Here is a 57,671-nt window from a genome sequence, read left to right as displayed (position 1 = left end):
GACAATATTTTTTCCACCGGCACGTAATCCATTAAATACCAACCGAGTTGATCCGATTTCACATAGCTGATCAAATATTGCTGCCCGGCAATGTCCATTTGGACTTGACCCGACGCCGCCAGGCTGGTGCCTGCTAATTGCCCGCGAATGGCTGCCGGGAGCTGCGCATCTGACGTGCTGTTCACGATGGAGGCGGATTGCCCGTCATATAGAAACGGATCGCTCCGTTTATCCAGCTTATAGACGTCAAGAAGCTGAATCAGATTTTGCGCGCTGAACCGAACTTGAAACAGTACTCTCGCCTGATTCAGCACCTCGGCGCGCACCGGCTCGCTGATCTCCCGGTAGAAGGAGCCACCCGTGTTGTTCTTATCGCTTCCCAGCGGTGCCTGGTACGACCATGTCCGGTGCACAACGTCATTCCACGGCCATCGGTCTGTGCCGTTTACGAAAATGCTGGAAGACAGCACTTTCTTCTCCTTGGGAACGACGATGGTCAGCTCGTTGACCCAACCGCTCGCTACGCTTTGCAGGCTGAGCTTCTCAATAATGCGCGACTGTTCCCGCAGCATGTCATAGTTGGGATCACCGCTGCGGTCGATGAACTCGCGGATGTACGGATCGCTGCCGAGAATGACCGGTGACATCGCCAACCGCTCCACGTTGGAGTCCAGTTGATGCATGAAAAAAGAAAGCTGATTTAAGTTCGATGACTGCACTTGATCCTGCACAACCTGATTCGTAATGCGATTCGTGAAGCCGTACAGCACGACGATGGGAATTAACAAAAGCACCAGCAAAATAACAATTTTGCTGAAAATGTTCAATTTATACTGCACGTGCCAATCACCTTCCATGCTTCCGCTGAGCTTGCTAATCATAGAATCTAACTATACGAGAGAAGCCTTTCAAAAGAAAGGCATCCACTCTGTCATATTTAGAATCACCAAGATTAGCCTTTTACAGCCCCGGCGGCAAGCCCGCTGACGACATAGCGCTGTGAAACCAGAGCAATGAGCAGCACCGGCAGGGTGATGATACAAGCAGCAGCCATTAGCGCACCCCAATTGATTTCGGAGTAAGACATAAAATTAAATACCGCAATCGGCAACGTTTTCGTTTTGTCCCCTGCCAAAATAATCGAGAACATGAAATTGTTCCACGAGAAGATGAACGATAAGAGTGAGGAAGTAATGACACCAGGGCCCGAGATCGGCATAATGATCCGCAAAAACACTTGATGGTGCGTGCATCCGTCGATCAGTGCAGACTCCTCGATTTCCGTCGGCAGCGCCTCGAAGAACGAAATCATAATCCAGATAATGAAGGGAAGACCGACGAGCATATGACTCAAAATAAGTGCTGTATACGTGTCCACCAAATGGATTTTGGAGAACAGGATAAACCAGGGAATCAGGAACGTGATCCCCGGGATAATTCTCGCAACCAGGATGAGCAGCCCTAATTTTTGCAGGTGATGCCTAGCGATGGCATAAGCGGCCGGCAAGCCCAGGATTAGGCTGAGCAGTGTCGAACCGAAAGCGACGACAAAACTGTTCCAAATAAACTTCAGGAAGTCATATTCCTTGAATACGGCCACATAATTGTGGAATGTCGGTTTGAATACAAATAATTGACCAGTGGATAAAATCTGTGCCTGCGTCTTAAAGGAGGCGAGCAGCATCCAAACGAACGGGAAAGCAAACACGATAAGAACCAGGAACGTGAGCAGCGTTTGCAGGAAGCGTTTGCCTTTGCCTTGCTTTTTCATTATGACGCTCCCTCCAATCGTTTGCGCATCCAAATCATAAACAGCGTTAAGCCCATAACCAGCATAAAGAAGACGACGAGCAGAGAAGAAGCCGAGCCCAGCTTAAAGTACTGGAAGCCTTGTACATAGCCGTACAAATTCAACGTCTCGGACGAAAAGTTAGGTCCGCCTTGCGTGGTCGCATAAATAATATCGAACGTCTTGAGCACATCGATCAGACGAAGCATCGCAGCGACAATAATCGTCGGTCTCAGCAGGGGCAGGGTAATCGACACGAATTTCGTCCAGGCGCTTGCACCGTCCACATCCGCAGCCTCATAAGGATCTGATGGCAATGTAGCCAGACCAGCCATAATAATCAACGCAATCATTGGTGTCCATTCCCAGACGTCAACAATGACGAGAGAGGGAATGACCTGATTGGGCGATGCCAGCCATAAGAGCGGCTCCAGGCCCATCGATTTGAGCATCATATTCGCCACGCCGATCGTAGGCTCATAAATCAGCATCCAAACCAAACCCATAGCCACTGGCGTCGCTACCATGGGCAGCAGGAACACGGTTTTTACTAGATTTTTTCCTTTAAATTCTCTAGAAAGCAGCAAGGCGATCGCAACACCCAGTATCACTTCCAGGGCCAACGCCGCAACGGTGAAATAAAACGTAGACCCTACCGCGTGCCAGAAGCGCTCATCCTTGAATAAAGCGACATAGTTGCCTAACCCGACCCACATCGGAGGTGTCGTTGCCGACATGCTCCATTCATAGAAGCTGATCCGCACGGTATAAATAATGGGAAACAGCATCATGAGGAGGACGAAGAACACAGCCGGGAGCGTATAAATCCATTTTAAGTTACGGTTAAACCAACTGTATTGCACACTGCATTCCCCCTTCCTAGTCCATTCACATGCTTATAAGTGATCAAAAGGGCCATGAGCTGGCCCCTTTGACCTATCTATCTCTCTAGATCATTCCATTACTTCGACTTGTCTTTGTCCATGATCGTTTGCAGCGCTTGATTTGCTTTATCCGCGACCGGCTGAATGTTCGTTTCGCCTGTCATGAGCTTCTGCACGATCTCACCCACTGCATCGCGAGCTTCGCCTACGCTGATAACAGTCGGACGGTCATGGTCAACGCCGGATTTGGCGCTTTCTTTAATAACCGGAACGAGCGCTGCAGGGAAGCCTGTTGTGCCTTCCGGTTTATCCCATACCGATGTGCGCGCGCCAGGGTTGCCTTTTTGCTGCGTTTTCAGCACGATATCCTTGCTAGTCGCCCATTGAATGAACGCCCAAGTCGCATCTTTATTGCCGGACTTGGCATTCATCGCCAGCCCCCAAGAGGTGATGCTGTAAGGCTTGGAGCCTCCTTTGCCACCAGGGAAGACAGCAAATCCGACTTTATCGGCCACCTGAGATTTCGCAGGATCGATGGCGTTGTTGTAAAGGGAGTTGGCATCCGTCAAGAAAGCGACTTTACCTTGGGCAAAAATAGCGAAAGCTTGCGGCCAAGACATATTCAATACGCCCGGAGGTGCATAATCCTTAAGCAGGGTGCCGTAAGTGGTAAAAGCTTTTACCGCTTCAGGCGTGTTAATCGTCGCCTTGTCACCATTCGTGAAGTCAGCGCCTTCCGAATACAAGAACGAGGACACTTGCGTTACGAGCGGCGAACGCTGGCCTCTGGCTACGAATCCGTACATTTCGTTCTTCGGATCGTGCAGCTTTTTCACTGCAGCCTGAAGCTCATCCATCGTTTTTGGCACCGCGATGCCCGCTTTCTCCAGCAAGTCCTTGCGGTAGTACAAAATTTCCTGCTCAGTAATGATCGGGATGCCGGCCAGCTTCGAATCTACCGTCGTTGAGCCAATAGCCGATTTGGTAAAATCGTTAAAGTCGTAATTAGCGTCTTTTTTGGCGTAGTCATCCAGCGGTTGAACCCAGCCGTTCTTGAAGAACAGCTTGCCTTCCTGCAGCGGGCGATACATGAATACGTCCGGCGTAGCCGAGCCTGAAGTGAATTGCACGGTCAGCTTTTGCGTCAGTTGATCCTCGAAGAAGCTCTCCACGTTTACTTTGATGCCCGTCTCTTTCTCGAAATCCGGCAGCAGCGGCTTAATGGCATCCGCCCAAGGATGGTTGGCAGTAACGAGCGAGATCGTTTTGCCTGCGAACGGCTTGGCTCCCGCTGCTGCAGTCGCTGCCGCAGTAGCAGCCGGCTTGCCTGTTTCTTGTGCCGTATTGGCGGCACTGCCGCAGCCCGCAAGGAATGTTGCCGCCATCATAAGTGTCGTACCAGCGCCAATCCATGGTTTTAAAGATTTTTTCATCTGATCTATGACCTCCCCAAGAATGCGATAAATGAATGTGCTTACATTACTAAGAATAGTTGATTTCTAGGTTATCTTGAAATAACTAAGATTAAACATGCATAACTACACGTAAAGGAATGTAACAAAAAGAGAACCCCCACCCGCGTCCACGCGGAGATGAGGGTTCTCAGATTGGTCATTTCATATACATTCGGTGATGCGCTCGGGGTGCGTGTAGACCGTTAATTGGTCGCGGCGAATAAAGCCGACTACCGTAATTCCCAAATCATTGGCAAGCTGAAGCGCCAGGTCTGTCGGCGCCGATTTGGACAGCAAAATGCCGACCCCCATCTTCGCCGCCTTCAGCGCGACCTCCGAAGAGACGCGTCCGCTGAAGGCAATCAGTTTATTTCGCGGCGCGATGCGCTGCCTCAGCATATGGCCGTAGATTTTATCAAGCGCATTGTGGCGGCCGATATCCGCTCTCGTCAGCAGCACCTCGTTTGGCGTACACAAAGCAGCGTTATGCAGCCCCCCTGTCGCCCGGAAGTCCTCCGATTGCTCCTGCAGCTCGCGCATCAACTCGAAACATTGCTGAACGGACACCTGCAAGGAGGTGCGAACCGTTCGCGCCGTCTGCGCATCGTTATGAAAATAAAACTGGCGGCTCTTGCCGCAGCAGGAACCGATGAACCGCTTGGATACCATCGCCTGATTGAACTGATGAAGATGGTGCAGCTTCACTTGCGCATAGCCGCGCTCCATGTCGAGGCTGAGCGCCTCGATTTGATCGGCGAACCGGATGAGCCCCTCTGCGGCCAGGAAGCCTGTCACCAGGTCCTCAACAGCTGTCGGTGTGCAGACCATGGTGGCAAACTCCTCGCCGTTGATTTTAATGGTGAGCGGCGATTCTACAGCAATTGTATCCTCCTGCCCCACCATCTCCGCCCCGGTAAACCGGTGAATCTGCCAAGTGGTGGTGGACTGTCGTTCATTCACGCTTTGCCTCACCCCACTTCAACTTCCAATTCCTGAATTCTTCTTTCCACATAACGCGTATCTTTATGCGCGTGATACGTCTCCGCCTTCTCCACGATTACAGCCGTGTTATATTCCGGGATGCCCGCATAAGCCTCATACACGCCCTTCGGAATCAACGGATTCCCCTCCGGCCAGTGCACCTCAATATTGCCAGCCTTCACGGCGGCCCATTTCACTCTGCCGTGCATGCTGCCGAAACGATTATAAACCACAATGGCCTCGCCCTCCCGCAGCGACAACGCATTCGCGTCATCGACGTGCATCAGCACATCGTACCGGTCCGCGGCGTTGAACGGATCAACATCGCTGTAGATCATCGAGTTGAACTGCTTGCCCCGCCGCGTCGTGACGGCAAAATGCCCCTCCGGTTTGCGCAGCTCCGGCAGCTCAATCGGCAGCAGCGCGCCGCGGCTATCCGGCGTCGGGCAGACGCCGTCTTCGCACAGCCAAGCGCCGCCCCATTGGAACACATCGCCGCGCTCGCGCAGATGCTGGACGCCGTCATAGGCAGGCGCGGCCTGGGCGATCTCCGCGCGGATCGCTTCGGCACTGCCGCAGCCGATCAGGTCTGCGGCTTCGGGCTTCACGCGGCGGGCAAGATCGGTATAGATCGCCCATTCCGCGCGGGCTTCACCGATGCGGGGGCCGGCGATCTCCGGCGAGAAGTACACCATGCGCTCCGTCGAGGTGGACGTCCCGCCACCAGGCTGCTCGTAGCGCGTCATCGCCGGCAGCACCACGACTGCCTCCCGCGCATCGAGCAGCGTGGAGGTGTTCAGTATGATGTCCTGATGGACGCGGATTTCAACTGCCTCTAAAGCCTGCCGGATGAACTCAGGGTCCGGCATCGTCTCGAGGAAGTTGCCGCCGGACGTGTAGAACAGCCGGAGCTTGCGCTCCTGTTCCTCTGGCAGGAGCGCGTTCTCTAAGGTGACACCGACGATGTCACCTTGCCACTGCGGCAGCTCGAAGCCCCAGAGCTGCTCGATGCGTTTGCGGTCGGCGGCATTGCTCCATTCGCCGCCGGGCAAGCTGAAGGGATCGGCGCCCATTTCGCCGGATCCCTGCACGCCGCTGTGGCCGCGGATGGGCATCAGCCCGCAATGCTCGCGGCCGAGGAACCCCCGCAGGAGGGCGAGATTCGCCACCTGCGAGATGTTGTCCGTGCCAAAGCGGTGCTGTGTGAGCCCCATGCTCCACACAAACACCGCACTCTTGGCACGCGCCAACAGCTCCGCGAACTCGCGCATGCGTTCGCGGCTCATCCCGGACGACTGCTCCAGCGTCGTCCAGTCCTGCTGCGTGACGTGAGCGCGCAGCTCCTTGTAGCCGTTCGTGTGCGCCTGCACGAACGCGTGATCGATGGCGGAGCCCGGCTGGACCTCCTCCATCTCGAACCATACCTTCATGACGCCGTTCATGAAGGCGATGTCGCCGCCGATGTTAACCTGGTACACATCGTCCGCCAGCTTGGTGCCGAATAACGCCGATTCGGCTATAGAAGGAATCCAGTACTGCGCCATCGATGGCTCGAAGTACGGATTAATGACAATGATCTTCGTCCCCTTGCGCTTAGCCGCGTACATGTATTTGGTCGAGACCGGCTGATTGTTCGCCGCCACGCTTCCCCAGAACACGAGGACATCCGTGCCGATCCAATCCTTATAGTTGCAGGTCGAGGCGCCGACGCCGACGGAGCGCTTGAGCGCTGTCTTCGACGGCGAATGGCAGATGCGCGAGGCGTTGTCAATGTTGCTCGTGCCCAACAGCCTCGCCACTTTCGCAGCCGTATAATACGACTCATTCGTAATGCCCCGCGCCGTCAAATAAAAAGCCATCTGCTTCGGGTTAATCGCCCGTATCTTAGCCGCAATCGTGTCCAGCGCCTCGTCCCAGCTGGCTCTGCTGAACCTGCGCTCCCCATGCCTGCGGATGAGCGGATAAGGAATGCGCCCGAGCCCTCTGAGCTCGGTGCTGTTCATGCGGCGCAGCTCGTCGATGTCGGCATGAAGAACATCTTCATGAATCGCCGGCATTGTGTTAAGCCGCAGCACATTCAGCCGCGTCGTGCACAGATGCGGCCCCGCCAGCGTCTGGTCGTACAACCCAGAGACGCCTAAGGCGCAGCCATCGCAAACCCCTTGCGTCAAGATGCGGTACGCGTACGGCAAATTATCCCGGTTTTGCCAGGCGATTTTCGCCGTTTCTCGGATATGGTGCGGTTTGATTTTTCCAAGCCCAAAAGGCACTTTGCTCACCCACAGCTTCGGATCCGGCTTGGCCGGCAGTTTAATGGGGCCGGTATGTTTGGTTGTTCCCATATTCAATAACACTCCTTAAACGATTCTCGTTAATTTGACCTGAAATAAAAAACCACCGCAAAACAGCCCTTTCGATTCTTACGTCAAGAATCCTCATGGAATGTCTTACAGTGGTTAGTCTCCGGCAGGGTCGCTACCAAGTGCCAACAGCACCTTACTTATGTATCTGCACGTACTGAATGTATCTTATTTGCAAAATTTCTTCTCTAAATCCTGGTCAAAAACGAAGACCGACATGCCAATATCCTGCTGGATATCGATATCCACAAACAGCCGGACAAATTTGGCGCCGAGCAGCTCCTCCATCTCAATCGGAGGGTGATTGCGGTAAATTTCTTTGACCATCTCGGTGCGAGCCGTACGGAGCATACTTTTGCCATCGTCGGTTTTCGCGATAAATTTCTCCACAGGAGACAGATTGCCCTCCATCTCACAAATCGCCCAGTGCTTAGAAAAGGTTGTCGTGACGCGCTCGGGGCCCTTGCCCATATGGCGCTTGCGGTACGCCTTCACCAAATTGCTGAATTCGGCCTCGACTCGATTCATCGGCTAAGCCACCTTTTACATAATCTGCTTTTATCTTAGCAAGAAAGCGTATACCTGACAACTAAAAAGCCCCAAGCGATTCATCCTCGCTCAGGGCAATTCAGCAGCTCTGTGCTGTTTATTTCAAAAAGTATTTCTCCAAATCATCCAGCAGCAGGTTCGCGGCTATAATCCCGCCGGCCGTGTTCCATACGGCATCGCTTACTTTATGGACGTTGCCTTTTTTCACTACGTCAAGATTTTTCCACAAAGGATCGTTCGCCCAATCCTGTTCGGTCTTGCCCGCTTCCCCTTTGTCATTCTCATAGTTGAAATAGAACAGCACATCGCCGTTCATATCCGGAATACGTTCCTTCTGAACGTCATCCGCGAACTTCTCTTGATCCTGCGGCGCCGGGCGCTGGAAGCCTAGTTTCTTCAAGACAACGCCAGAAAATGTATCTTTCATGTAAATACGCACCTTGCCAGGCATAAACCTTACGATAGATACTTTCGTATTCAGCTTGTCGCCGGCTTTTTGCTTGAAGTCCGCAATTCGCTTCTCGAAATTGCCGATCAGTTGATCGCCTTCCGATTTTTTATTCAATGCTTCCGCATACAGCTTAAAATTCACTTGCCAATCGCCCATCAGCTTCTCGGAAAACACCGTTGGCGCAATAGCGGATAGCTGCTGGTACACCTTTTCTTGGCGCAGCTTGTTGCCGATAATAAGGTCCGGCTTCAACGAAGCGATCAGTTCCAGGTTCGGCTGGTTCTCGTCACCTACGACTTTGACGCCTTCCATGTCCGCTTGAATATGATCATACCAATCGCCCGATAAGGTAAAAGATTTTACAGCCCCGACAGGCTTTACTCCGAGGGCCAGTACAGCCTCGGTTCCTTCGTTCGTCAGCACCACTACCTTTTTCGGCGTGCCGGTAATTTTCGTTTCACCCATTGCGTGCTTAACCACATATTCAGCCTGGCTTGGTGCTGCTTCAGGTTTTTGGGATGCTGCCGCACCTAATTGCTTCGCCTCTGTTGTCTGTTTGGCATCCGCCTGTGTCGTCTCCGCCTTCTGCCCGCAGCCTGCTAGGACAAGCATGCAAACTGTTAAAAAGATGGACAGTCGTCCGCTCCAGCTTCGGCTCGCTTTTAAAACCCCTTTACTAACCAATTTCGACCCCCCTACCATGTATGAGAATGATTATCATTATCCATTACATAGTAATTCCATATTTTTCATATGTCAAGTCTTCGTGACACCGAAAGCAAGCTAATTCTTGTATGCATTTGGCCTATGCTGTTTTCTGTGATATCTACAATTTTGTTCATTGCATTATCATTGCTTAACGGACGTATTCCCACCATTCCCTAGTTCCTATTTAATTCGTCTGATTCTGTAAAAATAGATCATGTTATATTATAATTTATACTATATTGTAAAATTGTTCCTGGCCATTGCGAATAATGATAAAAGACCTACAATGCACTGACGATTCCCGATTTTATCCTAAAATACGAAAATGGCTTGTTGAAACCGAATAAGCCGTTAACTTTATAAAGATGGTGGAAAACATGATCTCAATTGGGCTTGCAGGATGGGGAGACCACGATAAGCTTTACCCGGCTGGGGTGAAGTCGCCGGATAAGCTGAACGTATATAGCCGATATTTTTCCGTCGTTGAACTCGACAGCTCTTATTATGCGATCCACAAGGACGTTGTCTATCGCCGATGGGTAAAGGACACGCCTGGCCATTTCTCTTTCTTGATTAAAGCCTATCAAGGGATGACGGGACATACACGGCAAGAAATGTCCGAAGCGGATACAGACCAGATGTTTGCCAGCTTCAGGGAGTCTATTCTTCCTGTTATCGAAGCGAATAAGCTGAAGGCTGTCCTTTTTCAGTACCCGCCCTGGTTCGATTGCAACAGAAAAAATGTAAATATCGTCCGGGCCGCCAAGGAGCGAATGAGCGGACTCCCTATAGCGCTTGAGTTCCGCCATCAGAGCTGGTTTGCGCCGGGCATGCGTGACAGGACGCTGCAGTTCATGCGCGATGAAGGCTGGATGCACAGCATTTGTGATGAGCCGCAAGTCTTCCCGGGCTCTGTGCCTACTGTTCTGGAGGTGACCCACAGGGAGCTCACCGTCGTCCGTTTCCACGGCAGAAATCACAGCGGCTGGACATCCAGCGGCAATGCAAATTGGCGGGACGTGCGGTACCTTTACCGCTATAATCGTGAGGAACTGCTGGTATGGAAGGAGTATTTGCTGCAGCTGACGGAGGATACGGCCGAGGTGTGCGTCATTTTCAATAATAATTCGGGCGGAGATGCTGCGGAGAATGCTTTGCAGCTTATGGAGCTTCTAGGCCTGGAAGCTGCAGCGCTTCCTCCCGAGCAGATGGATATGTTTGAAGACGAGTAGGATGCAAAAATGCCTCCAACTCCACTCTTGCAAGTGGGGCTGGAGGCTATGGAATTCTCATCGTAGCCTGTGACCCGATCGAGGGTCATGGAAGTTTCCGCTTGAGCTGTTTGTAGCAAGCAAAATTACTTCGCCGCTTGCTTCTCCCATTTCGCTTTCAGCGCACTTTCCACCTCAGCGAAGATTTGCTCCGTCGTCTTGCCATCCGTGCTGATACCTAATTTAGCCGCACGCTTATTCAGCGCTTCCGCTCTTTTGCTTTCCTTCGCTTGCTTCAATGCAGCGCGAATTTGCTTTGCTGTCAGGCCATCTGTTGAGATGCCCGCTTTAGCCGCCTGCTCCTTGAGCTTTGCCAGCTCCGCTGCCTGAATCGCGGTTTTCAAATCTTTGCTCGTCTTGCCATCCGTAGCAATGCCGAGCTTCGCCGCTTTGGCCTGACGCTTGGCCAGCACAGCCGCTTGAATATCTGCTTTCAACTGATCCGCAGATTTGCCGTCCGTGCTGATGCCCAGCTTTCCTGCCGCCGCCTTCAGACGGTCCAGATGCTTCGCTGCGATTGCGGCTTTCACTTCCGCTTTGATCTGCTCGTTCGTCTTGCCATCTGTGGAAATGCCGAGTACTTGCGCTTTATCCTGCAACAACTGTTTGCCTGGCTGAAGAGGTGCATCCGCCGCAAATGCAGCGAAAGGTACAGATACTACAATTGCGCCTGCCAAAGCCAGTCCGACTAACTTTTTCATCATCATGGTCACTTCTCCTTGGAATCGTATTCGGTAAACAGCTTGCTCTTTACCCTACGCGTTCTATACTAGCGGATAAATATGTCATAAGTTTGTCATAGGCGAATGCGGCAAAAATATCTGAAAAACCGTCCCTTGCCCTGTTTGCGAGTGAACGCGCATCGAACCACCGTGCGCTTCTACGATCATCTTGCAAATGGTCAATCCTAAGCCTGCACCTGAGCGATTGCGGCTTTCGTCTGCCTTGTAGAAGCGGTCGAACAAGTGAGGCAGCTTGTCCGGCGGGATGCCTGGACCGTTATCCCAGACCTCGATCCACCGCTCGTGTTTGACTGATTTGATGCGAATGCCGGCCTGCGAGCCTTCCGGGATATGGTTGATGGCGTTATCGAGCAGATTAATCAGCACCTGCCTCAGCCGGTCAGCGTCAGCCTGGACGAACAAGGGGATGCCTTCATCTGCAAATAGCTCAATACGCTTCGCTTTTGCCTTCATTTTCAACTGCGTCACGACATATACGCTCAATTCGCCCGCATCGACCTGCTGCAGATGCAGCTTCACCTGCTTTTCCTCAAAAGAAGAAAGCTGCAGCAAATCATCCACCAGCTTGCTCAAACGGATGGTTTCACCGAGTGAAACCCGAATAAATTCTTGCGCGTCTTGCGGCTCGACGACCCCATCGACAAGCCCTTGCAATGACGCCCGGATCGTCGTCAGCGGTGTCCGCAGCTCATGCGAGATTTCCGAGAGGAACCGCTTGCGGCTGTCCTCGACCTTCTCGAGCTTGCCGGCCATACGGTTCAGCGAGGCAGCCAGCGAGGCGATCTCATCCTGTCCCCGCACCGCCACTCGGCCGCTGAAATCTCCCAGAGCCAGCGCTTCCGCCGTTCGGCTCATCGACTGAATCGGCTTCACGAAATGGCGGGAGACAAAGTACAGCACCGCTACGGCTAGCGCCGCAATGAGCACGGCCGAGATGACAATGGCCCGGTTAATCTCGTTAATCGTGCCTTGAATATCCTGAATCGGCGTGTACAGAAAAATGCCGCCAACCACGCGGTTGTCCAGCCATACCGGCCGCCCTACAATCAGCATTTTCGTGCTGTCGCTCGTGCTGAAGCTGCCCTTAGCCGTCACAGGCTCGCCGCTTAGCAGCTTGTCGGCCCATTCTTTGCGGGCTGGCGGTTCACCGACAGAATTCAATTTATCCGAGTTCAGCTTCGGATGCTTAATGACCGATACGCGAACGTTGGACGATTTTTCAATGGCAGCAATTTGCTTGCGAAAATCTTTGGGCAGCATTGAGTTATCGAGCAGATCCTTCGCCAGCTCGTCTACTTGCGTCACCTTTTCAAGCAAAATTTGCTCACTGCGGTCGTATGTATTTTGCCGCATTGTGTAACCGATTGTGCCAGAAATCGCAATGATCGAAACGATTGTAATAGTGACATAAATGAATAATAGCTTGCGGTAAAAAGAATTCAGCATGCGCCTGGCCCCTCAAACTTATAACCGACACCCCACACCGTGCGGATGTTCCAGTCAATTTGGCGCTCGGTTAAAGCGCTCAGCTTTTGCCGCAGCCTTTTGATATACAGATCGACGACCCGGTCCTCTCCCTCGAAGTCCCAACCCCATATTTTGGATATTAAATCTTCCCGCGTGAACACCTGGTTCGGATTACGCACCAGGAACAGCAGCAACTCATATTCCTTACGGGGCAAAGCCACCAGCTGGCCTTCAACGGTTACTTCGTGCGAGACCGCATCCACCCGCAAGCTACCAACTTCATAGATATTGGAATTGAACGGTGAAACCTGCCGCTGAGAAGATCTGCGCAAAATGGTGGTAATTCGCGCGACCAGCTCATTGGGATCAAACGGCTTGACCATATAGTCATCAGCCCCCATGTTCAGTCCCCCGATCCGCTCGTCCACTTCTCCGCGCGCCGTCAGCATCAAGATCGGCACATCGCTCGAAGCACGAATCCGCTGGCAGACGGACCATCCGTCCCGCTTCGGCAGCATGAGATCCAGCACGATAAAATCAGGCAGATGTGCCTCGAACTGCTCCAGCGCTTGCTCGCCATCATGTGCAGTCAATACAGCAAATCCATTTTTCACTAAATACAGCTTTGTAATTCTGCAAATATTGTGGTCATCGTCTACGACGAGTATCGTTGTCATGGGATCACTCCTTCGGGTGGGCTTCGCCTCATACAAATAGAACATAACAAAAATTGTTCTTATTCTTCAACTGTATTGTTCCGGGTCCCCTGACAGGGCTGGGATACAGCGAGGAAGATGCGAACAGAGGCGGCAACGGCTATGTGCCGATCAGCCTCCAGTACAGGCCTTATACGGCCGAACATGCCCGTGCATGCAGCATGGCTGGCGACCCAAGACCAAATGATGTTCTAAACCGATCGTATCAAGGATAAACCGTTACCGTGCGCAATGCAGGCGACCTGGACCTGGTGCTGGAGACCAAACGACGAATGAACGGCAAACCTGTCATCGTATCCATGCTGTTATCCAATTCGTCGATTGTCGCCGAGTTCGAAGCTGAAGTTGACGCCATTATCGCCAACTTTGGCGTGCAGGACGAAGCGATTGTGGATGTGCTCACGGGAGCCTGCGAGCCGTCAGGCTTGCTGCCCATGCAAATGCCGGCGGGCATGCAGACCGTCGAAGAACAATTGGAAGATGTCGCGCATGATATGCAGTGCCATGTGGATGCGGATGGCCACGTCTACGATTTTGCTTTTGGACTCAATTGGAACGGCATTATTGAGGATGCCCGCACGAAGACGTACCGGCGAGATGCTTGATCTCGCAAGGGCATAGCAAAAAAGTACAGCTCCCCCCATGGAGAAGCTGTACTTTTTTATTTAGACCTCGAACGAGCTCTTCAAGGAAACGACCAAGTTGAACACGAGATGGTCCGCTGTTGTATATTTCGGGTCAACGTTGAAATAACCGTGACGGAAAAATTGGAACTTATCATGCGGCTTCGCCTGCTTCATATTCTCTTCTACGAAGCCTTGCACGATTTGCAAGGAGTTCGGGTTGAGATTTTCAAGGAAGGACGCACCCTCGTTCTCTTCATCGTCCAAAATCAGCGGCTCGTACAGGCGGAATTCCGCAGGTACGGCGCTTTTGGCATCGACCCAATGGATCGTGCCTTTGACTTTACGTCCGGTGAAGCCGCTGCCGCTCTTCGTCTCCGGATCGTATGTGCAATGCAGCTCAATAACTTTGCCATTCTCGTCTTTGATGAAGTCGTTGCACTTGATGAAGTACGCGTTCTTCAAGCGCACTTCATTGCCAGGAAATAACCGGAAATATTTGTTCGGCGGGTTTTCCATGAAATCGTCCTGCTCGATGTAAATCTCGCGGGAGAACGGAATTTCGCGGGTGCCCATCTCCGGATTCTCGGTGTTATTCTCCGCTACCAGCATCTCCACTTGATCCTCCGGATAGTTGGTGATGACGACTTTCAGCGGATTAAGAATGCCCATCGTGCGCAGCGCCTTCAGCTTCAAATCCTCGCGGATGAAGTGATCCAGCATCTTCGCATCAACTGTGCTGTTGCTCTTAGCGACGCCGATCTCACGGGCAAAAGTGCGGATCGACTCCGGCGTAAACCCGCGTCGGCGCAAACCGGAGATGGTCGGCATCCGCGGATCGTCCCAGCCGTCTACCGCTTTCTCGTCGACGAGCTGCTTCAGCTTTCTTTTGCTCATCACCGTATTCGTCAAGTTCAGGCGGGCAAACTCATATTGTCTCGGCACACTCGGCATCTCGCATTCGCGCACGACCCAGTCGTAGAACGGACGTTGGTCTTCGAACTCCAGCGTACAGATCGAATGCGTCACACCTTCAATCGCATCTTCCAGCGGATGAGCGAAGGCGTACATCGGGTAGATGCACCATTGATCGCCTGTGTTGTGGTGATGGGCATGCACGACGCGGTAAATGACCGGATCGCGGAAATTAATATTCGGCGATGACATGTCAATTTTGGCGCGAAGCACGCGCTCGCCGTCTTTAAACTCGCCGGCGCGCATACGCTCGAACAAGGCGAGATTCTCTTCCGCAGAACGGTTGCGATACGGGCTTTCTTTACCCGGCTCTGTCAACGTACCGCGCGTCTCGCGGATTTGCTCAGCCGTTTGCTCGTCCACATAGGCTAATCCTTTGCGGATCAGCAGCACGGCGCGGCTGTACATTTCTTCAAAATAGTTCGAAGCAAAGAACAAGCCGTCCCATGTATAGCCCAGCCATGCAACGTCCTCTTTAATGGACTCTACGTACTCGATATCTTCTTTGGCCGGATTCGTATCGTCAAAGCGAAGGTTGGTTAATCCGTTAAACTCATCAGCAAGATCGAAGTTGAGGCAAATCGACTTCGCATGCCCAATATGAAGGTATCCGTTCGGCTCTGGGGGAAAGCGGGTGATGATCTGGCTCACTTTGCCTGATTTTAAGTCTTCGTTTACAATGTTCTTAATGAAGTTCGATGGAGTGCTTGTCGGTGCAGTGGTTGTTTTCGTTTCCATTGTTTGGCCAGCCTTTCTCCCGCAGGTTAAAGTTTTATTTTCTATCATACACTAAATCTAACTGAAATATAAAGGAGCTAGCAAAATGAAGACATTTGAACATTATCTAGACCAGTATGCCGAGCTAGCTGTGAAAGTCGGATTGAACGTACAGAAGGATCAGACGGTCGTCATTATGACGCCGATTGCCTGCGCGGATTTTGTGCGCAAAGTTGCGAAGAAAGCGTACGAAGCAGGCGCCAAAGACGTCGTGGTCGATTGGGACGACGATGAAGTGAAAGCTCTGCGCCTGAAGTATGCGCCAGAGTCGGCGCTGCGTGATTACCCGATGTGGCGGGCGAACGGACTGGAAGAGCTGGCTAAGAACGGTGCCGCTTTTCTGCAGATCCACGCGCCTAACTCCGATTTGATGAAGGATATCGATCCGGAGAGAGTCGCCGTATCCAGCAAAACAGCAGCGCAAGCGCGCAACGGCTTCTTGCAGTATTTGCGCAGCAATCAAGTCAACTGGCTGCTGGTGTCGTATCCGACGGCCGAATGGTCCGCCAAAGTATTCCCGAACTTGAGCGCAGATGAACGCGCTCTGAAGCTGTGGGAGCAAATCTTCAAGCTAACTCGCGTCGACAGCGAAGATCCGGTAGCCGCTTGGCAAACGCATGTCGAGCAGTTGACAAGCAAGCAAAACATGCTGAATGACAAGCGTTACAAGCAGCTGCATTTTAAAGGCCCGGGAACCGATCTGTATATCGAACTTGCCCCTAAACATCTGTGGGTGGCGGCTGGAAGCACGACAGACAGCGGCATCTTCTTCATTCCGAATATGCCGACGGAAGAAGTGTTTACGATGCCTGCCCGCAATGGCACCAACGGCACTGTGCGCAGCACGCTTCCTTTGAGTTATCAAGGATCGCTCATCGATGGCTTCAGCTTGACGTTCGAGAACGGCAAAGTAGTCAGCGCCATCGCCGAAGTCGGGCAAGAAGTGCTGAACAAAATGCTCGATATGGATGAAGGCGCACGTTACTTGGGTGAGGTCGCTCTCGTGCCGTACGACTCGCCGATTTCGCAATCAGGCCTCATTTATTACAACACTTTATTCGACGAGAACGCTTCCTGCCACGTCGCGTTAGGAAATTCCTATCCGTTCACGATCGAAGGCGGGACCGCTATGTCGCCGGAAGAGCTGGATGCCAACGGCTACAATAAAAGCTTGATCCACGTTGACTTCATGATCGGCTCCGCCGAGATGGAGATTGACGGCATTACTGAGGATGGGACACGCGAACCTTTGTTCCGTCGAGGCAACTGGGTATAAAAAAACCGCAGCTCCACAGGAATCAGCTCATCTTGAGCCGCCTGCGGAAGCTGCGGTTTTTCTGCGCTTATTAGTGCCCTTCCGAATGACCACTAGGGCCATGCGGCTCGAAAGTTTTTTTGATCGTAGCGTTCTTCAGCACCCATTTGCCGTCTTTCCACTTCCAAAGCGAGTTGACGTAACCAATCGTATCCGCATTCGAGATACCGGTGATCCGCTGCACGCCTCTCAATTCACATACGCCGTCCCGGTCTATGTCCATCGGCTGAAGCAGCCCGTAACCATGGACATCCACAATCACCGGTTTAATCAGCTTGCCGTTATTGTAAACACCGAACTGGTCGTAATCCGCCTTCTTATCCTTCAGATCGACTTTAAAAGACTTCCCTGTTTCCTTCACCTTCAGCTTCACCGCATAATTGCTCTTAAACATCGATGTCACATGCAGGGGATCCGGCAAAGGAAGTGCTGTAGGAACGTTCCCTTTGAGCGAGTAGAGGTAGTAATTGGATAGCCCTCCGCTGCCTCCCGTTTCGGCAGACACAAAAATTTCAGGCAGCTTGTCGCCATTAAAATCGCAGAAGGACATCTTGGGGTTATATCCGCCCTCTAGCGGGACGACAACCTGATTCTGGCCTTGACCTAATACGACAATAAAAAGCTTGGCGTAATAGGGGCTGGCGGCGTCCAATTTCATTCCGACCAAGCCTACGCTATCCAGTTTGCCGTCGCCGGTAACATCGATCTCCCGCGCCTGTATTAACTCCGTAGGATTAGCCGTATTGGATCCTGAAGGCGGTGCCTCCTCCTTCATTCCGGCCGCAGCCCAGCCCGTTCCTGAAAGGGACAGCCCGCTTAAGAGCAAGCTGATGACGGCGATGTGCAGCGCAGCTCTGGCCTTGTTTTTTAACAATGTGCTCATCTCGCTTTGTCATGGATTTGAAATCGGCTTATTATTTCAATTTATTCCATGACCTATGCAGGAAACGGGGCTCGCTTACAGCTTCGGGGGCACACGATAGCGGGTCGCTTGCTCGAAACTGTAAGCGAGTTGGAGTAGTAGCGGCTCACTGAACGCGCCCGCAGCAAAGGTAATCCCCGTTGGCCCCTGCGAGGTGTATCCTGCGGGTATATTGATGAGCGGATAGCCCGCTCTAGCGGCAAGATCGTAACCCTCATCGCCCGGGAAGAACAACGCGTCGAGCTGATGCTCGCGAAGCGCATAGTCAATCCCTTGCGCGCGTGTTAGCTCACGATAACGGTGAAAGCTATCCAGATAGAGCGCTTCCGTCAATGTGCCGCTCGTTTCCTCCGACCAAGCCAGAATGCTTTGTCCGTATTTGAGCGCAGCCTCTCGATGCTCGTTATTATACAGAATGAGATCATGCAGGGAATGGATCGGAACCGCATGATCCAAGTTTCCCAAGTAATCGTTCAGATCTTTTTTGAACTCGTGCCTCAGAACTTCATAATTCCACTCCGTCCCCTCGCAAGGAAGCACGACCGGATCAATGAGCTCAGCCCCTTGTTCACGCAGTACCGCAAGAGCCCGCTCCGCAGCCTGCCGAACCTCCTCAGGCAAACCTGCAAAATAACCGCGCACAACCCCGACTCTCGCACCCTTAAGGCCGTCAGCCTTGAGAAAAGGGGTATAATCCCGATAACCGCGCCCCTCGCTTGCCAAAGTAAAAGCATCCCGCTCATCCATGCCAGTCAGGGCCCCCAGCAGTATGGCCGCATCGGCTACATTTCGTGTCATCGGCCCCGGCGTATCTTGGCTGTGCGAAATCGGGATGATGCCTGAGCGGCTCAAAAGACCGACCGTCGGCTTCAAGCCGACCAGGCTGTTATGGTGCGCCGGGTTGACGATCGAACCCGACGTCTCCGTGCCGATAGCCGCTGCAGCGAACCCGGCCGCAACCGCTGCTCCTGAGCCTGCGCTGGAGCCGCCGACTTCGAAGGGTCCGTACGGGTTGGCGGTTTGGCCCCCTCTGGAGCTATAGCCGGACGGCATACCAGAAGACATGAAATTGGCCCATTCGGTCATATTCGTCTTCCCCAGCAGCACAGCTCCGGCTTCACGAAGCTTGGCGGCAACAAAGGCGTCCGCAGCCGCACGAGAATTCGCCAAAGCAATCGAGCCTGCGCTGGTATGCATCTGGTCCGCTGTATCGATATTATCTTTGATCAGGATTGGGATACCATGAAGCGGCCCGCGCAATCCGCTCTCCTGACGCTCGCGGTCTAAGGCTGTTGCGATTGCTAACGCGTCCGGATTGATCTCCAGCACGGCGCGAATCCGCCCGTCATACTGCTCAATCCGTGACAAATAGTGCTTCACGAGCTCCACAGAGCTGGTTGCCCCCGTCTCCATCGCCTGCTGCATGCTTTGAATATCTGCCTCAATGATCCATTCGTGCAACTTAATCACCACTTGGCATACGCTCCTTTTTCAATCCTTTGTTCAATAATTCCACTCGAATAGAGATTTTTCCTCTTAACTTCCAACTACACCCAGTTGTTTGTCAAAAACAGTTATCTTCTTCCAGAGAGGAGAACATCTCCTGCTGCACGAAGTGGTAAGGTATGTATGAAGGAAGATGAACGAAGAGGTGATCCGCTTGAAACTAGATCGGCTGCTAGCCATAACGATGCTCTTGCTGAATCGGAAAAGAATAAGCGCGAAGGAGCTGTCCGAGCGATTCGAGGTCTCGCAGCGGACGATATACCGCGATGTCGAGACGATTAATCAAGCCGGTGTTCCTATTGTTTCTTATGCCGGCAACACAGGCGGCTATGAGATTATGGACCAATACCGACTGGACCGCCAGTTTCTCTCGCTGGAGGAACTGCAGTCCATCATCGCTGGTCTAAGAGGGATTCGTGCTACGGTAGGCGATCAGGAGATCGGCGCCCTGCTCGACAAGGTTGGAGCGCTTGTTGCCAAATCCGAGCAGGACCCTATCGCCGCACTGAACAATCAACTGATCATTGACATGAACCCTTGGCGTGGCGAGAAATTCGGCAAAGAAAAGTTGAATGACCTTCGCACCGCCATTCGCGAAACTCGCCTGGTTTCTTTTCAATATATGTCCTCTCAGAGTGAATATACGGAACGCACCGTTGAACCCATGGGTATTGTCGTCAAAGGGTTCAATTGGTACTTATACGGCTACTGCTTGCTCCGCAACGATTTCCGCGTATTTCGGTTGTCACGCATGAAAGCTGTTGAAGTACTAAACCGTACCTTCATCCGCAAAGAAGAAACACTCGAAAAGCTGAGCTACGGGTGGGGCAAGAAAGAGCCGCCCGCCTGTATTCAACTCATTCTGCATGCGCAGCCTAACGTACGCGCCCAAGTTGAAGACTATTTTCAGTCCGAGCAGATCGAAGAGCTGCCTGACGGCTCAACACGAATCACCGCTTATCAGCCCGATGAGCCTTGGCTGCACGGGATGCTGCTTAGCTATGGACCTTCTCTTCGCGTTTTGGAGCCGCCACACTTGGCGGCGATCATCAAAAACAAGGCAAAACAAATTGTTCAACTCTATGATAATGAACACTGACAATATGTTGTCAGTATAGCACGGCTATAATAAGGTCATATCGTCCTAAGGAGGAATCAATCATGTTTACAACAATCCAAGCTTTTATCAATGAATGGAACCATGAATCCGCAGCAACGCTGCGTGTGCTGGACACCTTGACGGATGCATCGCTATCCCAGCGTATCGCGCCCGACTTCCGGACATTGGGACAATTGGGCTGGCATATCGCCACAACCATTCATGAAATGCTGTCCCGCACCGGTCTCCAATTCGAAGCTCCTGAAGGTGAAGAGATTGCGCCGGACTCGGCCAAAACGATCGCTGTGACATACCGCGCTGCTGCCGCAGGGCTGACAGCAGCCATAGAGTCCCAGTGGACCGATGCCACACTCGGAGAGGTTCATGAGATGTACGGCCAAACGTGGCCTAACCATCTGACCTTGCGCATGCTGATCTCCCATGAAATCCATCATCGTGGAGAAATGATCGTTCTTATGCGTCAAGCTGGCCTGCGCGTGCCAGGTATGTACGGTCCGACGCGTGACGATTGGATGGAACGCGGCATGCAGCCGTTAGTGTAGAGACGTTAAAAGGAGCTCCGAGGTCCGATAGGGCCCTAGCTTCTTTTTTTGCACGCGCCGCGATTCCCAGCAGCATCGCCTGTGGCGCCTAGTCCATGCTGACAGCGATGAGATGCCCCTTTGGCTGCAAGCTCCCTTGCACAAACAGCACACAAACCAAATATCCGATCCGCAGGCCAAAACAGGATACAGCCGCTGCGGGCAACAACTTCCCATTTCCCCACTAAAATGGATAATTCCCCAGCATCAAGGGAAATTCTATACGGAATATATGACTTTCGGAGTGTGAACCCCCGTTGGACTTCTTTCGCAGCCAAGAATCGCTGACAACAATGCAATGGATACTCAGAGCGGTCGTCGCTTATTTATTTTTATTGATTACAGCCAAATCCTTAGGACAGCGCTCCATCTCCCAGCTGCGTTTTATCGATTTCGTCATCGCCCTGCTGTTAGGCAACATCCTGGCACACCCACTCTCCGACGAACGGCTGGGTCTAGCAGGCTCCATGACGACGACAATCGTGCTAGTCGTGCTGTACTTGGGCACATCATGGCTCAGCCTGAAATGGAACGGTCTGAAACATTTTCTCGACCCGCCTCCGCTCCTCCTCATCCAACATGGTCAAATTCACATGCATAATCTGTCCAAAGCCAGAATTTCCTTAGACCATTTATTTTCCGAACTGCGAAAGCAGCAAATTGAAGATGTTCAAAAAGTGGCGCTCGCTCTCTGGGAACCAGGCGGCACCATCTCGATGTTCCTGGAAACACAGCACCAGCCGCCGGCAGCGGTCGATCTGAACGTGCACACTTCGCCGTTTGCATTGGTTGAGCCGATCATCATTGAAGGCGTTGTGAACAACAAATTGCTGCACAAACTCGGAAAAAATGACGCGTGGCTGGAAAGCAAAATCCGTGCCCAAAACCAGGATATGAAGCAGATTGCATTGGCCACCATCGACACCTCAGAGCAGATTCGCATCTATAAGCTGACACAAGACAAGCACAATAAACAAATACTATCCTAAAAAAATCCTCCCGCAGGCACAAGCATTGTGCACATAGGAGGATTTCGTATTTTATTGTTGAGTCAACTTCTCCACGATGAATGCAAGCTCCGCTTCCAAAGACACCGGATCGTTGTAAGGGAAACCTTTCGGATCAATCTGGAACACTTTATTGTTCTTCACAGCCGGAAGGGACTTCCAGATGCTAATCGATAATGATAATCGTTATCAATTAAGAGTATACATCACGAAGTTCGTAGAAGCAAGCCCTATTCCCCCAGCAGTTGAAATGAAAAAAGCGTTAACCCTCGGACCCCACCAAACCGGTCGTCCGAAAGTTAACGCTTTGCCGGCAAGCGATTAAGCTTGCAGCGGCGTCACAGCCTCATGGAGCAGCTGCTCCAGCTCGGCGGAATATCTGGCCGTCTGCGCTTCATCCCAGCCGAAGCGCTCTGCCAGGAAGGCGGTCGCTGGCGCTTTCCATTGTCTTGCCCACGCGATGTCGAAGAAGAGGGCGCCGGTGCGGCGGATGAAGAAATCCGCCGGCTTCACCACCATCTCCTGCTCGATCGCGTAGACGAGCGAAGCGAGTACAGCCGCGGGCAAGCCACGCTTCGCCGCTTCGCCCTTAAGCTGCGCCAGCAGCTCGTAGACGGCATCCACATTGGAGCCGTACCGCCGCGCCAGCTGCGCAGCCTCGCTCTCGGTCAGCCCCAGGCGCTGCCCTTGGCTGACCTTGCTGCGCAAGAACGGCTCCAGCTGCGCGGAGCCGCCGACATCGCCGCCGGAAATCGGCAGCGTCTTGGTGCTGCTCGGCGCAAGTCCCGCCGGCGCAGTGCCCTCTTCCGCCAGCATAGCGGCGATGCGATCCACGACCGTCTCCGCCATCTTGCGGTAGCCGGTCAGCTTGCCTCCGGCCATCGAGATGAGGCCGGACGCCGATACGAAGATTTCATCGCGGCGCGAAATCTCCGAAGGGTCCTTGCCCTCCTGATGGATCAGCGGGCGCAGACCGGTCCAGCTCGACTCGACGTCAGCCTCCGTCAACCCGAGGGACGGGAACATCTCGTTCGCCGCGCGCAGCAAATACGTACGGTCTGCGATGGTGATGCGCGGGTTCACGATATCCCCTTTGTAGTTCGTATCCGTGGTACCGACATACGTTTTGCCATCGCGCGGAATGGCAAACACCATCCGGCCATCCGGCGTATCAAAATAAATCGCCTGCCGCAGCGGGAAGCGGCTCTGGTCGAACACCAGATGAACCCCTTTGGTCAAGTGCAGCGTTTTGCCTTGTTTCGAGCGATCCATCTCGCGAAGCGTGTCTACCCAAGGACCAGCCGCATTGACCACCTTGCTGGCGTACAGCGAGTAGCTTTCACCGCTAATCTGATCCGTTACCGCCACGCCCTTCAGCTTGCCGTTCTCGACCAGCAGCTCCTCAACCTTCGTATAATTCACGGCCTTCGCGCCCAGCTCAACCGCTTTTTTCATTACTTCAATTGTCAGACGCGCATCATCTGTACGGTATTCCACGTAATAACCGCCGCCTCTTAGCTCATCCTTTTTCAGCAGCGGCTCATGGCTCAGCGTTTCTGACGGATCAAACATTTTACGACGCTCCGAGCGCTTAACGCCTGCCAGGTAGTCGTACACCCGGAGTCCGAGCGATGTAGACATTTTACCGAACGTACCACCCTTATAAAAAGGCAGCAGCATCCATTCCGGCGTCGTGACATGCGGTCCGTTCTCATACACGATTGCGCGCTCTTTGCCTACTTCAGCGACAACCTTGACGTCCAGCTGTTTCAAATAGCGCAGCCCGCCATGCACCAGCTTCGTCGAACGGCTCGAAGTGCCCGATGCGAAATCCTGCATTTCCACCAAGGCGGTACGAAGCCCGCGGCTTTGTGCGTCCAAAGCGATCCCCGCTCCGGTGATGCCTCCGCCAATTACTAATACATCAAATTTTTGTCCTGCCATGTCCTGCAGCATCTCTTTACGATTTAAACCGGAAAATCCTTTAACAGCGGTAATCATCTCTTTTTCCCTCCTGGGTATGCAAAAAAACCCCAACATGCCTGCACGTTATTCGTACAAGCCGCTGCGGTTTCTCCTAGTCTCCAACCAAATATGAACTTGAAATGAGTATACCACTGTCCGCTTCATTTTGAAAGCCCAAATCGGCTATCATGCTTCTCCTCCAGTTAAACTGGCATAATGCCGCCAGAGCTCTGCATTCGAGGTCGTGACTGCGGTAGCGCCAGCTTGTAAGGCAAGCTCCACATCACTTGCGGAACGAATCAAGCCGCCGGCAAAAATCGGAATGCCGGTTTGCTCCTTTACTTCTGTAATCATATGCGGGATAACACCTGGCATGACTTCTAAATAATCTGGCTGCGTCCGCTCCAGGAGCGCGTAGCTTTTCTGTAAAGCGCTGCTGTCAATCAAAAATATCCGCTGGATGGCTAGCAGCCCGTTCTGCTTCGTTTTGGCGACAACGTTGGCCCGCGTCGAAATCAAGCCGGCCGGCCGAATATTTTGGCATAGAAACTCTGCCGCATATTCGTCATTTTTCAGCCCTTCAATGAGATCAGCATGCAGGAGCAGCTTCTTCCCTCCTGATTTTGCCAGATCGACAACATGCTTCAGCTGGCCGATATGGCTTTCAAGCAGAACCATATACGTATAGTTTGTCCTTAATAGCTTTTCTAAATCCTTGATTTTATGAATCGCCGGTATAATGCGCTGATCTTGCAGGGACATCCCATCGCCTCCTCCGGTCGAATTCCTGCTGTACTTATAGGTTGCGTTTGCGTATCCATCACGCAATACTGTTATTGTATCTCCATTTGTTAATCATTTACAATTAAAAATAAATATAATCTCAAGACGGAAGGATGTCCCGCATGGAAATTTATCCTCCAACCGAACCGCATATCGTTCATTTAAACAAAGAACACCCGGCAGTGATCGCTTTATGCCAAGTGGACAGCAAGCTGGCTGCTTTAATCCGCCTTGTCGGCGACATGGCTTTGAAACCGAGTGCCAATCCGTACGAGTCGCTTGTCATGTCCATTATGGCCCAGCAGCTCTCCGCCAAAGCGGCAGGTACCATTCAAGCGCGAGTGCGGCTTATCGTGCCGCAGGTGACCCCTGAGCTTGTGCTGGCCGCAGACGAAGAAACCATCCGCCAGTGCGGTGTCTCCTATCCCAAAATCCGCTACATCCGCGACCTGAGCAGCAAAGTGCTGGGCGGCGAGGTGACGCTGGATGACCTGCATGCGCTCGACGATGAGACTTTGATGAAGCAGCTGACGAGTGTCAAAGGCATCGGCAAGTGGACGGCCGAAATGTTCATGATCTTCAGCCTCGGCCGTCCGGATGTCATGTCAGTCGGTGACGCCGGCCTACAGCGGGCAGCGAGGTGGCTGCATCAGCTTGAAGAGCGGAAAGACGGGAACTACCTGGGCGCTGTCGCGCCTGCATGGAGCCCTTATCGGAGCTATGCCTCCCTGTATTTATGGCGGGCCGTTGATAATGGCTATGTGGACAAAGGGCTCGTTCTTTAGAATCCGCGAATCCGCTAAATGCTCGCCGTCTCCATTTTAATCTTTTTGCTTGCTTCGTCCAAGGCTTGATCCAGCACCGCCAGCGGGTTCTCAATCATCTGCCCGTGGCCGACAGCCAGCAGGCTCGGTTGTAAATTGCGCAGCTTGCGCACGCTCTCCAGCGAAGCCTGCTTGTTCCATGTCGCCAGGGCTGGAAAAGGAAACCGCCACCTCACGACGCCCGACACCGCAACGCCGCCGCGAACTTGCAGGGCGTCGCCGGCAATCAGCGCGTGGCTTCGCACGTCTAGGAACGCCATCATGCCCGGCGTATGTCCGGGTGCGGCGATCGCCTGCAGGGAGCCGATTCGGTCGCCGTCTTGCAGCAGTACGTCCGGCTTGGTCCGAATGGCGCCAGGCTTCGGTACGCCACCCTTAATCGGCGTATTAGGCTCTCCTGGCTCTAATTCCTTGCTGCCGGCAAGGAGCTTGGCATCTCTCTGCGAGATATACACCTTCGCTTGCGGCAGCGCCTGCTTCAGGCCGTCCAATGCGCCAATGTGATCCCCATGCGCATGCGTAAGCACGATGCGGGTAAGCGGCTTGCCGATCTTCTCCGCCGCCTGCAAAATAGCCTGCACAGCAAAAGGCATTGCTGCATCCACGAGGGTCAATTCGTTCTCTTCTTCCACCAGATAACAGTTCACCGGAAACCATTTCGGCATAAAAGCCAGCTGATATATAGCGCCGTTTTGAGTCATTTCCATAAAAACGCCTCCTCTTTTCTACCCTTATTAGTATAATAACTAATACAATTAGTTTTGTCAATCATAAAGAAGCACACCGCCCGCCGCTAACAAGCGTTGTCACAAATACTTATGATACAATAGAGCTTATGTGAACCGAGACAACATATCCATTTGATAAAGTGAGGGAACAACTTCATGAATACAGAAACATTGGAGCTTTTTCGCACATTAACGGAAATGCAGGCCGTATCCGGCTTTGAACGCGAAATTCGACAATTCGCGCGGACCGAGATGGCCAAATATACCGACGAGTTCATTCAGGACGGGCTCGGCAGCCTCTTCGGCATTATGCGCGGCGACGAAAACGGCCCGAAAGTAATGGTCGCGGGCCACTTCGACGAAGTCGGCTTTCTCGTCAACGGCATCACCGAGCATGGGACGATCAAGTTCCAGCCGCTCGGCGGCTGGTTCAGCCAAGTGCTGCCTGCGCAGCGTGTGCAGATCATGACCGACAACGGCCCGGTCATGGGCGTCATCGGCTCGACGCCGGTGCACTTGCTGGACGAAGCCTCGCGCGGGAAGCCCGCAGATATCAAGTCGATGTACGTGGATATCGGCGCTGAGGATAAGGCCGATGCGCTGGCCATCGGCGTGCGAGTCGGGCAGCAGATCGTGCCGGTCTGCCCGTTCACTCCCTTAGCCAATCCGAAGCGGATTATGGCTAAGGCTTGGGACAATCGCTACGGTGTCGGCCTGGCGATTGAACTGTTGAAGGAGCTTCACGGCACGAAGCTCCCGAATATCCTGTACAGCGGTGCGACTGTACAGGAAGAGCTCGGCGCGCGCGGCGGGATTACCGCGGCGAACCTCATCCAGCCGGACTTGTTCTACGCGCTGGATGCTAGTGCCGCCGGCGACATGACCGGCGACCGCAACGCTTTTGGGCAGCTGGGGCGCGGCGCGCTGCTGCGCATTTATGATCCGGGCATGTTCACCCACAGGGGCATGGTCGAGTTCATTCTTGATACGGCGGAAACCCACAAGATCCCGTATCAGTACTTTATCTCGGCCGGCGGCACGGATGCCGGTCAGGTGCATCTGCAAGGCAAGGGCATACCGTCTGCCGTCATTGGCGTTTGCGCGCGCTACATCCATACGTCCGCGTCGATTCTTCACGTCGACGATTATGCGGCGGCGAAAGAGCTGCTGATCAAGCTCGTGCAAGCGACTGACCGGACAACGTTAAATACGATTCATGAGCGGGCATAACGATTCATACTGAGCTTCTATAAGATAAGCACAAAGCGCATCACTGTTCTATCAGACTTAGGGGAACTTAAGCCGACAGGACGGAGATGCGCTTTTTATAGAACTAATGTTCCTTTTTATGGTATAATTGCCATAATACTAATGAATAGGAAGTGGATTCCTTTATGGACTATTGCATTCGCTTAGCAACCTCGCATGATTCCCACTCGATTAGCCTGTTGTTTTCCAATCTTACCGGCCGCACGATTTCACCGCTTTACATCGAGAACCGACTGCACTTCATGCATGACCATCCATATAACTTATATTTGTATGAACAACAAGGCCAGATTCTGGGCACCCTGTCATTTCGCATCCGCGAATACGCCGATAGTACGCTTAAGCTGAGCGAAGCTGCCATGATTTCGTCCACCGAGGCGGATCAGCATGAATTGGTCGGAGGCCGGCTTCGAGCGTTCGCTGAACAATTAGCCAGCCAGCATGCATGCACGGGGTTGTGGTGGGTGGCTGACGAACAGGAAACCATGAATGGCACGTATAGCTTGAGCCAGTCGCTCTACCGCCAAGAAAGTGGGTACCGGCTAATCAAGCGCTATCTGTAGCGGCCTGACACAAAGCAAATAGCGGAAGCAACGCTTCCGCTATACGCTCACAAACTACACTAGGGCTGGCACCCGTAGGGCATCACACCTCGCCTGCCGCTTGGAGCGGCCCTTTGGCCCGCCTTATCCGATTTGCACCTTACGCCAGCGCATCCTTCTGCTTATGCTCCAGCCAGTAGCTGACGTCAAACGCCGACATCGGCTTGCCGTAATAGAAGCCTTGCATCACATGACAACCGCGTGACTGGAGAAATTCGATCTGGTCCGAAGTCTCTACGCCCTCCGCCACAACGCCAAGGTTCAAGTTCTTGGCAATGGCGATGATGTTGCTGATGATCGCTTGCTTCGAGATCTGCTCGCTTTTATGAATGAAAATCTGATCGATCTTTAACGTATCCACCGGCAGCTCATCCAAGCTGCCCAGCGAGGAATAGCCCGTTCCAAAATCGTCGAGCGACACTCTGACGCCAAGTTCACGAATCGTTTGCAATTGCTCAATTGTGCCTTGAACATCGCTCATTGCGATTGACTCTGTAATCTCAAGCTCGAGGTAAGTTCCATTCAAGCCTGAGTCTCGCAGAGCTTCAAAGACCATTTCAAACAAAGTCTCACTTTCGAAAACGCGAACGGACATATTCACCGAAATGCACACTTGCATTTCATTGCGATCCTGCCATTTCTTGTTTTGGATACAGACCTCTTTGACCATCCACCGGGTCATCGGTACAATGATCCCTGTCTCCTCGGCGATCGGAATGAACTCTGCTGGAGACACCGGTCCGAGCTGCGGATGATGCCACCGGAGCAAAGCCTCCATGCCGACAAGTTGGTTAGAGCCGGTATCCCACTTCGGCTGGTACATGATTTTGAATTCATCGTGAACCATCGCTTTGCGCAGATCCTTCTCTAATACAAGCTTCCGCAATTGGGCGCGATTCATTTCCTCATCAAAGATCAGGTAACGATTCTTGCCTGCACTCTTGGCATTATACATAGCCGTGTCTGCAGCTTTGAGCAAATCCGAGCGGATATCCCCGTGCAGCGGCGCCAAGCTGATGCCGACGCTGCCTGTCACATATAGCTCGTGAACCTCTATGAAATACGCCTGCTTAATTTCGTTTAAAACGTTTTGCGCCAGTAGTTCAATCTGCTCCAAATCGGTCAGTTTGGTGATGATAAGGAACTCGTCACCGCCCAATCGGAAGAGCGTATCCTTGCCTTTGAGGCACGTACGGAGCCGTTCGGCTACCTGCTGCAGCAGCATGTCCCCAAAGTCGTGTCCGAGCGTATCGTTAATCGTTTTGAACCTGTCCAAATCGATGAACATCAGCGCTCCACCTTTCACAGGATCGAAATGTTCGCTGAAATAGCGCTGCAGATCGTGACGGTTGGGAAGGCCGGTCAACTGATCGTAATAGGCCATTTTCTCCAGCACGTGCCGGTCGAAGAAGATCGCTCCCCATGAAACAGCCAAGATAAAGAAGGTCGACAAGGCGACGCCTGTCAATAGGAAGATCTGAGGCGCCTGACCGCCTGGCATCGTATGCTGCATACTACTCAGGTGGCTAAATTGCGCTGCAGCCATTCCCGTATAATGCATGCCGCAGATGGCGATGGCCATAACAACGGCGCAGCCGAGCTTCCAAATACTGAAATCCGGCGTATGACGGAATCTATGGAACAAGTATAGAGCGGCATATGAAGCGATCAAAGCGACGCCCGCCGATGCTAGCCAGATGGGAATGTCATAGTTTACCACAACCGATTCGTGCATCGCATACATGCCCGTGTAGTGCATGGCAACAATACCGCAGCCCATAATAAAGCCGCCGAAGCCATACCTCCAGGCACTGGATTGGCTTCTTGCCGTAATTCGAAAAGCGACGTATGAAGCTAATATGCTGCCCAGAGAGGATAAAATAGTGATGGGAACATCGTAGTTTATCTCGACATCCATATGATAGGCCATCATCCCGACAAAATGCATGGACCATACGCCAACGCCCATGACCATAGAACCTGACAGAAGCCAAACCGTGCGGTTTCGTCCTTTGGTTCGGGCAATTTTGCTGACCAGGTTTAATGCCGAATATGAAGCTAGCACGGCAATGACGAAAGATAATAGAACGATCCACCCGTTGAAATGACCTTGCATTTGCACTTGGAGCGCCCCCTGCTTTCTGGATGCATATTTGATATGTGCTTTATTATATAATAGTCCCGCTATTTGTCGATAGCTCGAAAACTTGTAAAATATGAAAGAGAGAGCAAATCGAAGAATAGGCTCATAATGAGGTTATTATCGGTTAAAAATTAAATAATCTGAATATTTACAATATTTTAATAATGGTATATATTTAATCACAAGCTCCCCTGCCGAACCTACTGACCAGGAGGGATGAGGCGTCCGGGAGCCACGATCTTTCGAGCATAAGGAGAGGGGATAGTCCAATGAAGCACGTTAGCGAAGCATGCCCTCTATACCCTAATACTTGAGGAGAGAGGTGTTCATGAATTCACGATTACGGGCATGCGGGATCATAGGTAACAGCAGACGTCATGACCTACTCTGAAGAAAGGACACATGGAAAGGCCACTATTTTGCAACGGAAGTTGTGTTGATGGGAGTGTGTTTGGTCACAATTGAATAAAATCCGATTTTTATAGGGATTCCGGTTATCTTGGATAAGCGGGGTCCCTATTTTATTATAAAAAAATGCCCGCGACGCGATGCGCGCAGACATTATTCAGCAGCAGGCAGGCGAACCGTAAAGGTCGTGCCTTCGCCAATTTGGCTGGAGACGGAGACGGATCCCTGATGCATGTCGATGATTTTTTTGACAATGGAGAGTCCCAGCCCGCTACCGCCCAACGCCCGGTTTCTCGATTTATCCGCTTTGTAGAAGCGTTCAAAAATATGCGCCTGATCGTCCGCGGAAATTCCGATGCCATTATCCGTGATGCGGACGACCGCTTCTCCGGTGCCGCCCGTTACGTAGACACCAATCGTGCCGCCGACAGGCGTAAACTTAATTGCGTTATGGATGATATTGGTCCATACCTGGCTCAACAATTCCTCATCCGCCATAATCGTGATGGGAACCATGTCGATATCCATTTCGATATCTTTGTCCACCCATTGCGGCTCACAGGCTAGAATGTGGTTGCGCAGCTGTTTATCCAGCCGTACGCTTTTCAACTCAAAGGGATGGTGCTGCGACTCCAGCGAAGACAGCTTCAGCAAGTTATCGCTTAGTTTCGACAAACGCTTGCTCTCGGCTTCAATGATATCGAGGTAATGCTTGCGCTCTTCCTCCCCGAGATTGTCATTCTTTAACGCACGGGAAAAACCGCTGATCGACGTGAGCGGCGATTGGATCTCGTGCGACACGTTCGAGATGAACTCCTGCCGCATCTGCTCCAGCTGTCCCAGCTCGACCGCCATGTCATTAATGCTGTCCACAAGCTCAACAAACGGACCGTTACGCGGATCCCGCTCTACGGACACGTTGAAATCCCCTCGGGACATGCGGCGCACAGCATCAACCATTGTGCGAAAAAACTCCATCTGCTTGTTGCGGAAATAATATTTCCCGAGAAGCGCCATCGTAAAGCCCCAGAGAAACATCGAGCCTACAGAGTTGATCAGCTGTACATAAACCTCATCCGGCCGTTTCCCTATGCGGGTATAGAGCCAGTCCGTCACAAAGAAACACAGCAGCAAGTATACAATAATGAGCGTAAAAAGTCCTGCGCCAAAAAGATACTCGAAGATCCGCTCCTTGCGGCCTTTCTTTGCCTTCTCTGGCGCGCCGGGCTGTTCCTTAAGCGCCTGTCTGTTCATCACCGCGTGACCTCCATGCGGTAGCCTAACCCGCGGATGGTGCTGATCCGAAAAGCCGTCTGCTCTTCCGGAAACCGCTCGCGCAGCCTGTTGATATGGACGTCGACTGTGCGCTCATTGCCCTCATAGTCGAAGCCCCAGATCTGCTCGATCAACTGATCGCGGGAAAACGTTTTTCCCGGATAGCTCGCCAGCTTGTAGAGCAGCTCGAACTCTTTGAGCGGCAAGGTGACGCTGTCGGCACCGACCGTTACTTCATAGGTTTTACGGTTCATGGTCAAGTGACCGACCTGTACCGTCTGGGAAGAAGCGATTTTGTAGCGCTTCAGCAGCGCACGCACGCGCACCGCCAGCTCAACCGGCTCGAACGGCTTGACGAGGTAATCGTCGGTGCCCAGTTCAAAGCCCTTGACCTTCTGCGAGGTCTCGCCTTTGGCGGTCAGCATGAGCAGCGGGAAGTCATAGTGCTCCCTCAGCTCCTTACATAGCTCCCAGCCGTCCATATTTGGCATCATGACGTCCATGATGACCATATCGACCTGGACGCTTTCCAGCTTCGTTAACGCTTCTGCGCCGTCCTCAGCTTCGACGACTTCGAAGCCTTCGTTTATCATAAAAACACGGACGAGCTCGCGAATATAAGGATCGTCATCCACGATCATAATTGTCGCCATCGGCCTCACCCTCATTTCTTTCCGTTAATTGCCTTAGTCTTCACTTGCTGCGTTTTAAGCATAAGCATTTTTTATAAACTCAATATAAACTGCAGAATGACTGTCACGCTTTTTTTCAGCACCTAATTATGTTACATTTTGGAAGTGGGATGCAAGGAAAGACACAAGGTAGAAAGCAAAGGTAGGCATTCCCCATTTTGCTTTTCATCATGATCAAGGTGGTCTATGACGCGATGCTGAACAACCCATTTGGTGCATTTGAAAAGATTCAAAACGAGAGCGCCGCAGAGGCGTTTCAAGCTGCCATTCATCAGGAAGGATATGCAGGCTTCCGCCGCCTGCTGGACGGCTTCACGGAGGCTGTGAAGGCTGCCATGGATGCGGATATCGAAAGGCTTGAACAAGCCGTTCGTGCGGCTAGCCGGATGTTTCCCGATCCGGTAGTTTTCAGCCCTTCCTGGGAGAAAATCTGGCAGGAGCTAGGCGACACAATCGCCGCGAAAAAGAGCGTGCTCCAGACGGTGCCCGTCAACGACCGGACAGGCGAATGGCAGGTCATTATGGACAATCCCGGCGCTTTGCAGGAGGTTGTATGCTATCCGGGGCTGCAATTTCAGGAAGCGGCTTATTTGTTTGCTTATTTTCGCCCCCAACTGGAAAAAGCCGAATATATTCGGCTGCAAAAGATTAAGACGCTTATTCAAGAGACAGGCTCTTGAATTGTAGTTCTCCAAGCTGACCTCCCGCGTGTGCGCCGAGTGCGGCTTTTTTTCTTTTTCAGGAGATGCTCAGCCCTCCCTCAGTTCAAATTCAGATCAAGCCTATATATTGGCAATTATTAAATTTGAACAAGAAAAAGAGGTTATCACATGAAAAGAACACGACAATTGCATTTATGGATCGGCTTGATTTGTTCCATTTTTATTTTGCTGCAGTCTGTGACCGGGTTGCTGCTGTCTGAAAAGCAGCTTTTCGGCTTAGCCGGCGGGATGGGAGGCGGTCCGCCGCAGGAAATGAATGGAGGCGGCACCAGCGCCGCAGCTGCCGACATGCCGTCCAAGCAAACTGGATCTGACCAGGCTGCTTCCGGCAGCCGCCAGCCGATGGGCGATACCCAGGACAGCGGCATGGGTAGAGGAGGGCAAGGTGGTCAGCAAGGCATGATCGGGTTGATCAAGGGCCTCCATGAGGGGAAAATCGGCCAAACGGATGTACGATGGCTGGTTGACCTCGGCGCGCTCGGGATGATCGTGCTTACAGTGACAGGCATTGTGCTGTCGATGAAAACGCTGCGTGCCCAAAGCATCCAGAGAAAACGCCGAACGGCAGCCGTCGCGACTTCATAACGATGACTGTTGCTAGGCTGCTACGTCGCCTTGGTCGCCCGACAGGATAGCCTGCGAAATTGCACATACATCAGATAATCCTGCCACTTTTGCAGGATAGCCAAAGAGGCTGCCCTCCGTCATCAACGATGACCTCGAGACAGCCTCTTCTCTGCATTAGCCCAGCACGACGCGGTCGTCGGACAGCTTGCTTCCGCTAATGCGTTCAAATTCGCCGAGCAGTTGCTCCACGGTGAGATCTTTTTTCCGCTCTTCGCTCACATCGAGGATGATGCGGCCCTTATCCATCATAATCAGGCGGTTCCCAAGACGGATCGCCTGATCCATATTGTGCGTGACCATCAAGGTGGTCAGCTTCATCTCGCGCACGATCTCCTCAGTCAATCGTGTGATTAGCTCCGCGCGTGCCGGGTCCAGCGCTGCGGTGTGCTCATCAAGCAGCAGGATTTGCGGCTTGGTGAAGGTCGCCATCAGCAGGCTGAGCGCCTGCCGCTCACCGCCGGAGAGCAGGCCGACCTTGGCGCGCAGACGGCCTTCAAGGCCAATGCCCAGGCGCTGCAGCTGCTCCAGGAACAGCGTGCGCTTGCCCGCGTTGACGCCAAAGCTGAGGCCGCGCTGCTTGCCACGGGCATATGCCATGGCCAGATTCTCCTCGATCGTCATCCGCGGAGCCGTCCCTGCCATGGGGTCTTGGAAGACCCGGCCGATCCAACGGCTGCGCGCATATTCCGGCAGGTGGTGAATGACTTCGCCGCCGATCCGTACTTCACCGGCATCCGGCGTCATCACGCCGGAAATAACGTTCATTAGCGTCGACTTCCCGGCACCGTTACTGCCGATAACCGTGACAAAATCGCCCGGTTTTAAGTTCAGGTTAATGCCGACCAGCGCGACTTTTTCATCTGCCGATCCCGGGTTAAATAGTTTGGAAACGTTAGAGAGCTGAAGCATTATGGTCTACCCCCCTGATTCGACTGCAACGCGCGGGAGATAAGCTCCGCAGCCCGCCGTTTGGCATTCGCCTTTTGCTTAATCGCACGCTGAACGGAAGGCAGTACAAGCGCAATAATAACGATAATTGCTGTAATCAATTTCAAGTCGGAAGCATTGAGCCACTCGACGCGCAGGGCCAACGCCACCACGATTCGATACACAATGGAGCCCAGAACAGCGGCTAATGTCGCTTGGAATACCGAGCGCGCGCCGAAAATCGCCTCACCGATAATAACGGAAGCCAGACCGATCACGATCATCCCGATACCCATAGAAATATCAGCGAACCCGGATTGCTGCGCAATAAGAGAGCCGGATAAGGCCACAAGTCCGTTCGACAAGCTCACGCCTAGAATCGTCGTTGTGTCCGTATTGGCACCGAAGCTGCGGATCATCCGAGCGTTATCCCCCGTAGCACGGAGGGCAAGACCTAGATCGGTGTGCAGGAAAGCGTCCAGCAGCAGTTTGACAACAATAACAATGATAAACCCTAGCAATATCGGCGAGATCGATGTAAAAATCGTATCGGTACCTAACAGGGAAATGTTCGGCCTGCCCATAATTCTCATATTAATGGAGTACAAGGCGATCATCATCAAAATACCGGAAAGAAGCCCGTTAATCTTGCCTTTCGTATGCAATAAGCCTGTGCAGGCTCCTGCAACCAAACCTCCGGCAAATGCAGCCAGGCAAGCCAGCCAAGGTGAAAAGCCATGCGACACCATAATCGCTGCGATTGCGCCGCCTGTAGTAAAACTACCGTCCACTGTTAAGTCCGGGAAGTCGAGAATACGGAACGTGATGTATACGCCAAGCGCCATTAGCGCATATAGAAGCCCTAGCTCGACAGCTCCGCTCATCGAATCTATCATGCAAAATCCTCCGTAATTTCAAAATAAAAGCGATCAGCCCTCATCCAACAAAGAAGGAGCGAACGAACAACGTTCACTCCATAAGTGAAGAGCCCAGGTTACTGAATGATATCCTTCTCTTTGTCTTTAACTGCGTTCTTCATAGCATCCGTCACTTCGATACCTTGTGCTTTAGCAGCCTTCAGGTTCAAGATCAGGTCAAGTTTATCAGGAACAGTAACTTTCATATCTCCCGGTTTTTTGCCGTTCTTCAAAATATCCGCAGCCATTTGGCCTACTTGGTAGCCATGGTCATAGTATTTAAATCCGACTGTTGCAAAAGCGCCCTTTTCAACGGTATCGCGATCGCTGGAGAAGAATGGAATATGCTTCTCATTGGCGATTTGAATGATGGAGTCAACGCCGCTAACGACTGTGTTGTCCAGTGTGATCAGGAAAGCGTCTGCGCGTCCGACAAGGGATTGAGCAGCTTGCTTCACTTCCGATGTATTGGTAACAGGAGCTTTGACCAGCTTGATGTTATGCTTTGCCAAAGACTCTTCTGCATTTTTAGCCATAATGACCGCATTCGGCTCGCCTTCGTTAATGACCAGGCCGACTGTTTTTACTTTTGGCATGTTAGACGCTACGAAGTCCATCAACTGGGCGACCGCTTGAGGATTCGTATCGGATGCGCCGGAGACGTTGCCGCCCGGCTTATCCAGGTTGTTGACGATTTTAGCCGCAAGCGGATCGGTAACTGCCGCGAACAGGACAGGAGCCTTCTTCACTTGTTGAGCCAGCGCCAGGGCCGATGGTGTTGCGATGCCGAGTACGAGATCGCTGTCGGATGCGGCAATTTTTTGCGCGATGGACAGATTGTTGGCTTGATCGCCTTGTGCATTATTGAAATCAACTTTCAAGTTGGTGCCTTCGACGATGCCTGCATCTTTCAGAGCGGCGATGAACCCTTGACGTGTAGCATCCAAAGAAGGGTGTTCCACGATCTGCGAAATGGAAACCTTGTAAGTTTTGCCGGATGCGGGTGCAGCTGACGCTGGTGCAGCGGATGCTGCGCCGCCGGATGCAGCTTGGGTGTCGGCTTTTTGGCCGCAGCCTGCTACTGTGATCAACGCAGCAGATAGAACGAGTGTCATTAATGTTTTCTTTTTCAACATGTTTACCCCTCTCTTTAGCCCCATAATATGCTTGGACGATTTAACGTAGCACCCGCCCACCCCTTTAACGCTTTTATCGACAAAAGCAGACAAGTTGCGGGACGCCGTGCGTCCAAGTAAAATTGAATTAACCATAGTTTAATTGGCTGTCACAAATACGTCAATTGTTTTCTGAATATTAATAAAAATCGCGGATTAAATCGTCCATAACCCGGCTTGTTCGCGCCGCGGTACGCCCCGTACTTGGACATTTTCCGTCCCCCCTCAGCTCATTCACCATCAGCTGAATCAGCGGCTGCTGGATGTGTGCGGGATTCGCAACGGTGAACTGCTGAACACCGCCGTCGGCAAGTTCAATACGCAGATCGTCTCCGAAGGTGGAGAAAGAGAGCTTTCCTTTGCTGCCGATAATTTCGTTTAAGTCTTGGCGCTTATAAGCGTTAAAGCACCATGCTCCCATCCCGATCACGCCGGATTCAAAGGCATAAGTCGTCGTCACCAGATCCTCGACCCGATACTGGCGGGATTGATTCACGGCGAAGCCTTTGACCTGGCCAAGCGGTCCCAGTAAGTAGTCCAGTATATCCAGCGTATGGCTCGCCAGATCCACAAACAGCCCCCCGCCGGACAACTCCGGCTGCAGGCGCCAAGGCACAGCTTGCCCGTCCGCAGGGCGCAGCGTCTGCAGCTGCGTTGTCTGAACAAGGCGAACGTCACCAATAGCGCCGCTGTCCAGCAGCTGCTTAATTTGGTTGAACCGCGGCAAGCCCCTGCGATAATAAGCTACATACAGCGGCACGTGCGCCGCTTCGCAGGCTTCGATCATCTCCAGGCATTCGTCATGGTTCATCGCCATCGGTTTCTCTACATAGACCGCTTTGCCGGCGCGAGCGGCCATCAACGCATATTCCCGGTGGAACGCAGGCGGCGTCGCTACGTAGACGGCATTCACTTCGGGATCATGAATCAACGCTTCCGCCTGGTCGTACCACCTTGGCACCTGGTGCCTGCGCGCATAATCTTCGGCTAACGCTCCGTTTCGCCGCATAACGGCAACCAGCTCGGAGCCTTCCGCCTTTTGCAGCGCCGGCCCGCTTTTTACCTCCGTGACATCGCCGCAGCCGATAATTCCCCATCGAATCGTATCTGTCATCGTTTTTCCCTCCGCTTCGTAGTTAAGCATGAACAGGCAATACCATAGAGAATTTCGTTCCGTGACCTTCAACCGATTTGACGTCCATACTACCGCCATGCTTCTGAACGATACTTAGGCATACGGGTAATCCAAGACCAGTCCCCTTATCCTTTGTCGTATAAAAAGGTTCAAAAATACGCGCCAGCTTGTCTTCCGAAATACCAGATCCGTTGTCCGAGATGTGGAGCTCCACGTGATCGCTTGCTTGCCTGGTTTCGATCTGGATCATCCCGCTGCCATTCATCGCCTCCATACCGTTGCGAACCAGGTTCAAAATGAGCTGCTTCATCTCCTTCTCATTGAGCAGCACCTGGGATAACGCCGGTTGCAGCAGCAACTCCACCTGCGCCCCGCGCATATTCGCATCAGCCTGCATAATGGGATGCAGCGACTGCACAATCGCGTTCAAATCGCCGATTACCATAGGGACATTGCGGTTCTGCGCCAGTGACAGAAAGTCGCTGATAATTTCATTGGCCCGGTTCAACTCGTCTAAAATCAGATTAAAATACTGCTGCAGCTCAGGTCCTGTCCGCTCTTTGATCAACTGAATGAACCCTTGGATCACAGCCATCGGATTACGGATTTCATGGGTGATGCTGGCCGCCATTTGCCCCACAAGGCTAAGCCGCTCCACTTGGCTGAGCTCGTGCTTCAGCTGCTCCATCTCTGTGATTTCTTGGAAAATACCGATCGCTCCAAAGATTTCGCCGTTCTTCTCCAACGGATACGCATAGCTGAGAAACGACTTGTCCCCCTGTTGAAAAATGCTACCGATGGTACGAACGCCTCGGATCGCTTTGGTCATCGTAAACTGCTCGTAGTCCATGCCTAAGCGTTCTGTCATGTCTTTTAACTTCTGGCCCAACACCTCGTCCCGCTTGAGCTGGGGAAAATACGTCAGGGTCATGTCATTGATCTGAATAATGTGATCGTCCCGATCAATGGAGATGACCGAAATCGGCAGGAAGTTGAGCAGTGTCTGCAAATCTTTCGCGTATTCGACAGCCTCGGACAGCAGCCGACGCAGGCGCTGATCCATGTGGTCTTCGTCTGCCGCTTGCCGGTATGTCCCCCACAGCAGCCCGCATGTCAGCAGCCAAGCCGCCAGAGTGAGGCTTATTGCAAGTAAGGGTCCCAGCTGCGGCCAGAACATACCGGTCAGCAAAGTCAGCACGATGGACAATCCCATGCTCACCGGCCAAATCCAACGATTGTTCTTAAGAACCAGACGCCCACCTCCGCACTTTTGTTAGCCTTATATATTCGACACCCTTCCTATTTCTTCCTCTATATAAAAAAGGTATCTCAGCAAACCGGGAAAAACCGATTTGTTGAAATACCTTGTCGTTACGCCTTATGACTCTACGCCCGCAGCTCCTCATGCTTAGCCATCTCTGCTAACTGCGGAATGACTGCTGCCGCCTGCTGATCCTGAAGCTGCAGTTGTTGAGCGGCAAACTCGCGGTACATCTCATGTGATGCCAGCAGCTCCTGGTGTGTGCCCATTCCGGTTACTTTGCCTTTGTCGAGAAACACGATCTGATCTGCATCTACGACCGTCGATAATCGATGTGCAATGACAAGCGTCGTGCGTCCTTGCATCAAATTTTGCAGCGCTTGCTGCACCACGACTTCAGACTTGCTGTCGAGACTTGATGTCGCTTCATCGAGCATCAAAATCTTCGGATTGCGCAGCAGTGCCCGCGCAATGGCAATCCGCTGCCGCTGCCCGCCGGACAGCTTGATGCCCCGCTCGCCGACTTCCGTCTCATATTGATTCGGCAGCTCCTCAATAAACGCGTCGGCATAAGCCATTCGAGCCGCTTGTTTCAGTTCCTCCAAGCTCACTTCGCGCTCCATGCCGTAGCAGATGTTGTCACGAATGGTCCCGGCGATCAGCGGACTTTCCTGAGAGACATATCCGATTTGGCTGCGCCAGGACACAAGTGAAAACTTCTCTATCGAATCTGATCCAAGCTTAATCGAGCCGCTCTGCGGCGTGTAGAACCGCTCCAGCAGCGAGAACATCGTCGTCTTGCCGCTGCCGCTCGGGCCAACAATGGCCGTCACTTTGCCGGCTTCCATCGTGAAGCTGACATTCTTGAGCACAGGCTCGCCTTCTTTATAACTGAAGGCGACTTGTTCCAAGTGCAATGATTGGGAGGCGTCTTTGACTGAATCTCCCTCATGCGGCTTTTCTTCGACATGATCCAACACTTTGAGAATCGTGTCGGTGGCGCCCATCGCTTTTTGCATCTGCGTGAAGAACTGTGTAATTTGCGTAATCGGCATGACAATTTGGAACAAATAAAGCATGAAAGCAACTAACTGGCCTGCCGTAATGGCTCCCGATGACACGCGCATGCCGCCATAGCCGAAGAGCACAACGAACAGCATCAGCATAACAAAAGAGACGAGCGGCGACATCATGGCCTGAATACGCCCTTCTTTTAAACCAAACTGGAATAACTTGCCGATCCCTTTGCTGCCCTCTGCATATTCCCCCGGCTCCGCATTCGCGGCCTTCACCAAACGGATTTCCGACAGCACGCGATTGAGTATCGCGGTAAAACCAGCAGTTTCAGTTTGCAGGCCTTTGGATACGAGAAACATCTGTCTGCCGAGAGGGAACAGGATCAGGAAAGCTAATGGGAATACGCTGAACATGATCAGCGTCATTCTCCAGTCCATATACAGCAACACGACGATGGAGCCGATTATGGAGATGATACCTGTGATGAAGCCGGACATATGCTCGGTAATCAAGCCTTTGATGACCGCCGTATCGTTCGTCATCCGGGAAATCGTGTCCCCGGTCTCATTGTTATCGTAATAGCTCACTGGCAGCACGAGCAGTTTCTTCCACAAACGGTCGCGGATGCCCGCAACGACGCGCTGGCCGGCGTAATTGAGCAAATAAATCGACACGCCCGAACCGATTGCCATGCCGAAAAAGGCAATTGCCATGCCGCTGATTTGCGCCCAGCTTATCGAACTGACTGAGAAACTGTCGACGGCGTTTTTGGTGAACAACGGGATCACCAGACTAACCAGTGTGGATATGACACTTAACCCAAGCGCTATGCCCAAGATGAGCTTAGGCGGATTTGCCTGCATCAGCAGCTGGAGGAATGCTTTCCAATTCGTTTTGCCCTCCTTGGCTGTTGGCGGTGTATTTGATCTAGCCATTTCATTTCTCTCCTTTACCTAGGCGAACTTGTCGTACGTTCGCTGTGAATGACCTTACTTTCAGCATCATACACGGGAATTTTAAACCGAATATAAACAAAATGACCCTCGATCGGGTCACAGGCTATGATGAAAATTCCATATAAGCGGAAAAAGCGAACTGGAGTGCGTGCGGCAAGCTTGGCATCTTCTTATGGGCCTAACCGCAATACAGCTCATTGCACCTAGCGGTGGCGAGCACCTCCCGCGACCGGACTTTCAGCGACCTAAAGCTGCCTGCTTAGCCTGGGACGCCATAAAAAAAAGCCTGCCGCAACCTTGAAACCGGTTACGACTGGCTTTAGAATTATTCCTTATCTCTCGCCTTTTTACTCTCTTTGACCACTTGCTCCCACTTCTTCTCAACGTCCTTGATCATCGGATGCAGCATATCGTACATCGCGGCCAGCATCGAGAACCTTTGTGAGAAGTACTCCAGTGATTGTTCCTGCTCTTCACTGCAAGTTTCGATCTTGGAGATGTCTTGGACTGTTTTTACCGCCCATAAATGGAACATTTCCAAATCTTGAACGATTCGGCGGAAATGATTCACACTGTAGTTTTCGGACATATAGTAATAATCCCGGCGGTCACTGGTAGACGGCATCTTCTTGCACATGCCTAATCGCTCCATGTGCCGTATTTGAATGCTGACTGCAGCTTTTGTCACACCTAACTGCTCCACAATGTCTTGCAAGCTTAAGGGACATCTAGCAAACATAAGTTGTGCAAATATTTTGCCGACCAGTGGGCTATATCCCTTTTTTTCGTAGTTTAATGACAAGAAATCACTAATATTTTGCTTCCACTCAGAGAAAGTCAGATCATCCTGTTCCATCCCTTACTCTCCCTTCACTGTGAAATAATTTGGTGACAATGATTATCATAGTGAAAAATAAATTATCAGTCAACTTATTATGTCACATTACTGACATTTTTCGATATTGTGAACAAAATGTAAACCTTGAAGTATACAGTTGACAAATATAGGGCACGGTTTTATATTTATTATCATTAACAACGTTGTTAACGATAACAACTAAATCAATGAATTTAGTTGAACTTTTTATATCCTAAGGAGATGTTCCTCTTGAAAAAACCATTTAAACTGTTAACTACCGGCACACTCGCTGCCGCTCTGCTATTTACTGGATCTGCCCTTACTTCAGGCAAAGCTTTCGCTGATGAGGCTGTAACTGCCACGGCTTCCTTGCAAGCTGATTCTTTTGCTAACCAACTCATTAACTACCATTTGTCCATCTTAGCTAAAGACGCTGCACAAGCAACGGGCCAAGACGAAGACGATATCCGGGATGCACTGGCTACTGGCCAAACGCTGCCGGAAGCAACAGGAATTAGCAGTGCTGATATGCTCGCGGATTTGACTCCGATTCTGACTTTTGATTTACATAAAGCCTTCAGCTACGGTTTGATCTCCTCTGACGAGGTTCAAGCAGGCGAAACTGCTGTTGCTGATCAACTAAACTCCGCATTGGCGGCAAAAGGCAACTTGCTTCCAACTGCTGACAGCAACGCGATCTTAGCGCACCTCGTCATGAGTCGTTTGGATAATATTGTGCGTGATACGGCTAACTATGCAAGAAAAGATCAAAACGATGTGAAGGAAGATCTGCGCCAAGGTAAATCACTTGTGCAATCCGCTGCGAGGCTGGATCCAGGTGAATTGAAGGACGATTTATTGAACCTGCTCAAACAAGATCTACAATTTGAAGTAAACATGAACGGCGCTTCGCAAGCCGATGCGAACCGCTATTACACGCTGGGCGCCAGCAAGCTTGCCGACTTCATGAACACTCCTGGTTACAACCCTGATAGTGTGAAGCTGGCTGCTGCTGATTTAGGCAAGATTGTTGACAACCGCCTAAGCCACGTAGTTATTGACACAGCTTTCTTTGCCAGAAAAGATGAGAAAGACGTATGGGATGGCTTGCAGCAAGGTAAATCGCTTGTCGCGATTGCAGCGAACCTGGACCCTGGAGAACTGAAAGATAAAATGTCGGCTGTCCTACGCCAAGACCTCGACTTCGAAGTCGCTATGGGACTGACAACACAAGAAGATGCGAACAAAGCGTATGCAAATGGTGCAGCCAAACTCTCGGTGATCCTGAACACGCCAGGCTACTCGCCAGCAGTCAAATCCGTATCTCATGCTGATCTCCAGCAGATCGTTCAATCCCGCATCGGTCGCGTCATCAATGACACAGCCGTCTTCGGAAAGAAAGAAGAAAAAGACGTAGTTAACGACCTGCGCGAAGGCAAAACACTCGTGGAGTCCGCTGCAAAACTCGATTCCGGAGAGCTGAAAGAGAAAATCCTGAACGTGCTTCGACAAGAACTGGACTTCCAAGTATCCTTGAACCGCGCAACACAAGAAGAGGCTGATAAGGCTTATGCCGATGGCGCTGCGAAGCTGACAGATATTATCAACACACCTGGATACGCGCCAGCATCTACTACCCAAACAGTCGATCTGGAAAGTATCATTAATAATCGCATTAGCCGCGTCATCAATGACACAGCTGTGTTCGGCAGCAAAGATGAGAAAGACGTGCTCGCTGATCTAAGCCAAGGCAAAACTCTTGTGCAATCCGCTGCAAAGCTTGATTCCGGTGAGTTGAAAGAGAAAGTTTTGAATGTGCTCCGCCAAGAACTGGACTTCCAAGTGTCCTTGAACCACGCAACGCAAGCAGATGCAGATAAAGCATACGCTGAAGGATCTGCGAAGCTTGTCGACATTATCAACACACCTGGCTACACACCAAACAAATAAACATATAAAAAAGGGCTGTCCCAATAGTAGATGGAGTCTACTAGAGGTGACAGCCTCTTTTTTTGTAAGATGCTTTAGGCTTCAGTTGTAATCTGCCAACGGACCCCGAAGCGATCAGCCACGCGACCGAACATCGTTCCCCAGAACATACGTTGGAACGGGATTTTGATATCGCCGCCGGCGGAAAGTGCGTCAAAGATACGGCGCGCTTCGTCCTCCGTAGGGAATTCCAGGGTAAGATCCATCCCTGAGCCTCGATCTATGGTGTCCGTACCCGCGTCGGCCATAAAAAATTTCAAACCGAGTGCATGCATTTCTAGATGCATCACCCGATCTTTCATCGATTCATCCGCATTCGGCATATCGGCAAAAGTACGCAGACTTACGATTTCACCGTTGAATGCTGCAGCATAAAAATCTGCCTGCTCACGAGCGTTGCTGCTGTAAATATAAGGGGTTAGAATGGCCATGCCCCGCAGCCTCCTCAACAAGAATATAGTCGAACAACCAGTTATACTATATCATCTTTTGTTTACTGAAAGCACGGTGGTGAAGATCCTGTAAAGGCTATGCGAAAACTTTGTTTTGACCATTTTATGGGATACAATAATAAGTGGACGAACGAATGAACCTAGTACATGAGGAGGGAATATCCATGAACAATTTTGCTTTTTATAATCCGACTACGCTTTATTTCGGGAGCGGTCAACTGGAGAAGCTTACAACCGAAGTGCCTCAATACGGAAAGAACGTGCTGCTCGTTTACGGTGGAGGCAGCATTAAGCAAAACGGCCTGTATGATAACGTGCTGACGCTGCTCAAGCAGGTTGACGCTCGTGTCGTTGAGCTGAGCGGCGTTGAGCCGAATCCGCGGCTGACAACGGTTCACCGCGGCGTTGAATTGTGCCGCAGCGAGCACATCGACCTCATTCTTGCCGTAGGCGGAGGCAGCGTTATCGACTGCGCTAAGGCTATTGCGGTCGGAGCGAAGTATGACGGTGACTTCTGGGATATCGTCACCAGAAAAGCCGTAGGCACCGGCGCACTGCCGCTGGGAACGGTGCTGACCATCGCAGCAACAGGCTCCGAGATGAACTCGGGCTCGGTTATCACGAACTGGGAGACCAAAGAAAAGCTTGGCTGGGGCAGCCCTCATGCTTATCCGAAGTTCTCCATCCTCGATCCTGCGCATACCGTATCTTTGCCAGCCAACCATACGGTGTATGGCATGGTCGACATTATGTCCCACGTGTTTGAGCAATATTTTCACCATGTCGCTAATACGCCTGTTCAGGACGGTTTCTGTGAAACAATCCTGCGTACCGTAATCGAGACAGCGCCTCGTCTGGTGAACAATTTGCAGGACCTCGATGCTCGCGGAACGATTCTCTACTGCGGGACGATGGCGCTTAACGGCGTGCTGAGCATGGGTATCCGTGGCGACTGGGCCACCCATAACCTGGAGCATGCCGTGTCCGCGGTTCATGACATCCCTCATGGCGGCGGATTAGCCATCCTGTTCCCGAACTGGATGACGCATACACTGGAGGCCAATGTAGCGCGCTACAAACAGTTCGCCCAGCGGGTATTCAACATCGACGCCACCGGTAAAACTGATCGCCAAGTGGCGGAAGAAGGTATCGCAGCACTGCGTCAATTCTTCAACTCGATTGGCGCGCCGAGCCGGTTAGCGGATTATGACATCGACGATTCGACGATTGAGCTAATGGCGGATAAAGCGATGATCTACGGAGATTTCGGCAACTTTAAAAAGCTGACTCGTCAAGATGTTGTGGAGATTTATCGCATGTCTCTGTAATTCTAAAGGTTAAAAGGAGCGCGTTTGCGCTCCTTTTTTGTCTGGAAGCGCCCGAGCTACCCCCGCGTTATGACCTTGTAATGACGCCACTCCTCCGGGAGCAGACGCTGATATTGCGGCTGCAGGTAGCGGTCATCGATTAGCAGCAGCACGCCGCGATCCGTTTCGGATCGGATCAAGCGGCCGCCGGCCTGCTGGACCTTGTTCATGCCGGGGAACACGTAGGCGTAATCGTATCCGTTCTTCCCCGCGCGCTCCATGTACGTCCGTACGATGTTACGCTCCGGCCCCAGCTGCGGCAAGCCGACGCCGATCACCGCTACGCCAGTCAAACGATCGCCGACCAGGTCGATGCCTTCCGAGAAAATGCCGCCCATCACGGCGAATCCCATGAGCGTTTGCCCCTGATTAGCCTGATAGGCATCCAGATAGCGCTCCCGCTCCTCTTCTGTCATCTGCGCCTGCTGCACAAGGAGCTGCATATTCCGCACTCCCTCCCCACTCTCTGAAAGCAAATCGGTAAAAGCCTCATACACACTACTCATATACGCGTAAGAAGGAAAAAACACCAGGTAATTGCCCGTTTCCCGCCCTGAGACCAACTCAAGTAGCGACCTGGCAATCGGCATGCGGCTGCGCTCGCGATCCTGATAACGAGTGGAGATCGGTTGGACGAACACCTCCAACTGCTCGCTCGAGAACGGCGAAGGTACGGCAATGGAGTAATCGTCCTCCGTCGCTCCTAACATATCCATGAAGTAAGATAATGGCGTTAGTGTAGCTGAAAAGAACACCTGTGACCGGTACCCCTTCCCCATTTGCCGCAGCAAATGCGAAGGGTCGAGACAAAACAGCTTCACCGTAACTTCGCTTTTGTCGCAGGCGGTGAAGGTGACATAACGCTCATCGTACAGCTTCGCGATGCGGACCACATGCTGTGCGCCGAAGTAGGCGTCCAGCAGCAAGGTGCCGGACGGACTCTCCTCCCCCGACCGCGCCATAACAAGCTCCCGCTCCGCCTGCGCAATGAACACCTCAAGGCGAGCAATCAGCTCCTCCGGCAGCTCATTGCCGATATGCAGCCCCTGTTCGCCGATCTGCTTGCGCACCGACAGCAGGTGCTGATTCACCGCCTTGGCCGCCTCATGCAGCTCGGGCCGAAGCCCTTTGAAGTCTCGTTGCAGCGCGAGATAGTCCGATTTATTCAGGGCAGCTGAATACATCTCCCGCGCCCGGTCAACCAAATTGTGCGCCTCATCCACAAGCAGCACAGTCTGCCGCTTCTGCTCCTCGAAGAGCCGCTTCAAATTGACGCGCGGATCAAAGATATAATTGTAATCGCAAATCACCGCGTCCGCCGCATAAGCAACGTCCAGTGAAAATTCAAACGGACAGACGCGATGCTTCTGCGCATACGATTCGATCACCGTACGAGTCATGGCTGTTTCGCTGCGCAGGAGATCAAGCACCGCTTCGTTAATCCGGTCGTAATAGCCGTCCGCAAATTCACAGTGCTCCTTGGTGCAGCGGACTTCCTCCTGAAAACAAACTTTATCCTTAGCTGTAATCGTTACGCTTTGCAAATGAAGGCCGTTGCCTTGTAAAATCGCCAGCGCATCCTCCGCCGCTGTTCTCGTAATTGTTTTGGCTGTCAAATAAAAGATTCGCTGCAGGAGCCCTTCACCGATGGCCTTAATAGACGGAAACAACGTCGACATCGTTTTTCCGATACCTGTAGGCGCTTTGGCAAACAAGCTATGCCCGCCTTCAATCGTTTTATACACCGCGCCTGCCAACTTCCGCTGCCCTTGCCGATACGCTGCAAACGGAAACGGCAGCTCTCGGATGCTTCGGTTACGGCGCTCTTCATGCTCCTTTCTAGCTTGCGCATAAGGGAAGTAACCGGCGACCGCCTCATAGACGAAACGCTCCAAGTCACTGAATGACAGCTCCTCGACATAACGCTTTGTCTCCTCTGTATCCACCTGCATATAGGTCAGCTGAATGCGCATCTTATCGAGATTGCGGTCCTTGGCTATCATATAGGCGTAGCACCTCGCTTGCGCCCAATGGACAGGATAAGAATCACGTTCGATCAGCGCAATGTCGGAGGAAGTCGATTTGATTTCATCGATCGTCAGTCCCTCGACAAGAGTAAGCAGTCCGTCGCAGCGGCCATCAATGACAAACAAGAGGCCTTGATGCTCAACCTGCGCTGATACATAAACCTCACGCTGATCCTGATCGTTATACGTTTGCTGCACCTTCTGATGCGCCTTAGTCCCTTCCGTCAAACTCGCGCTCGTCCGAAAGCCCGATTCGATACTGCCGCTGCGATAGATATACTCCACAAGCGATCGCACGGAAATATGAATGTTATCCATTATCAAGCTTTCTCCTTTAACCAGTGAAACGGTGTCGTATTAAAAAACAGGTTCGGATTCACCTGCACATTATGCGCCCAAAATGTAAAATGCAGATGCGGCCCAGTCGAAAAGCCTGTTGTCCCTACCAAGCCGATGTTATCCCCCTTCTTGACCCTGTCACCTGCTTTCACATTCAATTTGGACAAATGCGCATATTGCGAAAAAAGTCCCATCCCGTGATCGATATAAATGGAATTGCCAGTCAAATAGAGAGGCTCGGCTAATGCGACAACTCCATCGTTCGTTGCTTTGATTGGCGTACCTTCTTTTGCAGCCAGATCGACAGCCATGTGCGAACTGTCGTATTTTCCGTTCACATATCTGGTGTAGCCATATGGCGTAGTCAAAATGCCTTCAATCGGCTGGACAAACGCCTCTTTGAAAAGAAACTCCGGCTCGGAATGACTTCTCGCCAGATCGATTTTTTTCTGATCCGCATTAATTCGCGCTGTATCCTGTTTCATGCTTTCCATTTGCTCCGTGACTTGAAGGTATTGCGTCTCAAACTTTTTGGCCTGAATGGTTAGCGTCTGATCCCCAATCGTATATTTCCCGGGCTTGGCCTGCATCGTAATCGGCAAATAGGTAAAGTAGCCCGCACCGAACGGCTGCAGTTTATACGTCTTGCCCAACCATTCGACTTGGCCAGGTTCATTATGCCGCACGAGCACCACATCCCCAGGGGCTGATGTACTCGGGATCAGCGACCATGCTGCGTCCATAACCGCCTTAGCGGCAGCCGCTGTCGTATATAAAGCCGATTCTTTGCTCCATTGCAGCAATCGGCCCTTTTCATCTTGCATCGCCGTTTGAATTGCCGGGGTAAGTTGATCGCTCCATGTTTGTCCGCCATCGGGCGTGACCAACAGGGGGACTTTCAGATTCGCATCGCCTTCTACGAGCACCCAGCCTATTCGTTTTGTTAAAAACTGGGACTGTTTAACAAGATAAGATTTGCTGTTAAATGACACTTGAACCAGCAGCGGCTGTTCGCCTGCAGCGAGGAAACCGGCAGTTGTCGTTGCATCCCCAATCAACGTGCTTGGATAAGCGGCATCCGTCACTTCCCAGTGCTGGCCTCCGTCCTCTGTCTTTTCCTTCTGATCCGCATATTGAATCCATCCATGCTCCATGTCGATCATATGGAACTCAAGCGCTTGCCTGGGCGCAGGGGGTTTGGCCTCCTGCAAGCCTTGGACAGCAGCTGCGGGCTGCTCGTTCTGCTGAAACGACGCTGGCGCTGAAGCCGGGCGCTCTTTGCCCATCCATACAACAACCGCCGCGGTGACGAGGAACAAACTGGTGAGAACAAGCCAATATTTCTTGGAGAACAACGGTGATAAGCGGCGCTCCCGGCGCGTCTTACGAGTTTTCATCGACGATACTCCCCCTCAGGACTTTGGTCCGGATCCTTGTATCTCTATCATATCACAGGGAAGCCGCCTGCTTGTCCTTTCATTTTCTTTGTGATGCCTGCCGTGCCCTAGCTCGAATCACATCGGCGAGAATCGCAGCAGCGACCATCGCACCTGCAAGCCCGAGGCCCATATCTTTTTGCGTATCATAGATATCCCCTTGCAGACCAAGATAATCTTGACCCGGCTGCCCTCCGACCATGGCTACAGCCATCTCCATAATCTCAAAAAGCGCGCTGAAAGCAAAATTAAAGGCGACCGGAATCACGTATGTCCAAAATTTGCGAAGCGTGGTAAAGCGCAGCAGGAGCTCGCGAATGGGGTAAGTCCACAACAGTCCGAACAGAAAATGGACCACCCGGTCAAAATAGCTTCGACGCGTGTGATAGGCCGCTTTTAGCCATAGGTCAAAAGGTGTTTGGTCATAGGTATAGTGAGCTGCATAGGTATGAAAACAAAGAAAAATAAACATGCACGCATAGGAGGTATTGGTGAAACGGTATTTCCGGTACGTAAATACAAGCGCCAGCAGGAAGGCAACGACCAGCATGTTCTCAAAAAACCATTGCGTTCGGTTCGTAGGGCTAATCGCCGCCCATATCCAAAAGACCGCATAAGCAATCATCATTGCGTGCAACCACTTATTTTGTTTAAACGGTACCATCGTCAGATCCCTCACTCAGCTTAAGGTTCTCCTTATTATTCCGATTTCCCCGTCTTCTTAACACATAGCAAAAAGGTGCCCCTAGCCAATCTCTTGGCTATCGGGACACCTTCTGCGTTCCATTCTTATTTAAGATCTGTAATAAATCTGTCTACGTCGCCAGTTGGCGTGCTGACAGTCTCATAAACTTTCAGTGAAAGATTGCTGCGGATCTGATCATCCGTTAAGTTGCTGAATGTCAGCTTCTGCGAGCCGCTCATCAAGCGATTCGCGCCTGTGAATGGGAACGCGGACGATCCGATCGATTTGCCTGTTCCATCAATCAGCTCGAATTTCAGCTTGGAGAAACTGTTGTCGAGCGCTACGGCTTCATCGCGGGTAATGTCCATGTCCAAACTTAATTTGTACGTGTAGGAGAACCCGGTAGCACCTTGATTGGACATTTGCGAGAGTACCCAGCTCTTGATATTCAGGTTAAACGGATAAAGTGCGATATTGTTGTGATCCGTATCATTGCTTTGAACACTGACATTATAGCTGGCAATGGTAGACTTATAAGTCCCCTCTTGCCCCTGTCCCTGCAGGACGCCCTGCACGTTCAGCGTGTACTGATTGCTTGTATCCGAGGATGGCAGCGTGTATCCGTAGCTAATGACGATGCCCGTTCCTGGAGCGATATCTTGCGCGTTAACGGTTTGGCGGTTACCGGAATACGTATATCCGTCTTTACCAGCCAGCTCTGCGGAGAACACAGGAACCGGAATCGGTTTGTCACCATTGTTGAACAGTTTGAATTTCGCTAGGCCAACTTTGTTGCCTGTCTCTTCGTTATCTGTCACATGCAGCTCTTCCAGGGAGACAGCCAAACTTGGGTTGATAAAGTTGCTCGACTGGTCAAATGTCATTGGCGTGCCGAATGTGTAGCTGCCTGTCGAGGCGCCCGCATTCACTCCCGTTCCACCATTAGCTGGAAGGCGGAATCCGATGCGGCCTGTATTAAATGATACTGGAGTCGTTTGTCCTTGCTTCAAGAAGCTCTCGTTGGACAGCACGTAGAACGCATTAAGCGTTGTTCCAGGATCAGTCGTAACGGCAAAATGAATATCTTTTTGCTCGCCTGGGTTCAAGCTGACCGCATTCTGCTCCACACGTTTACCGACGAACAGCTGTCCGTCCGATTTACCGCCCAATGTGAAATCAGGAACGGTCTCCGCGTAGCTTCCTGTATTCTGGACTTTAACTTGAACGATATAAGTCGGCGATTGGCCTGTAAATTGCTTGGACAACGTTGTCGCCGAATACTTCAACCCGGATGTTACGCCTGGGGCAGAGAATACCGCTCCCCAATCGCCCAGCAGCGATGGGTCCGTAATGACAGCATCTTTACCGCGCCAGATGTTCGATTGAATCGGTGCGTCAGCAAGAAGCGTTTCTTTCTTCGGATACACCTTCGTATCAACATCGATCCATAGCAGGTCTGTCAGATTCAAATCCGATTTCAAATTCACGTCCGCCATGTAGCTCAGCGTTACGTCACTTTGCGGCAGGATCGATTTGGCGTTGTTAGCGCTCGGCTGCAAAGTATAAACGTTGCCGTCGGCCGCTTTGACACGCAGCTCGTAGTCCGGAACGCGGATCGTATTGCCGCTTCCGTTCGTCAGCTTGACGACCGCGCCGACTCTCCAGCCGTCCAACGTTTTTTCCTGCAAAATCCCTTTGATCTGTCCTTGCGTTTCGCTTGTGATTGCGTAAGCCTTCATATCGTCCGCAGGAAGCACCGATACCACCGGATGGCTGCCTGGCACATACTGCTTCTTCGCTTCATAAGAGGAAGTCACCAGCAGATCGCGTGTTGCCGGAGCCACGCCCCCGAACGTTCCATCCGCTTGCTTGCCAAGCAGGTTCAATTGAACAGCCAGAGCCGCATAGCCTTGCGCCCAGTCGGACACGGAGCTATCGTTCAGGCCTGCAGTCGCTTTGGCTTGCGCATCTTTATTCAAGCCGCGAAGCAAGAATGCCGCAAGCTGTTCTTTGGTCACTTCGCCGGCTGGATTGTACGTACCTTCTCCGTAACCTTCAGTCAGATTCGCCGCCTTCAAGGCTTCGATATAAGGCAGTGCGTAACCGTTAGCCGGGTCCGCAGCGCTCACGTCGCTAAAGCTGGATGTACGCAGAGATGTATCCACCTTCAAGCCGAAAATCAACGCAGCCACTTTGGCAAATTGAGCGCGGTTCATTTTATCATTCAAGCCGAATACACCATCGCTCACCCCGTCAAAAATACCCGCGGAAATCATCGCATCAAATTTAGCCTTTGTGGCTGCATCCAAACTGCTCAGATCGCTGAAATCAGCGGAAGACTTCGGTGCGGCAGCACCTAAAGCCACGGATGAAAACATGGTCACAGCCATTGCTGTACTCATGATCACGGACAAACTCTTTTTCATATTATTACCCCTCTCCAATTTTAACCGGTGTGCCCTGGTGAGTCTGTCTTAACTTCGACCGGAGCTTTCTTTCTTTTAATGAATAAAAAGACGAATGGAATGCAGATAAAAGCAGGTACTGCGGAAACAAAGAACGTGTCGGCGATCGAACGGACTAACGCTTCTTTCTGCATAAAACCAGCCAAATATGTGGCTGCCGTTCCGGTGGATGTGCTCATATCGATCGACCACGAGTAAATAGCGCCGGATAGCATCGAGATGACGCTGTTGCCCGTTACCGAGTCAACCGGCACGCTGTCCGAAATATGCTGGTAGTGCAGGACTTGACGGTTGCTCATAATCGCTGTGAAAATAGCAATGCCCAGAGATCCGGCTACTTGACGGCATACGTTGGAAAGCGGCGAAGCGTTGCCGACCTTAGCCGGTTCAACAGCTTGCATGCCGGCCGTAGTGAGCGGCATCATACATAAGCCGATACCAAGACCGCGGACCGTTAACAGCGCATTGAGCCAATGATTTGGCGTATCGGTTGTCAAGTGATGCAGCTCCAGCGTAGTCACGCCGAGAATCGAGAGCCCGACAAAGCAAAGCGGCACAATCCCGAAGCGATCCGCCAGCTTCCCGCTGATCGGCATCATGACGGCCATCGCCACGGATTGTGGCATCATTAACAGCCCGGTCTGCATGGCCGTGAGCCCTTGAATATTTTGCAAATATAACGGGGTCAGGAACGTACCGCCCATCATCCCCATCATTACCAGCGAACCCGCGATGACACTGACTGTGAACTTATAGTTGGTAAACAGTTTCAAATCCAGCACGGGCTGTTTCGTTCCCAGCTCTACCCAGATGAGCAGCAGCAAACTGAAGAACGCCGTATACAACAGGGAGACGATAAATAAGGAGCCCCAGCCTTCCGACTGTCCTTTACTTAACGCAAGCAGCAAGCTGCCGAAGAAGACCATGGAAAGTATCGCTCCGGGCGTATCGAACTTCAATCCTTTTTTCCCAGGCGTATCTTTCAACAAAACCTTACCTAAAACAACCGCCAGAATCCCAATCGGCACGTTGATGAAGAAAAGCAACCGCCAGCTGTAATTTTGGATCAAATAACCGCCAAATGTCGGTCCCAATGCAGGGGCACACATCGCGGCGACGCCCCACAGTCCAATCGCTGTACCGATCTTCTCCCGCGGGAACGTCGAATATATTATCGACATCCCGATCGGCATAATGAAGCCCCCGACGAAGCCTTGCAAAATTCGAAACAAAATCATCGTGCTAGCGCTCCAAGCCAGTCCGCAGACGACCGAGAACACGGTAAACCCTGCTACAGAGAATAGCATGATGTTCTTGCTGCCGAACCGCGAACCGAGATAGCCCGTCATCGGAATGACCATAGCCGATGCCAGCGTATATCCCGTAATAACCCATTGCATGGTATTGATATCTGAACCGAATACCGCTACGAATTTATTCATGGCAACGTTCATCAAGCTGCTGTTCAACACCGCCACAAACGTTCCCATGACGATGGCGATCAGCGATAGCCACATCTTCCCGTTGCCTTCTGATTGTTGTTGTACTGCCGATGTTTCGGCCATGGCTGCGCCTCCTATTCGGCTTTTACCGTGGTGCCTTCTGCAAGCTTATCCGATGGATTCACGATAATTTGTTGACTTGCCTTGATTTTGTCATTCGCTTTTACATAAACCCAATCCTGGTTCTTCTCTTCTGTTTGGACTTCAACGAGATGAGCTGTGTTGTTATCGTCCACGTAGACATATTCCTTCTGATCCTTCTTGATAATCGCGCTCTTCGGAACTTCGAGGCGATTCTCCTGTGAGGCGTTCAGCTTCACTTCCGCTACCATACCCGCGAACAACTGTCCGTCTTTGTTATCCACTTTAACTTTGACAGGGAAGGTGTTGCTGTTCGTATTCGAAACAGGGCTGACGAAGGCAATTTCGCCTTTGAACGTTTGGCCCGGCAAGTTTTGAACAGTGACGTTAACCGGAGTTCCAACCTTCACCTGCGAGATTTGGCTGTCCTCTACGCTAAGCTCAACTTGAACTTGATCCATGTTCACTAGCGAAAGCAGCTGAACACCTGGTTGCGCCAATTCGCCTTCAGAAATGCTCTTCTTCGCAATAACACCGTCGATTGGAGCGGTAATCGTCGCATTGCTTAAATTGCTATTGGCCAGATCCAAGCCCGCCTGCAGACGATCAACATCTGCTTGCAGCGCTTTGAGCGTGTTATCGGTTGCGCCGATTTTAGCCAGCTGCAGCTTAGAGTTTGCGCCTTGCAGTTGAGCTTCGGCCGCTTTTTGCGCGCCTTGTGCCTGCTCATAGGCTGCTTTGGCCTTTTCATAATCCAGTGTGCCTTTATCCAAATCCTCTTGCGTTACGCCGGAATTGCTGTCATAGGCGTTACGCAGACGGTTATATGTGCTTGTGGCTAGATCGAAAGCGGCCTTCGCTTGATCTACCGTTGCTGTTGCTTGTTGATACGCACCTTGCGCCGCGGATACTGCGCTTTGCAACCCGTCGATCTCTTGCTTGCGGGCGCCTTGCTGCGTATCTACCAGCTTCGCTTGCGAAGCTTGAAGCGCGGACTCGGCTTGTTTCACTTGCTGGGTGAAATCGCCAGTCTCAATCTGCGCCAGCACGTCGCCTTTCTTCACTTTGCTGCCTTCTTGCACATTCATTTGCGCTACTTTACCCGAAACTTTAGATACAACTTTTATGTCTTGATCAGGAATGATTTTACCGCTCAGTCCAGCCGATACCGGCTGCCCAAGCTTAATGGTTTGCACGCTTACCGCTCCCGCGGCATTCGTTTGCCCTGTAACTTTCCCGCCGCAACCGGGCACAATAATAACAACTGCAAGCATAAGAGCTGTTGGAACAGCCCATTTATTTAACATTTTCATCGCGTTCTAACCTCTTTCTTTATTTGTCCTTCAAATGAACTTTAATGGCAGCACTGATTCCCGGGGACAACTCCACGCCCTGGTTATCGTCGATTGCAATCTTAATAGGTACCCGTTGGGTCACTTTAGTAAAGTTACCGCTTGTGTTCGTTGAAGGCAGCAGAGAAAACGTCGATGCAGTCGCTTTACTGATTTCTTTCACTTTGCCTGTAAATGTCTTGCCTGCAAATCCATCCAAGGTGAATTCAACCTTCTGTCCAGGCTGGATCCGGTTGATTTCGGTCTCCTCAATATTGGCCGATACATACAATTTGTGCGTATCAACGACCATAGCTACCGTCTGGCCTGGCGAAGAAACTTCCCCAGCTCTCACCATGGTTTTGATCACCGTGCCATCAATCGGGGAACGGAGCGCAGCCTGATCCAGGTTGCTCGTCGCTAAGTTATTGGTATCTTGTTGACCGATTATCTGATCAGCAAGAACGTGATCGCCTTCATTCACATCCAGTGAGGTAACTTTACCTGTGATGCGCGGCATAACCTTATAAATATCGCCTGCTAGTCTAGCATCGTCTGTGGAGATGTAGTTTTGGCCTTCGTACCAAAAATAGCCGCCAATTCCGCCGCCAACGACGACTAGCGCAAACAAAATGACATACAGCATGACTTTACGTTTCATAACTTCTCCTCTACCTTCTTTTCTAGTGATCTGTAAACCTTAAAATCTTGAAACCTAGGACAAGGACCTTGTGACTTCAGCTACAACGCAAATAAAATTACCCTTCGCTTGAGTTCATACTGAAACGGATTTCGTCAGCATTCATCGTACATGTACGACACAGCACTCAGGCGGGCAATTCGTAACGAGGGTTTCTTGTTAAAGAACTATGCTTATTTTCTCTGTCCTCCCAAAGTAGTTGTAATATGAAAGTATAATATTGTATTATACAACTAATTGAGATCATGTCAATGACTTTTCCCATGCCATTTTATTTGCAGGAATCTGATTTAAAATCTACCTGCATTATGTTAACATTTATAGCGAGAGAGGTGATCAAATATGGATCAACAGGCTTTTGAAAGCATTCAGTTAGAATTGGCCATACTCATCCGCCGCATCATGTCGGTTTCTTCACATAAAAAAATAGGCAATATCGAGAGATCCGCCTATTTGTTACTGCATCATATTCGTGATCAGGGCTCCGTCGGCGTCAAAGCTTTAGCGGAAACCCTGCAACTGGATATTTCTACCGTCAGCCGCCAGGCCGGAGCTTTGGAGCAGAAGGGCTATGTATTTAAGGTGCCAGACCCGCAGGACGGCAGAGCCTACTCTTTCAAACTCACTGATTTTGGAATGGCCGAGTTACTCGAGTTCAAACAAGCGCGTTCTAACATGCTGAAAGAACTGCTACAGGAGTGGTCTGACGAGGATTGTGCGAACTTCAGCAGGCTTTTGAATAAATTTAATGAGTCGCTATGCGAGAAATAAAAAAGGCTATCTCAAAAGGTCGGATGACCTACGAGATAGCCT

The 57,671-nt window shown here is 51.7% G+C and carries 48 protein-coding genes and 1 pseudogene (1 of these 49 only partly in view); 14 read left to right on the top strand and 35 right to left on the bottom strand.

Translation table 11 applies throughout. The annotated features are described in order from the left end of the window. The 8 genes from O9139_RS29450 to O9139_RS29415 all read right to left on the bottom strand — a co-directional run. A protein-coding gene (locus tag O9139_RS29450; RefSeq protein WP_270885300.1) for a sensor histidine kinase crosses the window boundary here: on the bottom strand, positions 1-839 show its beginning. It extends 925 nt beyond the left edge of the window; the window shows 839 of its 1,764 coding nt (coding positions 1-839); it begins with the start codon at positions 837-839; the stop codon falls past the left edge of the window. 113 nt (positions 840-952) lie between these two features. Continuing rightward, on the bottom strand, positions 953-1,771 hold the full coding sequence (locus tag O9139_RS29445; RefSeq protein WP_270885299.1) for a carbohydrate ABC transporter permease: 819 nt from the start codon (positions 1,769-1,771) through the stop codon (positions 953-955). Beyond that, entirely contained in the window at positions 1,771-2,652 is an 882-nt protein-coding gene (locus tag O9139_RS29440) for a carbohydrate ABC transporter permease (protein WP_270885298.1), read from the bottom strand. Before O9139_RS29440 ends, O9139_RS29445 begins: the two co-directional genes overlap by 1 nt. A gap of 98 nt (positions 2,653-2,750) precedes the next feature. Continuing rightward, on the bottom strand, positions 2,751-4,106 hold the full coding sequence (locus O9139_RS29435) for an ABC transporter substrate-binding protein (RefSeq protein ID WP_270885297.1): 1,356 nt from the start codon (positions 4,104-4,106) through the stop codon (positions 2,751-2,753). A gap of 183 nt (positions 4,107-4,289) precedes the next feature. Continuing rightward, positions 4,290-5,030 carry a formate dehydrogenase accessory sulfurtransferase FdhD gene (gene fdhD / locus O9139_RS29430; RefSeq protein WP_270885379.1) on the bottom strand — a complete coding sequence of 247 codons (741 nt, stop codon included), beginning with the start codon at positions 5,028-5,030 and terminating at the stop codon, positions 4,290-4,292. A gap of 65 nt (positions 5,031-5,095) precedes the next feature. Continuing rightward, on the bottom strand, positions 5,096-7,450 hold the full coding sequence (locus O9139_RS29425; protein WP_270885296.1) for an FdhF/YdeP family oxidoreductase: 2,355 nt from the start codon (positions 7,448-7,450) through the stop codon (positions 5,096-5,098). Between the two features lie 186 nt (positions 7,451-7,636). After that, positions 7,637-7,996, bottom strand: a complete 360-nt coding sequence (locus O9139_RS29420; RefSeq protein ID WP_270885295.1) for a DUF2294 domain-containing protein — start codon at positions 7,994-7,996, stop codon at positions 7,637-7,639. Between the two features lie 118 nt (positions 7,997-8,114). Beyond that, positions 8,115-9,080: an ABC transporter substrate-binding protein gene (locus O9139_RS29415; RefSeq protein WP_270885378.1), complete on the bottom strand. Its 966-nt coding sequence runs from the start codon at positions 9,078-9,080 to the stop codon at positions 8,115-8,117. A 473-nt stretch (positions 9,081-9,553) separates the two neighbouring features. Here O9139_RS29415 and O9139_RS29410 point away from each other — a divergent pair, with 473 nt between their 5' ends. Beyond that, complete coding sequence (locus O9139_RS29410) at positions 9,554-10,408, top strand: DUF72 domain-containing protein (RefSeq protein WP_270885294.1); 855 nt, start codon at positions 9,554-9,556, stop codon at positions 10,406-10,408. Positions 10,409-10,533: 125 nt separating this feature from the next. On the opposite strand, the gene O9139_RS29405 is transcribed toward O9139_RS29410, so the two are convergent. The 3 genes from O9139_RS29405 to O9139_RS29395 all read right to left on the bottom strand — a co-directional run bounded on the left by O9139_RS29405 (position 10,534) and on the right by O9139_RS29395 (position 13,334). Continuing rightward, the gene (locus O9139_RS29405; protein WP_270885293.1) at positions 10,534-11,154 is read right to left on the bottom strand and encodes a hypothetical protein; all 621 of its coding nucleotides are present in this window, start codon (positions 11,152-11,154) and stop codon (positions 10,534-10,536) included. Positions 11,155-11,232: 78 nt separating this feature from the next. Further along, the gene (locus O9139_RS29400; protein ID WP_270885292.1) at positions 11,233-12,636 is read right to left on the bottom strand and encodes a HAMP domain-containing sensor histidine kinase; all 1,404 of its coding nucleotides are present in this window, start codon (positions 12,634-12,636) and stop codon (positions 11,233-11,235) included. Then, positions 12,630-13,334, bottom strand: a complete 705-nt coding sequence (locus tag O9139_RS29395; protein ID WP_270885291.1) for a response regulator transcription factor — start codon at positions 13,332-13,334, stop codon at positions 12,630-12,632. The genes O9139_RS29400 and O9139_RS29395 overlap by 7 nt, the downstream gene beginning before the upstream one ends. 86 nt (positions 13,335-13,420) lie before the next feature. Between O9139_RS29395 and O9139_RS29390 the strand changes: the two are divergent. Beyond that, a pseudogene (locus O9139_RS29390) lies at positions 13,421-13,978 on the top strand (glycoside hydrolase family 3 C-terminal domain-containing protein); the annotation flags it as partial. Between the two features lie 60 nt (positions 13,979-14,038). Here the strand turns inward: O9139_RS29390 and O9139_RS29385 are convergent. Further along, positions 14,039-15,709, bottom strand: coding sequence for a glutamine--tRNA ligase/YqeY domain fusion protein (locus O9139_RS29385; RefSeq protein WP_270885290.1), 1,671 nt, complete (start codon positions 15,707-15,709; stop codon positions 14,039-14,041). An 85-nt stretch (positions 15,710-15,794) separates the two neighbouring features. Here O9139_RS29385 and O9139_RS29380 point away from each other — a divergent pair, with 85 nt between their 5' ends. Beyond that, complete coding sequence (locus tag O9139_RS29380; protein ID WP_270885289.1) at positions 15,795-17,024, top strand: aminopeptidase; 1,230 nt, start codon at positions 15,795-15,797, stop codon at positions 17,022-17,024. Positions 17,025-17,094: 70 nt separating this feature from the next. Here O9139_RS29380 and O9139_RS29375 read toward each other — a convergent pair whose 3' ends face one another. After that, on the bottom strand, positions 17,095-17,937 hold the full coding sequence (locus O9139_RS29375; RefSeq protein WP_270885288.1) for a hypothetical protein: 843 nt from the start codon (positions 17,935-17,937) through the stop codon (positions 17,095-17,097). Between the two features lie 84 nt (positions 17,938-18,021). Continuing rightward, positions 18,022-19,458: an amidase family protein gene (locus O9139_RS29370; RefSeq protein WP_270885287.1), complete on the bottom strand. Its 1,437-nt coding sequence runs from the start codon at positions 19,456-19,458 to the stop codon at positions 18,022-18,024. A 187-nt stretch (positions 19,459-19,645) separates the two neighbouring features. On the opposite strand from O9139_RS29370, the gene O9139_RS29365 reads away from it, so the two are divergent. The 3 genes from O9139_RS29365 to O9139_RS29355 all read left to right on the top strand — a co-directional run bounded on the left by O9139_RS29365 (position 19,646) and on the right by O9139_RS29355 (position 22,181). Next, positions 19,646-20,590, top strand: a complete 945-nt coding sequence (locus O9139_RS29365) for a helix-turn-helix transcriptional regulator (RefSeq protein WP_270885286.1) — start codon at positions 19,646-19,648, stop codon at positions 20,588-20,590. Positions 20,591-20,652: 62 nt separating this feature from the next. Next, positions 20,653-21,153 (top strand): DinB family protein, encoded by a 501-nt coding sequence (locus O9139_RS29360; RefSeq protein ID WP_270885285.1) that lies wholly within the window; start codon positions 20,653-20,655, stop codon positions 21,151-21,153. Between the two features lie 296 nt (positions 21,154-21,449). After that, positions 21,450-22,181 (top strand): DUF421 domain-containing protein, encoded by a 732-nt coding sequence (locus O9139_RS29355; protein WP_270885284.1) that lies wholly within the window; start codon positions 21,450-21,452, stop codon positions 22,179-22,181. A 339-nt stretch (positions 22,182-22,520) separates the two neighbouring features. Here the strand turns inward: O9139_RS29355 and O9139_RS29345 are convergent, their stop codons facing one another. Both O9139_RS29345 and O9139_RS29340 read right to left on the bottom strand, forming a co-directional pair. After that, positions 22,521-24,200: a glycerol-3-phosphate dehydrogenase/oxidase gene (locus O9139_RS29345; protein ID WP_270885283.1), complete on the bottom strand. Its 1,680-nt coding sequence runs from the start codon at positions 24,198-24,200 to the stop codon at positions 22,521-22,523. 150 nt (positions 24,201-24,350) lie between these two features. Then, positions 24,351-24,926 (bottom strand): glycerol-3-phosphate responsive antiterminator, encoded by a 576-nt coding sequence (locus tag O9139_RS29340; protein ID WP_270885282.1) that lies wholly within the window; start codon positions 24,924-24,926, stop codon positions 24,351-24,353. A 143-nt stretch (positions 24,927-25,069) separates the two neighbouring features. Here O9139_RS29340 and O9139_RS29335 point away from each other — a divergent pair, with 143 nt between their 5' ends. Continuing rightward, the gene (locus tag O9139_RS29335) at positions 25,070-25,732 is read left to right on the top strand and encodes a DNA-3-methyladenine glycosylase family protein (protein WP_270885281.1); all 663 of its coding nucleotides are present in this window, start codon (positions 25,070-25,072) and stop codon (positions 25,730-25,732) included. 14 nt (positions 25,733-25,746) lie between these two features. Here O9139_RS29335 and O9139_RS29330 read toward each other — a convergent pair whose 3' ends face one another. Further along, positions 25,747-26,478: an MBL fold metallo-hydrolase gene (locus tag O9139_RS29330; protein WP_270885280.1), complete on the bottom strand. Its 732-nt coding sequence runs from the start codon at positions 26,476-26,478 to the stop codon at positions 25,747-25,749. 177 nt (positions 26,479-26,655) lie between these two features. Between O9139_RS29330 and O9139_RS29325 the strand changes: the two genes are divergently transcribed. Then, complete coding sequence (locus O9139_RS29325; protein WP_270885279.1) at positions 26,656-27,729, top strand: M42 family metallopeptidase; 1,074 nt, start codon at positions 26,656-26,658, stop codon at positions 27,727-27,729. 164 nt (positions 27,730-27,893) lie between these two features. Continuing rightward, positions 27,894-28,331 carry a hypothetical protein gene (locus O9139_RS29320; protein WP_270885278.1) on the top strand — a complete coding sequence of 146 codons (438 nt, stop codon included), beginning with the start codon at positions 27,894-27,896 and terminating at the stop codon, positions 28,329-28,331. A 139-nt stretch (positions 28,332-28,470) separates the two neighbouring features. On the opposite strand, the gene O9139_RS29315 is transcribed toward O9139_RS29320, so the two are convergent. The 3 genes from O9139_RS29315 to O9139_RS29305 form a co-directional block, all read right to left on the bottom strand. After that, positions 28,471-30,492, bottom strand: coding sequence for a bifunctional diguanylate cyclase/phosphodiesterase (locus O9139_RS29315; protein WP_333743031.1), 2,022 nt, complete (start codon positions 30,490-30,492; stop codon positions 28,471-28,473). Between the two features lie 582 nt (positions 30,493-31,074). Next, positions 31,075-32,175 (bottom strand): sensor histidine kinase, encoded by a 1,101-nt coding sequence (locus O9139_RS29310; RefSeq protein WP_333743058.1) that lies wholly within the window; start codon positions 32,173-32,175, stop codon positions 31,075-31,077. Further along, positions 32,175-32,849, bottom strand: coding sequence for a response regulator transcription factor (locus O9139_RS29305; protein WP_270885276.1), 675 nt, complete (start codon positions 32,847-32,849; stop codon positions 32,175-32,177). The genes O9139_RS29310 and O9139_RS29305 overlap by 1 nt, the downstream gene beginning before the upstream one ends. A 233-nt stretch (positions 32,850-33,082) precedes the next feature. On the opposite strand from O9139_RS29305, the gene O9139_RS29300 reads away from it, so the two are divergent. Both O9139_RS29300 and O9139_RS29295 read left to right on the top strand, forming a co-directional pair. After that, positions 33,083-33,568 (top strand): hypothetical protein, encoded by a 486-nt coding sequence (locus O9139_RS29300; RefSeq protein ID WP_270885275.1) that lies wholly within the window; start codon positions 33,083-33,085, stop codon positions 33,566-33,568. A 150-nt stretch (positions 33,569-33,718) separates the two neighbouring features. Beyond that, positions 33,719-34,195: a PepSY-associated TM helix domain-containing protein gene (locus tag O9139_RS29295; RefSeq protein WP_270885274.1), complete on the top strand. Its 477-nt coding sequence runs from the start codon at positions 33,719-33,721 to the stop codon at positions 34,193-34,195. A gap of 156 nt (positions 34,196-34,351) precedes the next feature. On the opposite strand, the gene O9139_RS29290 is transcribed toward O9139_RS29295, so the two are convergent. The 7 genes from O9139_RS29290 to O9139_RS29260 all read right to left on the bottom strand — a co-directional run bounded on the left by O9139_RS29290 (position 34,352) and on the right by O9139_RS29260 (position 42,481). Next, the gene (locus O9139_RS29290; protein ID WP_270885273.1) at positions 34,352-35,146 is read right to left on the bottom strand and encodes an ABC transporter ATP-binding protein; all 795 of its coding nucleotides are present in this window, start codon (positions 35,144-35,146) and stop codon (positions 34,352-34,354) included. Continuing rightward, positions 35,146-36,060 (bottom strand): ABC transporter permease, encoded by a 915-nt coding sequence (locus O9139_RS29285; protein ID WP_270885272.1) that lies wholly within the window; start codon positions 36,058-36,060, stop codon positions 35,146-35,148. The genes O9139_RS29290 and O9139_RS29285 overlap by 1 nt, the downstream gene beginning before the upstream one ends. A 98-nt stretch (positions 36,061-36,158) precedes the next feature. Then, on the bottom strand, positions 36,159-37,214 hold the full coding sequence (locus tag O9139_RS29280; RefSeq protein WP_270885376.1) for an ABC transporter substrate-binding protein: 1,056 nt from the start codon (positions 37,212-37,214) through the stop codon (positions 36,159-36,161). 181 nt (positions 37,215-37,395) lie between these two features. Then, entirely contained in the window at positions 37,396-38,370 is a 975-nt protein-coding gene (locus O9139_RS29275) for a Gfo/Idh/MocA family protein (protein ID WP_270885271.1), read from the bottom strand. 22 nt (positions 38,371-38,392) lie between these two features. Further along, positions 38,393-39,604, bottom strand: coding sequence for an ATP-binding protein (locus O9139_RS29270; protein ID WP_270885375.1), 1,212 nt, complete (start codon positions 39,602-39,604; stop codon positions 38,393-38,395). 173 nt (positions 39,605-39,777) lie between these two features. After that, a complete protein-coding gene (locus O9139_RS29265; RefSeq protein WP_270885270.1) occupies positions 39,778-41,604 on the bottom strand; it encodes an ABC transporter ATP-binding protein in 1,827 nt (608 codons plus the stop codon). A 346-nt stretch (positions 41,605-41,950) separates the two neighbouring features. Next, positions 41,951-42,481, bottom strand: a complete 531-nt coding sequence (locus tag O9139_RS29260) for a GbsR/MarR family transcriptional regulator (RefSeq protein ID WP_270885269.1) — start codon at positions 42,479-42,481, stop codon at positions 41,951-41,953. A 252-nt stretch (positions 42,482-42,733) separates the two neighbouring features. On the opposite strand from O9139_RS29260, the gene O9139_RS29255 reads away from it, so the two are divergent. Further along, the gene (locus O9139_RS29255) at positions 42,734-44,434 is read left to right on the top strand and encodes a hypothetical protein (protein WP_270885268.1); all 1,701 of its coding nucleotides are present in this window, start codon (positions 42,734-42,736) and stop codon (positions 44,432-44,434) included. A 74-nt stretch (positions 44,435-44,508) separates the two neighbouring features. Here the strand turns inward: O9139_RS29255 and O9139_RS29250 are convergent, their stop codons facing one another. After that, positions 44,509-44,904: a VOC family protein gene (locus O9139_RS29250; protein ID WP_270885267.1), complete on the bottom strand. Its 396-nt coding sequence runs from the start codon at positions 44,902-44,904 to the stop codon at positions 44,509-44,511. Between the two features lie 185 nt (positions 44,905-45,089). On the opposite strand from O9139_RS29250, the gene O9139_RS29245 reads away from it, so the two are divergent. Beyond that, positions 45,090-46,253 (top strand): iron-containing alcohol dehydrogenase, encoded by a 1,164-nt coding sequence (locus tag O9139_RS29245; RefSeq protein WP_270885266.1) that lies wholly within the window; start codon positions 45,090-45,092, stop codon positions 46,251-46,253. A gap of 56 nt (positions 46,254-46,309) precedes the next feature. On the opposite strand, the gene O9139_RS29240 is transcribed toward O9139_RS29245, so the two are convergent. From O9139_RS29240 to O9139_RS29210, 7 genes are all read right to left on the bottom strand, one after another. Next, complete coding sequence (locus O9139_RS29240) at positions 46,310-48,637, bottom strand: ATP-dependent DNA helicase (protein WP_270885265.1); 2,328 nt, start codon at positions 48,635-48,637, stop codon at positions 46,310-46,312. A gap of 2 nt (positions 48,638-48,639) precedes the next feature. Next, positions 48,640-50,055 (bottom strand): M23 family metallopeptidase, encoded by a 1,416-nt coding sequence (locus O9139_RS29235; protein WP_270885264.1) that lies wholly within the window; start codon positions 50,053-50,055, stop codon positions 48,640-48,642. 79 nt (positions 50,056-50,134) lie between these two features. Next, complete coding sequence (locus O9139_RS29230; protein ID WP_270885263.1) at positions 50,135-50,722, bottom strand: DUF2238 domain-containing protein; 588 nt, start codon at positions 50,720-50,722, stop codon at positions 50,135-50,137. 161 nt (positions 50,723-50,883) lie between these two features. After that, complete coding sequence (locus O9139_RS29225) at positions 50,884-53,205, bottom strand: S-layer homology domain-containing protein (protein ID WP_270885262.1); 2,322 nt, start codon at positions 53,203-53,205, stop codon at positions 50,884-50,886. 20 nt (positions 53,206-53,225) lie between these two features. After that, complete coding sequence (locus O9139_RS29220; protein ID WP_270885261.1) at positions 53,226-54,809, bottom strand: DHA2 family efflux MFS transporter permease subunit; 1,584 nt, start codon at positions 54,807-54,809, stop codon at positions 53,226-53,228. 11 nt (positions 54,810-54,820) lie between these two features. Further along, positions 54,821-56,140, bottom strand: coding sequence for an efflux RND transporter periplasmic adaptor subunit (locus O9139_RS29215; RefSeq protein WP_270885260.1), 1,320 nt, complete (start codon positions 56,138-56,140; stop codon positions 54,821-54,823). A 19-nt stretch (positions 56,141-56,159) separates the two neighbouring features. Then, entirely contained in the window at positions 56,160-56,819 is a 660-nt protein-coding gene (locus O9139_RS29210) for an HlyD family secretion protein (protein ID WP_270885259.1), read from the bottom strand. 381 nt (positions 56,820-57,200) lie between these two features. Between O9139_RS29210 and O9139_RS29205 the strand changes: the two genes are divergently transcribed. Further along, on the top strand, positions 57,201-57,629 hold the full coding sequence (locus O9139_RS29205; RefSeq protein ID WP_270885258.1) for a MarR family winged helix-turn-helix transcriptional regulator: 429 nt from the start codon (positions 57,201-57,203) through the stop codon (positions 57,627-57,629). Positions 57,630-57,671: the final 42 nt, after the last annotated feature.

The sequence above is a fragment of the Paenibacillus aestuarii genome (assembly GCF_027789125.1).
Classification (GTDB): domain Bacteria; phylum Bacillota; class Bacilli; order Paenibacillales; family NBRC-103111; genus Paenibacillus_E; species Paenibacillus_E aestuarii.
The sequence above is the reverse complement of the archived record's forward strand: the minus strand, read 5'-3'. Positions and strand labels throughout refer to the sequence as shown.

Coding starts and splice junctions, on each gene's coding strand:
- O9139_RS29340 (WP_270885282.1), bottom strand. CDS start 24,926: ATGTCCCTGCAAGATCAGCGCATTATACCGGCGATTCATAAAATCAAG.
- O9139_RS29295 (WP_270885274.1), top strand. CDS start 33,719: ATGAAAAGAACACGACAATTGCATTTATGGATCGGCTTGATTTGTTCC.
- O9139_RS29215 (WP_270885260.1), bottom strand. CDS start 56,140: ATGAAAATGTTAAATAAATGGGCTGTTCCAACAGCTCTTATGCTTGCA.
- O9139_RS29265 (WP_270885270.1), bottom strand. CDS start 41,604: ATGGCTAGATCAAATACACCGCCAACAGCCAAGGAGGGCAAAACGAAT.
- O9139_RS29310 (WP_333743058.1), bottom strand. CDS start 32,175: ATGAACAGACAGGCGCTTAAGGAACAGCCCGGCGCGCCAGAGAAGGCA.
- O9139_RS29435 (WP_270885297.1), bottom strand. CDS start 4,106: ATGAAAAAATCTTTAAAACCATGGATTGGCGCTGGTACGACACTTATG.
- O9139_RS29330 (WP_270885280.1), bottom strand. CDS start 26,478: ATGGAAATGACTCAAAACGGCGCTATATATCAGCTGGCTTTTATGCCG.
- O9139_RS29305 (WP_270885276.1), bottom strand. CDS start 32,849: ATGGCGACAATTATGATCGTGGATGACGATCCTTATATTCGCGAGCTC.
- O9139_RS29270 (WP_270885375.1), bottom strand. CDS start 39,604: ATGGGATTGTCCATCGTGCTGACTTTGCTGACCGGTATGTTCTGGCCG.
- O9139_RS29415 (WP_270885378.1), bottom strand. CDS start 9,080: ATGCTTGTCCTAGCAGGCTGCGGGCAGAAGGCGGAGACGACACAGGCG.
- O9139_RS29405 (WP_270885293.1), bottom strand. CDS start 11,154: ATGATGATGAAAAAGTTAGTCGGACTGGCTTTGGCAGGCGCAATTGTA.
- O9139_RS29220 (WP_270885261.1), bottom strand. CDS start 54,809: ATGGCCGAAACATCGGCAGTACAACAACAATCAGAAGGCAACGGGAAG.
- O9139_RS29285 (WP_270885272.1), bottom strand. CDS start 36,060: ATGATAGATTCGATGAGCGGAGCTGTCGAGCTAGGGCTTCTATATGCG.
- O9139_RS29335 (WP_270885281.1), top strand. CDS start 25,070: ATGGAAATTTATCCTCCAACCGAACCGCATATCGTTCATTTAAACAAA.
- O9139_RS29235 (WP_270885264.1), bottom strand. CDS start 50,055: ATGAAAACTCGTAAGACGCGCCGGGAGCGCCGCTTATCACCGTTGTTC.
- O9139_RS29245 (WP_270885266.1), top strand. CDS start 45,090: ATGAACAATTTTGCTTTTTATAATCCGACTACGCTTTATTTCGGGAGC.
- O9139_RS29205 (WP_270885258.1), top strand. CDS start 57,201: ATGGATCAACAGGCTTTTGAAAGCATTCAGTTAGAATTGGCCATACTC.
- O9139_RS29360 (WP_270885285.1), top strand. CDS start 20,653: ATGTTTACAACAATCCAAGCTTTTATCAATGAATGGAACCATGAATCC.
- O9139_RS29260 (WP_270885269.1), bottom strand. CDS start 42,481: ATGGAACAGGATGATCTGACTTTCTCTGAGTGGAAGCAAAATATTAGT.
- O9139_RS29385 (WP_270885290.1), bottom strand. CDS start 15,709: ATGGAAACGAAAACAACCACTGCACCGACAAGCACTCCATCGAACTTC.
- O9139_RS29290 (WP_270885273.1), bottom strand. CDS start 35,146: ATGCTTCAGCTCTCTAACGTTTCCAAACTATTTAACCCGGGATCGGCA.
- O9139_RS29275 (WP_270885271.1), bottom strand. CDS start 38,370: ATGACAGATACGATTCGATGGGGAATTATCGGCTGCGGCGATGTCACG.
- O9139_RS29300 (WP_270885275.1), top strand. CDS start 33,083: ATGCTGAACAACCCATTTGGTGCATTTGAAAAGATTCAAAACGAGAGC.
- O9139_RS29445 (WP_270885299.1), bottom strand. CDS start 1,771: ATGAAAAAGCAAGGCAAAGGCAAACGCTTCCTGCAAACGCTGCTCACG.
- O9139_RS29250 (WP_270885267.1), bottom strand. CDS start 44,904: ATGGCCATTCTAACCCCTTATATTTACAGCAGCAACGCTCGTGAGCAG.
- O9139_RS29400 (WP_270885292.1), bottom strand. CDS start 12,636: ATGCTGAATTCTTTTTACCGCAAGCTATTATTCATTTATGTCACTATT.
- O9139_RS29410 (WP_270885294.1), top strand. CDS start 9,554: ATGATCTCAATTGGGCTTGCAGGATGGGGAGACCACGATAAGCTTTAC.
- O9139_RS29420 (WP_270885295.1), bottom strand. CDS start 7,996: ATGAATCGAGTCGAGGCCGAATTCAGCAATTTGGTGAAGGCGTACCGC.
- O9139_RS29210 (WP_270885259.1), bottom strand. CDS start 56,819: ATGAAACGTAAAGTCATGCTGTATGTCATTTTGTTTGCGCTAGTCGTC.
- O9139_RS29225 (WP_270885262.1), bottom strand. CDS start 53,205: ATGAAAAAGAGTTTGTCCGTGATCATGAGTACAGCAATGGCTGTGACC.
- O9139_RS29425 (WP_270885296.1), bottom strand. CDS start 7,450: ATGGGAACAACCAAACATACCGGCCCCATTAAACTGCCGGCCAAGCCG.
- O9139_RS29320 (WP_270885278.1), top strand. CDS start 27,894: ATGGACTATTGCATTCGCTTAGCAACCTCGCATGATTCCCACTCGATT.
- O9139_RS29325 (WP_270885279.1), top strand. CDS start 26,656: ATGAATACAGAAACATTGGAGCTTTTTCGCACATTAACGGAAATGCAG.
- fdhD (WP_270885379.1), bottom strand. CDS start 5,030: ATGGTGGGGCAGGAGGATACAATTGCTGTAGAATCGCCGCTCACCATT.
- O9139_RS29395 (WP_270885291.1), bottom strand. CDS start 13,334: ATGACAACGATACTCGTCGTAGACGATGACCACAATATTTGCAGAATT.
- O9139_RS29380 (WP_270885289.1), top strand. CDS start 15,795: ATGAAGACATTTGAACATTATCTAGACCAGTATGCCGAGCTAGCTGTG.
- O9139_RS29345 (WP_270885283.1), bottom strand. CDS start 24,200: ATGATTACCGCTGTTAAAGGATTTTCCGGTTTAAATCGTAAAGAGATG.
- O9139_RS29230 (WP_270885263.1), bottom strand. CDS start 50,722: ATGATGATTGCTTATGCGGTCTTTTGGATATGGGCGGCGATTAGCCCT.
- O9139_RS29240 (WP_270885265.1), bottom strand. CDS start 48,637: ATGGATAACATTCATATTTCCGTGCGATCGCTTGTGGAGTATATCTAT.